Source organism: Marinobacter maritimus (genome assembly GCF_007671675.1).
Lineage (GTDB): Bacteria > Pseudomonadota > Gammaproteobacteria > Pseudomonadales > Oleiphilaceae > Marinobacter > Marinobacter maritimus.
Genome location: NZ_VCGW01000004.1, coordinates 228,306 through 285,976 on the forward strand (window position 1 = coordinate 228,306; position 57,671 = coordinate 285,976).

Genomic DNA, 57,671 nt, shown 5'->3' on the forward strand with positions numbered 1-57,671 from the left:
CTGGATCTGGTTTGCTCGTGATTTTAAATACCGTAAGTTAGTTTACTATAATCAACTTATTGATAAGAAAAATAAAAATGGTCGATATCTGACATCGCAGGAAGCGTATCGGAAAGCATTGTAATTTTTGAAACCTTCTCATAGCTGCCGGAAGGAAAAACCGCCCACGCCATCCTTCAATATATTTCATTTCGCTATTATTAATATGATGTAATTTTATCTGTTAGGTTAATCTTACGAATTTGCGTCTGTGTGATTAAATTTATTTAAAATTAAACGATGCCGGCTTGAGTGCTATTTTCAATAGTATTAGCCTTATCTATATGTAGATAGCTCGATATTTTTTTGGGCTTTTAGCCGTTATTTGGATTTTAATTTATATCAACTTGTGTGAGGTATAGGCATGGTGCAAAAATCTGATCCGTTTCCCTCCCGCCTGAAGCAGCCGAAAGATCCATTCCTTCGGTCTGACCCTGTAGTTCACTCGCGAAACCAGCATCGTTGGGACGGGCCTCTTGATGAGGTTTCGCTTTCTCGCTATGAACGGGATGGTTTTCTCTGGTTTGAAGGCTTTTTCAATCAGGAGCGAATGCTGCCTTTTTTTGATGAGCTCGTAGAAATGGCGAAGGATGAAAAGCTTAATAAGTCCGAGAAAGTTATTCATGATCCGAATAGCGGGGAGTTACGGTCAGTTTTCGGAATGCACGAGCTATCCGACAGTTTCAGTCGTTTAACCCGGGATCCGCGGATACTTGGAATGGTGCGCCAATTGCTGGGTAGCGAGGTCTATATCCATCAGTCTAGGATTAACGACAAATTCGGGTTTGAAGGCAGTGGTTTCGACTGGCACTCGGATTTTGAAACTTGGCATGCTGAAGATGGTATGCCCCGGATGCGGGCAGTCAGCGCCTCGCTCATGCTCACGGATAATAACGAATTCAACGGACCACTGATGTTGATTCCGGGCTCGCATCATTACTTTGTGCCCTGTCTTGGCGAAACCCCTGAACTCAACTGGCGGGACTCGCTCAAGGCGCAGCGGGTTGGTGTTCCTGATCGTGATAGTTTAGCCAGATTGGCGGAACGTGGTGGTATCGAAGCGCCAAAAGGGCCTGCCGGATCCTTACTTCTGTTCGAATGTAATACCTTGCACGCCTCCAACAAGAACATGTCGCCTTGGCCACGCTCGAATCTCTTTTTCGTTTATAACAGTGTCGAGAACAAAATAGGAAAGCCTTTTGCTGCGAAGCGTGAAAGGCCAGAGCATCTCGCGGCTCGGGAAAATTGCACGCCCTTGACCATGCACGATGATTTCCCCGAACTTGCTCACCAAGGAGTACCACCTCTCAAGACGTAGAGGGTAGCGAGTTCAAAATCCAATGGAGGGCTGGAATCGTGTATGAGTGGATAGCTGAACATCAACAAGTGCTTTCTGTCGTTGCCAGTCTTGGCTCAGTGATTATATGGCTAGTTTATGCGCAACTTCTTTACCTTGGATTTCGGAGGCAACGTAGTCCCAGGCTAATTATTAACCGCGGACGTAATAAAGACATCAATGCGCTTTGTCTTATCAGCAATATGAGCGCAGAGTCGGTGTTTATTGAGTACATTATTGCAGAGCTCGAAACCTCGGAAGGCGCAATCACCATGGACATCACTGACTTCGAGCAGGAATACAATGAGGGCGACGAGGACGACCAGCAGCGTACCCGGTCATCAGAGAAACCGTTATCACTGAACGTAACAGAGAATACGAGGCAGGGGCCGATTGAACCCGGTGGGTTCATACATATCGGCACTTTCTGCGAACTGGTACAGCGTCTTGCCCGAGATGAGGGCATCCAGATGACTGGAGGTGTGCCGCAGGGTAAGCTTGAGTTCCACCGCCTCACTCTGCGACTTATCGGTATTTATGGGCCAGAGAATATGCCTGTTGGGGCCGAACGCAGCTTTGATTTGAAGGTTGGTGAGAGTTATTTCGGCCTCAGACCAGCGTCGTGGGATACAAAACAGTTGGCGTCAATGTGGCAGCGCCGAAAACTGCGTAAAACCGTCGAAAAACTGAACGCTACGAACTTCTCCTCCGCTTCGTCTTTCCGTCATGTTGATCGGGAAGAAGATGTTGATAATAGATCGGCCGCCGAAAAGGCCAGCAAGACTGGGGGTTAGGCTAGTCGGCCGCAGCTCAGAAATGATCCTGCCGGCTAGCAGATCCGGTCGCAACCTCGCGAGCATTTGCGTCTCGTCTATATCAAGGCAAACTCCACCGCCTGAGCTGCATGGATTTCTGTTGTATCGTATAGCGCAACCCGCGTATCGGACGACTGGATCAGCAAGCCGATCTCGGTGCATCCCAGAATAACGGCTTGAGCGCCACGTGTGGCCAGTGAATCTACAATCTCAAGATAGGCGGCTTTCGAGTCAGGGTTGATGATGCCCTGGCACAGTTCTTCGTAGATTATTCTGTGTACCGCGTTTCTTTCGCTGTCATCCGGAATAATCACGTTAATTCCCTGTTCCTCCAGGCGCTCACGATAGAAAGTTTGCTCCATGGTGAACCGGGTTCCAAGTAACCCTACGGATGTTATCCCGTCTTTTATGAGTGCATTGGCAGAGGCATCGGCGATGTGAAGCAGGGGGGTAGCGCATGCCTGCTCAATCTGTGGGGCGACTATATGCATGGTGTTAGTGCAAATCAGGAGAAAGTCGGCGCCACCGGCCTTCACGGATTGCGCCGCCGATATCAGTATTTTCGCAGTTTCGTCCCAGTCCCCCTTATGCTGGAGAGTCTCGATCTCGGCGAAATCTACACTGCAGAGAATGATCCTGGCCGAGTGCAGCCCGCCGAGTTGCTCCCGCACTTTCTGGTTGATCAGGCGGTAATAGGTCTGGGTCGATTCCCAGCTCATTCCGCCGATTAGTCCGATGGTTTTCATACAGTCCCAAATGCACAGAAGGCGTTTCAGTTTTCGGCGGCACCACAGTATGAGTGGCACCGGGATTACTGAACTTTATTAGCCTACAAACATCTTTTTCGCAAGCGGGAGGCCCTTGAAGCCACTGACGGCAACGGTTGTCAGCAGGCCGCCGAGCATGGCGCCCACTACGCCACAGGTCATGATGTCCTGGCCAGTAAGGTACAAGCCGGGGATTCGGGTTTTCGGTTTAAGCCAGTCCAGTTCGAAGCGGTCAGGGGTGTGATTCAGACCGTAGATTTCCCCCTTGCTGTAGCGGCAGAAGTAGTCAGTGGAGAGGGGCGTGGATAGCTCGTAGTAATCCACTTTGCCTTCCAGATGCGGGAATTTCTCATACAGTTTCGTAAGCAGGCGCTGGGCGTACTCTTCTTTCCTGGCTTCGTATTCGTCACCACGCTTGCCCCAGGTTTTGTCGGACCACTCTTCGTACCATTCAAACGGGCCGGGTGCCACGATCTCGATGGTTGCACGACCAGGGTAGCGTTCGGAAAAGCTGGGGTCTTTGGCAGAAGGGAAGGAAATATAGGTCATCGGTATGTCATTGGCCTCCGGATCGGCCAGGAAGTCCTGCATTTGTTTTTCGTAATTCGGGCCGGGGTAAATCCAGTAGTTGGTTTTCGGCAGGCCAAGATTTTCGGCGGTATCCTGCAAGCCGATGTACAGGCAGTTGCTCGCCATGGAGCGCTGAACGGTGGTTAGCTTGTCCTGGTAGTAGTCCCAGTTGGGGGCGTCTTTTGGCAACAGTTTGTTGAAGGTGTTAAACACGCCGGCGTTGCTGATGACCAGTGGCGAACGTATCTCGGCGCCGTCGGACATGCGAACGCCCACGGCTTTGCCTTTCTCGATCAGAATGCCGGTTACGTCAGCGTAGGTGAAAACTTCACCACCGCTTTGCTGAACCACCGGGATGATGGTCTTCGCCATCTCAGAAGCACCGCCGACAGGGTAGTAGCCACCGTGCAGGTAATGGCGTGCAATCAGCGAGTGGATGATGAAGCTGGATTCTGCCGGTGGCAGGCCGTTGTCGCCCCATTGGCCGGTTAGTACGGCGATCAGTTCCTGGTTGCTGGTAAGGCCTTCCAGCACCTCGCGAGTAGGCTTGTTGAGAAACTCCGGAGCCCGGCGTTTGGTTAGCATGCTCAGCGGCCCGGCCGCCATATCTGGCAGGACTTTACCCAGAACAAGGGCCGGCATGGCCTTGGATACCTTGCGCAGATAACCCAGGTAGGTGTCGATGGCCTTTTCCTCTTCCGGGAACTTACTGACCAGTTCAGCACGGAATTCATCGGGGCCTGCAACCAGGTCCACGTGTTCATCACCGAGGAAAATGCGGTCGTAATGCGCATCCAGTGGCGCCCATTTCAACTGACCGTCAGTGATGTGGTCGAACAGCCGTTTGCCGAGGGTGTGGTCTGCGCCCATGTCGCCGATATAGTGCACGCCCACATCCCACTCGTAGCCGTTACGGTCGTAGCTGTGGGTGAAACCACCGGCGGTATAGTGCTGCTCAAGCACGAGAACCTTTTTGCCCAGTTTGCTCATGCAGGCCGCGGCAGTCAGGCCGCCAATGCCGGAGCCGATGATAATGGCATCGTAGGGGCCGTTCAGGCGGTTTTCACGGTAGCGTTTGCCTACACGGATAGTACTGGGTTTGGGGCTGCTCATGGGGTCAAGTCCTGTTGTGATTGTTGTTGCGCGTCAGACTGGGAGCCTTCCAGCAGCAAGCTGAGTACGCTCTCGGTCAACATGGGTTCGGCGTTTCCACCCGGCAAATGGCCATCGATTGTGAGCTGTGACAGCCCGTGCACGAGTGACCAGGCAGCGGCTGTTATCAACGAAACGGGAGAGGGTTTCAGGTAGCCAAGCTCGCGGGCATTGGCCACGGTGTTTTCCAGTACCTTAAACGCTCCTTTGCGGGCTGCATCAAGTCGCGGATGTACGCTCATGGGTAGAACGCGGCCGCCGAACATCAGGCGGTAAAGATTGGGTTCTTCCTGTGCGAAATCTACGTACACCAGCCCTATCTCGATCAGGGCTTTGCGCGGCATCTGTTGGTCTACGGCGCGCAGGCGGTCAGTCAGAGCCTCAAACCCACCGATGGCCAGCTCAGCCAGCAAGGTGTCGCGATCTGAAAAATGCCGGTATAGCGCCGGCGCACTGACGCCGAGCTGCTTGGCGAGGGCGCGCAGGCTTATGGCGGCATCTCCGTGTTCGCGCAGAGTCTCCAGAGCCAGATGGTGTGTTTGCTTTGGCAAGTCGCCATGGTGGTACGCGAATTTTAACGAAGGTGTGTTACTTGGCATAAGTTAACATCGATAACATTGTTGCTGGTGATAACATCACGACAGTGATCGGTTTGTCAAATGGATTTTTGGAAGCTGACCCCAAACTAATGCAAGCCGCATTGATTCAGCATCACTGTCGTGAGGTTGGTTCGGGCTTTTGTATGGAGCGGGGAGGATCGACGTGGCGCCAGGAAGAGAGCGTAACGGAGTTTCTTTGCGCCTATGGCGCACCCATCATGCGCTACCTGAAGCGCAAGGAGGGTAGCACCCGGACCGGCGACAGCATCATAGGAATTGTATTGCCGCCACCGGTGGGGGCTTATTGATTAAGGTAAACGGGATTTGTTAGTGTAATCATCGCTGTAGCACGGAGTCACCCCGCACACATCAATGACTGCGCCGTCGCTCCGCATGAAGGCAGATTTTTGTTCCCGAGCCGCCACAGTGTTGCGCGGTGACTCGTGCGGGTCATTGCCGTAGTCGGTGTCGGGGCCGGTGTTGTTAGTCGGCGGCAAGGGGTTACCCTTGAATTTGCCTGGGCTGATTTCGAGCACATCACCTGAATCCCATATCATCAGAGCGTGGCCCGTGTGAGGGTACTGCTCGATCCGTTGGATGTTGAAGAGTGGGTTGCTGTCCGGGCTTTCCCCCAAGCGGGCGGTAGGTTCATGCACTGCAGCACCAACGGTACGCGCCAAGATTTCCGCACTCCACTGGGTCACTTGATAGTCGCCTAACGCCACGTGCAGCAGAATCTTTTTCTCAGTCGGAGTGTTGGGTAGGTGATTTCCCGCCAGATGGCTGAGATAGCCATTGTTCTCAGCCCTGTCCCACAGCATTTGCATGAGAGCGAAGTTCAGGGACTGGTCCAGGCCGCCCTGGTAGGCTTCATAGAGCACCGAACCAAAACGCTGATCAAATGGGCCGTAACGCCTCAGTAGCAGGCTGTAGTTACTCCCCGGGACGCCAAGCACACCGCGGTGGATATTGGGTGCAGTGGCAACCAGTGCGCCGCCAAGAATCCCGCCTTGGCTGTTGCCGTCATAGAACACCTCGGTTGGATCATAGACCAGAGTATCGCCTGGCCCGTGGCGGAAGTTGGAATTGCTGGCGAAGCCGTCAGGGTGGCGCATCAGTTCGGCCAGATACATGAAGTTCAATAGACCCTGCTGACTGCGATCCAGTTGTTTGGGCAGGTCACTCAGGTCAGCCAGAATTCGATGGATGTTGCCAGCGACTATGTCTTCCTGAGCCATGCCGATCCAGTCTGTGGCACAGAAGGCAATATTGTGCTCGCTTTGAAGGGCACGTACGTGCCCGCTGCCAAACTCGCCACCTTTGAGCTCATAGGCGCTCTGGCCGAACAGTCCATGCCCATAGAGCGCTGCCCGCGCCGGCTCAACCGGGCTGTTCGGGTCTGAAAAATCAGCCACCGCCATAGAGGGTATCTGGCAACGGAACCTGGCCTGCATTACGTCGTTGCCATTGAGTACTTCGGGTAGGGCGTCCGGGCCATCGTTGGAATAATTGAAGGTCGCACCCACCCCGCCACCTGGCTGGTTAAGGTAATTGGGCACTTCGAAGGTGCCGACAATGTTCCGGCTCAGACCACTGGCCGGATCTTCCAGAACATCGGTAACGGTGAACACCGGAGCCTGACCACCTAACCGACTGAATGCATCATCACGAATACTCAACAACCGCTCGGTAAGCGACTGTTGGCTGGCTATGGTGAAGTCCCAGGCCAGGGTCACCTCCTCACGGGAGATTCCGGCATCCTCAATAGTCTCGAATAGGTCATCCATTGTGTCACGGCGAGTCTCAAACGCCTCCTCACCAGTAGCAATGCCATCGCGATAGGCACGGAACAGCTCGTTAGGTTTCAGCAATTCGCCATCGGTATTCCTGGCGTTGCGGATAACCGCAATATAGCGTTCACCTTCGATAAAGTTTTTCGCAGGGCGAATAATCAGTGCCTGTTGTGCGAGGTCCGTGTTGTTTGCGTCCAGCTCTGCCCAGATCAACTGACGCTCCAGGGTCTGCGCATTGAACACCAGAATGGGTGCGTCTTCTTCGAGTGACTGCTCCAGATCAGTCAGCGGAGCCGCTCCGGTGGCTGCCAGATCAATGCCGGGCAGGTGCGCCAGTAACATCGAACCGGGCGAAAAGCCGTCGTTGCGATTCCACTGCTCAGGGTTTATCGGTGTGGGCTCCGTGGTTTTTACTGGAACGTACCGATTATCCGCTGGCGACGCGGGAAGATCGATCGGCGCAGCCACGGGCATTCCAGCAAGCTGAAAGTTGACTCGCAACCCGGTCGACGTCAATTCATCGTTCTGCGTGAAGAAATTGTTGGGAAAGGGATACATGCAGTGCCCTTGCACCGTATGGTCGCAATAGCTGGCGGAGGCTATATCAAAACCGGTTAAATCCGGGCTCGGGTCTTGTTGTCCGGGATTGCTGGACTGCGAATCGGAATCGGAATCGGAATCGGAGTCCAGGCAACCCTGCAAAATAAAGACGCTGCAGGCGAGCGCTAGAAAACTGCGTTGATAGTGCATGACGACTACCTCTTGTTTTTGTTGATAGTTTTTGGAACCCTCCAAAGCCTAATCAACGCCGGCCCTGAAAAACAGGCACAGTTCCGGCTAATCGCAGTCAAACAGTCTCGAAGATGCAGATGTGGCTTGGCTCAACCCGACGCCCCATAATGTGTCGGGTTGAGCTGCGTGCTTTATTGTTCCCCTGTGCCTAATTTGCTTTCAGTCCCATCTCTTCAATGGAAATTTCCCGCATCTTGAACTTCTGGATCTTGCCGGTAACCGTCATCGGGAACTCATCCACGAATTTGTAGTTCCGGGGAATCTTGAAGTGGGCAATCTTGCCTTTGCAGAAGGCCATCAGGCCGTCAGCGTCCACCGGGTCTGCGTCGGGGCGCAGTTTGACCCAGGCGATCAGTTCCTCACCGTACTTGTCATCGGGAACACCGGTAACCTGCACTTCTTCAATCGAAGGGTGGGTATAAAGGAATTCCTCGACTTCTTTCGGGTAGATGTTTTCGCCGCCACGAATCACCATATCCTTGATGCGGCCGACAATCTGGATGTAGCCTTCTTCGTCCATCGTCGCCAGGTCTTCGGTGTGCATCCAGCCGGCGTCGTCGATCGCTTCGCGGGTTTTTTCTTCGTTGTTCCAGTACTTCAGCATCACGCTGTAACCGCGGGTGCACAACTCACCAATCTCGCCACGGGGCAGCACGTTGCCGGTCGCAGGGTCGACGATTTTGGTTTCCAGGTGCGGCTGGGTGCGGCCTACAGTGGTGACCTGCTTCTCGAACGGATCGAGAGAGCTGGTCTGGGTAGAAACCGGGCTGGTTTCGGTCATGCCGTAGGCGATCTGAACCTCTTTCATGTTCATCTTGCCATTGACCTTTTTCATCACCTCCGCCGGGCAGATTGAGCCTGCCATGATGCCGGTGCGCAGGGTTGAGAGGTCGTAGGATTCGAACTCCGGCTCGGCCAGTTCCGCGATGAACATGGTGGGCACGCCGTAAAGTGCCGTAGCCTTTTCCTGGTGGACCGCCTGCAGCACGGCTTTGGGCTCAAAGCCTTCACCCGGATAGATCATGGTAGAGCCGTGGGTGATGCAACCAAGGTTGCCCATTACCATGCCGAAGCAGTGGTAAAGAGGTACCGGAATAACCAGCCGGTCTTTCTCGGTCAGAACCTGGCTTTCACCCACAAAGAATCCGTTGTTCAGAAGGTTGTGGTGGGTGAGGGTGGCGCCTTTGGGGCTGCCAGTGGTGCCCGAGGTAAACTGAATGTTGATAGGGTCGTCAAACTGAAGCTGGCTCTGAATTTTGTTTACTTCGTCCTGGCTTACGTTGCCTCCAAAGCCGGTAAACTCATTCCAGCTCCACATGCCTGGGTGTTTTTCGGCATCCAGGTTGATCACTGCGCGCAGGTCAGAAACCTTCTGGGCCTTGAGTTTGCCCGGAGTGCTGGCTTTCAACTCGGGTGCCAGCTCATAGAGCGTTTTACGGTAATCAGAGGCTTTAAAACTGTCGGCGGTAACCAGTACGCTAATGCCTGCCAGGTTCAGGGCGTATTCCAGTTCGTGCATGCCATAGGCCGGATTTATATTGACCAGAATGGCACCTACCTTGGCGGTGGCAAACTGGGTCACTGTCCACTCATAGCGATTGGGTGCCCAGATGCCCACTCGGTCACCGCGCTTGACGCCAATGGCCAGGAAGGCCCGTGCCGCCTCGTTGACCTTGGCAAGGAATTCTTTATAGGTCCAGCGTATGTCCTGGTGCAGGCACACCAGAGCCTCGGTATCGGGATACTTGTCGGCGGTGCGGTCGAGCATTTCGCCGATGGTCATGCCCAGCAGTGGTGTTTCGGAGGTACCGCTGGTGTAACTTGGATAGGAGCTTGGAAGAGTCTGGTTCATTGTCTGCCTCCATTTGTTTTTGTGGTCGAGGTCTGAGAATTGTTGAGCTTGTTAGCGGCTCTGGCTGTGGTATTCAGGATTTGGCCGCATGTCGCTGGCAATCGCCACGCGGTTCGACATGTTGTAAAAGCCGATTATGTTGCTCAGATCCCAGATTCCACTGTCGCTGAACCCTGCATCCCGAAGCGCCTGCACCTCGTCTTCGGCAACCGTTGCCGGGGAACGGGTTAGGAGGGATGCGAAATCCAGCATGGCGCGCTGGCGCTTATCCAGTTTGGCAGACCGATAATTCATCACCAGGTGCTCGCCGAGTGTCGGATCGCCGCTCAAAACGCGGACTGCCGCGCCGTGCGCCACCAGGCAATAGAAACACTTGTTTTCTGAGGAGACCACCACCGCAACCATTTCCCGTTCCAGCTTGCTGAGCTCGCTTTCACCCATCATGAGTTCGTTATAGAAACGGGTGAAGCCGTCCAGCTGCTTGAGGTTCTGGCTGAACGCGGTAAGCACGTTGGGAACCATCCCCAGCTTTTCAAGACAGATTTCAAAGTACTTCCGGACATCCTCGGGGAGGTCTTTCATGTCAGGAATGGGAAGATCCAGAGCGACAACATCTTTGTTATTGGTCATGTCAGATCCTTAGGATTTAAGAGCCTGGCCCACTTTCGAGCCGTTGTGTCGTTTGAGCTGGTTGCTGATCCATTCGCCGGTAGCCACCAGTTTGTTCAAATCCACACCGGTGCTGATACCCAGGCCGTTGAGCAGATAAAGCACGTCTTCTGTGGCGACGTTACCGGAGGCGCCTTTGGCATAGGGGCAGCCGCCAAGGCCGGCCGCTGAGGCGTCGATAACCGCTACGCCTTCTTCAAGTACCGCGTAGAGATTGGCCAGAGCCTGGCCATAGGTGTCGTGGAAGTGAGCAGCCAGGCGCTCTACGGGTACGTGTTTTGTTACGGCTTCCAGCATACGCTTGGCTTTCAGTGGTGTACCTACGCCAATGGTATCGCCCAGAGAGATTTCATAGCAGCCCATGTCGGCCAGGTCTTTGGCGACCTTTGCTACTTGTTCAGGTGCAATATCGCCCTCGTAGGGACAACCCAGTACGGTGGACACATAACCCCGCACCGGAATCTTGTGCTTTTTCGCTGCTTCCATCACGGGCAGGAAACGCTCCAGGCTTTCTGCGATGGAGCAGTTAATGTTCTTCTGGCTGAACGATTCTGAAGCCGCACCAAATACGGCCACTTCATCTGCACCCGCTGCCAGGGCATTCTCGAAGCCCCTGAGGTTGGGGGTCAGAACCGAATAACGTACGCCGGCTTTGCGGTTGATACCGGCCATCACTTCAGCGGCATCACCCATTTGCGGCACCCACTTGGGTGAAACAAAGCTTGCGGACTCAATGTGTGTCAGGCCGCAATCCGCAAGCCGGTCAATCAGCCCGGTTTTGATGTCTGTGGCGATCACCGGGCCCGACTCGTTTTGCAGTCCGTCCCGGGGGCTCATTTCAACCAGCCGTGCCTGTTCGGGAAAGGCCATTAACCTACCTCCTCAGTGTTTTCTTTCACGACTTCGATGGCAATGAGTTCCGCTCCTTCCGCCACCTGTTCGCCTTCGGTGAAGAAAATTTCGGTGACAACACCGTCTGCAGGTGCCTTGATGGCGTGCTCCATCTTCATGGCTTCCATGATGACCAGTGTCTGGCCAGCGGCAACCGTGTCGCCCACCTTGGTCTGAACGGCCACAATAGCGCCGTTCATGGGTGCGGTCAGGCCGCCTTCTGCAGCCATGTCGTCAGAAACGTAGTTTTCCCGGTACAGGATGCACTGGAAGGTATCACCTTCGTAGAAGAGCACGAGCTGGTCATTGTGCAGGTTGCCGTGGATGCTGATCCTGTGGCCATTGATCACCGCCTGAAGATAGTCGTCATCAAGCTTCGCAGTCATGCTGTATACGCTGCCATCCACGAATACCTCGTATCGATCATCCTTCTCGAGAATTTTCAGCTCGTGTATCTCGTCACCTACCTGCAACTGCAGGGGCTGGGCGTATTCCGAGTTCAGACGCCAGCTATTGCGGCGACCGAATGGCGACCAGGGGTCCGTGCTGATGGATTCAGCGGATTTACGCTCCTCCAGCACAAAGCCTGCTGCCAGCACCAGTGCTTTGTGTGTGTCCAGCTTTGATTTCGGGAACAGCAATTCCCGATGGCTGTCGATAAAGCCGGTTGTCAGGTCGGCTTCCCTGAACGGATGTGAATCGGCAAGCGCGTGAAGGAAACGGATGTTGGTTTTTACACCCGCGATCCGGTAATGCTCAAGTGCCTGAACCATGCGGTTGATGGCTTGATCACGGGTTTCATCCCATACGATCAGTTTGGCAATCATCGGGTCGTAGTGAATGCTGATTTCATCGCCTTCGATCACGCCGGTATCTACGCGAACATGGGCACTTTCATCGGGCGTGCTCAGGTACCGCAGATTGCCGGTGGCGGGCAGGAAGTCCTGATCCGGGTCTTCGGCGTAAATGCGGGCTTCCAGGGCATGGCCACGGATTTTTACCTGGGATTGCTCCAGCGGCAGGGGGTCACCCCAGGCCACTTTCAACTGCCATTCCACCAGATCCTGGCCGGTCACCATTTCGGTAACCGGATGCTCGACCTGCAGGCGGGTGTTCATTTCCATAAAGAAGAACGAACCGTCGACATCGTAGAGAAACTCCACGGTGCCAGCGCCTACATAGTTGATGGCTTGGGCCGCTTTAACAGCAGCATCACCCATGGCCTGACGGGTTTCTTCGCTCAGGCCAGGAGCCGGGGCTTCTTCCAGAACTTTCTGGTGACGACGCTGAACCGAGCAATCACGCTCGGCCAGATAGACACCTTTGCCGCTCTGATCACAGAATACCTGGATTTCAACGTGGCGTGGCTGGGTCAGGTAGCGCTCTATCAGCATGTCCGGATTGCCGAAGGCGTTCTTTGCTTCGCGCTTGGCCGCGGCGAGTGCATCATCAAACTCGCCGATGTTCCCAACCACGCGCATGCCTTTGCCGCCGCCTCCAGCAACCGCTTTAAGCAACAGTGGGAAGCCACATTTTTCAGCTTCGGCACGCAGGGTTTCCGGGGCCTGATCATCGCCGTGATACCCGGGCACCAGCGGTACGCCGGCTTTTTCCATAATGGCTTTGGCGGCCGATTTGGATCCCATGGCAGCAATGGCAGAAGAGGGTGGCCCGATAAACACCAGGTTGTTTGCTTCGCAGGCTTCAGCAAACCCGGTGTTCTCGGAAAGAAAGCCGTAGCCGGGGTGGATGGCCTGTGCGCCGCTCTGCTTGGCAATCTCAATGATTTTTTCGCCACGCAGATAGCTCTCCGAGCTGGGAGCCGGGCCTATGTGGAAGGCTTCGTCTGCCATGGCGACGTGGTGGGCGTTGGCGTCTGCATCGGAATAAACGGCGACACAACGAATACCCATACGGTGTGCGGTCTGGATAATCCGGCAGGCGATTTCGCCCCGGTTGGCAATGAGTATTTTGCTGAACATGTTAGTTGCTCTCCGGAATCCAGTTGGCGCGACGTTTGTTCAGGAAGGCACTTAGCCCCTCCTGACCTTCTTTGCCTACGCGGATATCAGCGATGCGGTGCGCGGTGTCGTCAATCACAATGCCGTCGATGGGCTTGTGGCTGACGGCAAACACCAGACTCTTGGCAGCTTTCATGGCTTCCGGGCCATTCTGGGCAAGCTGCTGCAGCATCTCGTCACAACGGGTGTTCATAGCGTCGATATCGTCGCAGACGATATGCACAAGGCCGAATGCTTCGGCGTCCCTGGCGTTAAAGACCTCGGCTGAAACAAAGAAACGGCGAGCCTGGCGTTCACCAATGGCGCGCACCACATAAGGGCTTATCACTGCGGGAATAAGGCCCAGCTTGACCTCACTCAGGCAGAAGCTGGATGTTTCTGTCGCAATGACGATGTCGCAACAGGCTGCCAGACCGACGGCGCCGCCGTAGGCTGCGCCCTGAACAAGGCCGATGACTGGCTTGCTGAGATGATTCAGGCAGTCCATCAGGCGTGCAAGCTGGCGGGAATCCTCAAGATTTTCCTGCTGGCTGTTGTCTGCCATGCGGCGCATCCAGGCGAGGTCTGCCCCGGCGGAGAAATGTTTGCCTTCGGAGCGCAGGATCACCACCCTGGTTTCACTGTCGGCGTCTACTTCTGTTATTGCGCTGATCAGTTGCTGGATGATTACGTCATCAAAGGCGTTGCGTTTGTCGGGCCGGTTCAACACGATTTCCGTCACACCCTGGGCGCGGCGGTTGAGCAGAACGGCCGATTCCTGTTCTGACTGAACATTGGTATCTGTCATGGTCGTTCTCCCCGGTTACATCCGGAACACGCCGAAGCGCGTGGGCTTCGCCGGCCGGTTGAGGGTGGCAGAGAGGCTGAGGGCAACCACTTCCCGGGTCTGTGCCGGGTCGATGACACCGTCATCCCACAGTCGGGCACTGGCGTAGTAAGGGTGGCCCTGATGCTCGTATGTATCGGTAATAGGCTTTTTGAAAGCTGCTTCTTCTTCTGCACTCCATTCCTGGCCTTTGCGCTCCATGCCTTCACGACGGACCTGAGCCAGTACACCGGCAGCCTGTTCGCCGCCCATAACGGAGATGCGGGCATTCGGCCACATCCACAGGAAGTCGGGGCTGTAGGCGCGGCCACACATGCCGTAGTTGCCAGCGCCGTAGCTGCCGCCGATCAGGACGGTGATTTTGGGTACGTTCGCGCAGGCCACTGCCATCACCATTTTAGCACCGTGTTTGGCAATGCCTTCGGCTTCGTATTTCTGGCCTACCATGAAACCTGTGATGTTCTGCAGGAACAGCAGTGGGATATTGCGCTGGCAGCACAGTTCGATGAAGTGCGCGCCTTTCTGGGCAGATTCGCTGAACAGGATGCCGTTGTTGGCAATGATGCCCACGGGGTAACCGTGTATGTGGGCAAAGCCGGTTACCAGAGTCTGGCCATAGTAGCGTTTGAATTCGTCAAACTCGGAACCGTCTACCGTGCGGGCGATGACGTCGCGCACGTCAAACTGTTTGCGCAGATCGGTGCCGACGATGCCGTAGACTTCATTGGGATCGTAGAGGGGCGGTTTGGGTTTGCGAATCTCTACGTCAACCGGTTTGCGGCGGTTGAGGTTGGAAACGCAGCGCCGTGCAATTTCCAGTGCATGGGCGTCATTTTCAGCGTAATGATCGGCAACACCGGAGATTTTGCAGTGTACGTCGGCGCCACCCAGGTCTTCTGCGGTAACGACTTCGCCAGTGGCAGCTTTTACCAGCGGCGGGCCGGCCAGAAAGATGGTGCCCTGGTTGCGCACAATAATGGATTCGTCGGCCATGGCGGGCACGTAGGCGCCACCGGCGGTGCACAGGCCCATTACGACGGCGATCTGGGGGATATCGTCGGCAGACATGCGAGCCTGGTTGTAGAAGATGCGACCGAAGTGGTCACGATCCGGGAAGACTTCGTCCTGCAAGGGCAGGTTAGCGCCGCCGGAATCTACGAGGTAGATGCAGGGCAGGCGGTTTTCCAAGGCGATTTCCTGGGCCCGCAGGTGTTTTTTGACGGTCAGTGGGTAGTAGCTGCCGCCTTTTACGGTGGCGTCGTTGGCGATGATCATGCATTCGGTGCCGGAAACGCGACCTACGCCGGCGATAATGCCCGCTGCCGGTACGGCTTCATCGTAGACGTTATAGGCGGCGAACTGGCCGATTTCGAGAAAGGGTGAGCCGTCGTCCAGCAGGCGGTTGATGCGCTCTCTGGGCAGGAGTTTGCCACGGGCGATGTGGCGTTCCTGGTAGGAGGGGCCGCCACCTTGCTGGATGGTGGATACTTTGTCCTGCAGATCTGCAACGACTTCTGCCATGGAGGCCTGTTTGGCCTGAAACTCTTCAGACCGGGGGTTTATTTTGCTTTGGAGTATCGTCATGGGGCTTCTGGTCCGTGCATCGGGCGCGACGATCTGGCTTTCCGGGAACCGCTACGAGCACATCCCTGTGCGCTTGTCTCCGGCCGTCCATGGCCTACGACATTCCCGGAAAGCCAGACCGTCACCCCCTCGTTGTACTTGGTACGTTTACCCGACTTATTAGTGCCGAGTACCCATTACTTGTTCAGGAACAGTTCCCGACCGATCAGCATGCGTCGGATTTCGGATGTACCTGCGCCGATTTCATAAAGCTTGGCATCGCGCAGTAAGCGGCCAGTGGGGTATTCGTTGATGTAACCGTTGCCGCCCAGAAGTTGGATGGCGTCCAGGGCCAGTTTTGTGGCCATTTCGGCGGAGTAGAGGATCGCGCCAGCAGAATCCTTGCGGGTGGTTTCGCCGCGGTCGGCGGATTGCGCCACCATGTAAACGTAAGACTTGGCGGTGTTCATGAAGGTGTACATGTCCGCTACTTTGCCCTGAACCAGTTCAAATTCGCCGATGGCCTGGCCGAACTGTTTGCGTTCGCGGATGTAAGGAACCACAACGTCCATAGCTGCTTGCATGATGCCCAGAGGGCCTCCGGAGAGAACGAGGCGCTCGTAGTCAAGGCCGCTCATGAGTACGCGGGCGCCGCCACCGAGTTCGCCAAGGACGTTTTCCTTGGGTACTTTGCAGTCCTGGAATACGAGCTCGCAGGTGTTCGAACCGCGCATGCCGAGTTTGTCGAGCTTTTGGTGCCTGCTGAAGCCCTCGGCATCGCGTTCTACGATGAAAGCGGTGATGCCTTTAGAGCCGGCTTTTACGTCGGTTTTGGCGTAGATAACGTAAACGTGGGCGTCAGGGCCGTTGGTGATCCACATTTTGTTGCCGTTCAGCACGTAGTGGTCACCGGCGTCTTTGGCACTGAGTTTCATGGAGATCACGTCGGAGCCGGCATTGGGCTCAGACATGGCCAGCGCGCCAATGTGCTCTCCGCTGACGAGTTTGGGCAGGTATTTCTGCTTTTGCTCATCGGTGCCGTTCCGATGAATCTGGTTTACGCACAGGTTGGAGTGAGCGCCGTAAGACAAACCAACAGAGGCGGATGCGCGACTGATTTCTTCCATTGCAATCACGTGTGCCAGGTAACCCATGCCCGAGCCACCGTAGGCTTCATCCACGGTAATGCCCAGCAGGCCCATGTCGCCGAACTTTTTCCACAGATCCATGGGGAACTCGTTGCTGCGGTCGATTTCTTCAGCGCGGGGGGCTATCTCGGTAGCTGCAAAGCCGTTGATCTGCTCGCGCAACATATCGAGAGTTTCACCAAGGCCGAAGTTGAGTTCTGAGTACTGTGATTTCATGTTTGGTTGCCTTTTGTTCTGCCAGATACGTGTTTGAAAACGGCTTGCCGGGTTTGGCGTCAGTTGCTGTCAGTTTTGCTCGGCAGCATTTCTATGTTCGTCATTGGCCGGGGCCAGTTGTTTTTTCTTTTTCTGCAGCTCAGCGAGCGCTTCCCGACAGCGTAATTCTGCTGTCTCGATTTCCATTTCTGCCATGGCTATGTCGCTTTTCTGCTGCTCCATGTGAGCTCGCTTGTTGCTCAGTATGGTCAGCATTTTCAACAGCTGTTTTTCATTGCCGGTCGCGGTTTCATCCCACAGATCGAAAAGCTCTTTTGTTTCAGCGAGAGAAAATCCCATGCGCTTGCCCCGGAGGATCAGCTTCAGGCGCACTTTGTCTTTGGTGCTGAAGATTCGCGTTTGCCCGCGACGCGCCGGCCTCAGCAGGCCCTGATCTTCGTAGAAGCGGATGCTACGGGTTGTCACGTCAAACTCATTTGAGAGCTCGCTGATACTGAACGTTTTCTTTACGATCATGGCGATATCCTTTTTTAGGTAAGGTTAGATAAAGTTTACGTAAACGTAAAGTATTTTTGGAGGTAATGTCTGCGACATTGGGCTTATGAGAAAACGGGCCTGTCTGCATATCAGGTTGCGCGGGATTGTAACAGGAGGCACTAAGATGCCGGGTGTGTCGCTGTTCTGCAAAGTGAATGTGCATTGGCAATTTGAAGCTCGCCAATCTGAAGCGGGCGTGCGGGCTTTGACGCAGAGGAGCAGACCCTGCGGGAATGATCGGGCAGGGCGAAAAAATTGACCCAATCACACAGCGTGAAGTGTTAACCGGCTGTTGATCCACGCCACTGAGACGGAGATTTTCCGGTCCAGCGCTTGAAGGCCCTGCAAAACGAGGCGGTTTCTGAAAAGCCAACACGCTCGTTAACGTCGGCGACGCTCAGGTTTTCGGTGCTCATGAGTTTTATTGCGTACTCCCGTCGCAAAGACGTCTTGATCTTGCGTAAGGAGGTACCTTCTTCCTGAAGCTTACGCCCGATGCTTCTGGGTGTCATGTGTAGCTGTTGCGCAATTTCATCAAGGCTTGGTTGGTCTTTGAGGCTTTGTTGCGCGATCAGAGCGCGAACCCGGTTGCGCAGGCTGTCGTCGTGGTCCGGGCGATGCAGGATATAGGCGGGTGACTCCCGTAGGAAAACGGCAAGCTCAGCTTCGCTTCGGGTAATGGGCAGTTGCAGATATTTTTCGTGCAGATGAAAACCGCAAATAGCTGAGTCAAATTGCAGCTCAGCGGGGAACATGGCCTGATATTCTGCAACGTGAGGTGGCGATGAATAATTGAACTGCGTGGTCGCAAACGGAATCTGCTGGTCCACCAGCCAGCATGCGAACCTTTGCCACATAAGCAGCAGGAACTCTTGCAACATGTGATCAGTATCCCGACTGGCGTCTTCAAGGCTCAGGCGGAAGAACACCAGCTTGTGGCGGTCACTTTTACTCAGTCCGATGTTGATGTTGTCGCAGGCAATGCTGAAAAAGCGCGCGCTTTTTCTCAGGACGGCGCCGAGGGTTGCAGAGCCGAGACAATAATCTGTCATCAGTGCGAAGGTGCCGTTTTTGCAGCGGCGGGTGGATAGTCCCAGGAATTCGTCGCGCGTAGCCCGCCATACCGTTTTGATCAGCTGTGTAAACTGTTCTTCGGTGATTAGCCGTTCGGGCTTGCCAAGCCAGGTCGCCGGCACGCCAGCGCTGGCCAACAGTGCTTCGCTCTGAAATCCCTGCCGTTCGGCACCGCTAATAGACGCCTGAAGATAGTGGTTTGCAATATGGGGTCTGGACTGGAAGTCGTGCATGGCTATGACGATTCTGGTGCGTAATGTGTCAATTATTTCGGCTTATACGGCCATTCTCGGGGAACAGAATAACCCTTTAAATGGTCGGCTGCCTGATTAATCAGAGATACCAAGCGATTATTGAAAGAGTAGTAAGAGGCTATCACGGGGTTATGTATGTCCGCACATCAAGAAGATACTGAACTGTTTCACGCTATGATCAACCGGGTGCTTGATAAGGAAGTCGCGCCTTTTTATGAGCAATGGGAGGAGGAAGCCGCCATCCCGCGCAACGTGTGGCGTAATCTGGGTCAGGCCGGAATGCTCGGTATTGATATGCCGGAGGAGTACGGCGGGGCAGCAGCGAGCTTTGAAATTTCGCAGTTGGCTATTGAAGAAATGGCCCGCATGGGCTTTGGTGGACTGGCCTCCGGCTATAATATCCACGCCAATATCGTGATGCCCTATATTTTGCACCTTGGCTCTGAAGCCCAGAAACAGCGTTACCTGCCTGAGATGATCAGCGGCGACGTGCTCAGTGCCATCGCCATGACCGAGCCGGGTGCTGGCAGTGATCTGGCGGCCATGCGCACTACGGCACAGCGCACAGAAAAGGGCTATGTGATCAACGGCGCCAAGGTATTTATCACCAACGGTTTGCAGGCGGAGCTGGTGATCGTGTGTGCTAAAACCGATCCAGGAGCCGGTGCCAAAGGCGTATCCTTGTTTCTGGTGGATACCAGCCTGCCCGGGTTTTCCCGGGGCAAAGGCATCCGCAAAATCGGTCAGCACGCCAGCGACACCGCAGAACTCTTCTTTTCGGATCTCGTGGTTCCCCACGATGCTCTGCTGGGTGAAGAAGGCCGCGGGTTTACCTACCTGATGCAGGAGTTGCCCCGTGAGCGTTTGGGCGTTGGCGCCCAAGCGGTAGGGGCGACCGAAGGCGTACTGGCGATTACTCTGGATTACGTGCAACAACGTAAAGCCTTTGGCCAGAGAGTGGCCGATTTCCAGAATACCCGGTTCAAGCTAGCAGAAGCCCGCGCGCGGCTGGAGATGGCGAAAGCCTATCTAAAACAATGCATCGCTAAATATCTACAAGGCGAGATGGGGCCAGCCGATGCAGCCATTCTGAAGCTGATGCTCACGGAAATGCAGTGTGATATTGCCAACGATTGTCTGCAGTTGTTCGGTGGTTACGGTTACACCGTTGAGTACCCCGTATCCCGCTTTTTTGTGGACGCCCGGGTACAGACTATCTACGCCGGGACATCTGAAATCATGAAAGAAGTGATTGCCCGCTCCATGCTGGGCAAATAGATTATTCGTTCTCCAGACTTTTATTGACCTGAAACTTGAGGAAACAAACGATGAAACTGACCGACGTAGTAATTCTCGACGGCGCTCGCACGGCCATCGGCGGCTTTGGTGGCAGCCTGAGCTCGCTGAGCCCTGCCGAGCTGGGAACCTGCGCGGCGAACGAGGCTATCAAACGCTCGGGAGTGCCCGCAGAAGACATCGACCATTCCATTTTCGGACATATTATTCCGACTGGCCCGGCAGATGCCTACGTTGCGCGTCACATTGGTCTCAATGCCGGTCTGCAAAAAGGTTCTGCGGCGCTCAATGTGAATCGTCTCTGTGGTTCCGGCGTTCAGTCGGTTATCAGTGCCGCGCAAATGATCATGATGGGCGACAGCCGGATTGCACTGGCCGGTGGTGCCGAAAGCATGAGCCAGGGCGCCTATGTTCTGCCTAATGTCCGCAAGGGCCTGCGGATGGGTGACGGCAAAGCGGTTGATATGACACTGGGGACTCTCTCCGATCCGTTTGGCAGTGGCCACATGGGCATGACGGCAGAGAGGATCGCAGAAAAGTACGGCCTCAGCCGTGAAGATCTGGATACCTTCTCGGCAGAAAGTCACCGCCGTGCCAGCCACGCCATTGAGAGTGGCTACTTTAAAGAGCAGATTGTGCCGGTGACTGTGAAGCAGGGCCGCAAGGAAGTCACCTTTGAACAGGACGAGCATGTGCGTGCTGGCACCACCGCAGAGAGCCTTGCGGGCCTGAAGCCGGCTTTTACCAAAGAAGGCATAGTAACGCCGGGCAACGCGTCGGGTATTAACGACGGTGCGGCCGCCATGGTGCTGACCAGCGCAGCAGAAGCCGAAAAGCGCGGGCTTAAAGCTCGTGCTCGCATCGTGGGCTATGCCTTTGCGGGGGTAGACCCCAGCGTAATGGGCCTGGGCCCAATTCCGGCTGTGCGTAGCGTGCTTGAGAAGACCGGTCTCAGTGTTGCAGATCTGGATGTTATTGAGTCCAACGAGGCGTTTGCGGCTCAGGCGCTTGCGGTCAGCAAGGAGCTGGGTCTGCCAGCAGACAAGGTGAACCCGAATGGCGGCGCTGTTGCTCTGGGGCATCCGGTGGGGGCTACGGGTTCCATTCTCATCATCAAAACCCTTGCAGAGCTTGAGCGCACCGGCGGTCGCTATGGCCTGATTACCATGTGTATTGGTGGCGGTCAGGGTATTGCGCTGATTGTTGAGAGCATCGCCTGAGTCCGCGGTTTTATTTCTTTTTGAGGCTGAATTGGATAAAGTTTACGTTAACGTAAAGATTGGCTTGTTTCCAATTCAGCCGAAAACACCTGATGCGAAGGGAGAAAGTGATGGAGTTCAAAAACATACCGGCCATTGTGACAGGTGGTGCCTCCGGGCTCGGCGAGGGCGCAGCCCGGGCACTGGCTGCTGCAGGCTGTAAAGTTGCCATCCTGGATCTACAAAAAGAGCAGGGTGAGAAGGTTGCTGCGGATATTGGCGGGATTTTCGTACACTGCGATGTGAGCTCGGCTGACAGTGCAGAAGCTGCGCTGGCGACGGCCCGTGAAGCCCATGGGCTGTGTGGCATTGCGGTTAACTGCGCGGGTATTGGCCCGGCAGCGAAAATTCTGGGCCGCGAAGGCGTAATGCCGCTGGAGAGCTTCAGCAAGGTTATACAGATCAACCTGATCGGTACCTTCAATATTCTGAGGCTTGCGGCCGCCGATATGGCGCAGCGCGACCCCAACGCAGAAGGTGAACGCGGCGTGATTATCAATACCGCTTCCGTAGCCGCTTACGAAGGGCAGATCGGACAGGCGGCGTACAGCGCCTCCAAGGGTGGTGTTGTTGCTCTGACTATTCAGTCGGCCCGGGAGCTTGCTCGCGAAGGTATCCGCGTGAATACCATCGCACCGGGTCTGTTTATGACTCCGATGATGTCTGGCATGCCGCAAGAGGTGCAGGACAGCCTGGCGGCCACGCTGCCATTCCCCAAGCGCCTGGGTAAGCCCGAGGAGTTTGGCATGATGGTAGACCAGATGGTGCGCAACCCGATCCTGAACGGAGAAACGATCCGGCTGGACTGTGCCTTGCGTATGGCGCCTAAATGAATTCAAGCATCTGAGGGAGAGTGTCATGGAGAGCACAATGACTAGCACTGTGGATCAAGAAGAACTCGCACTGTTCCGGTCGTCCGTCATCAAGGCTCTGGAAACAGAAGTAGCTCCGCATTACGAGGCGTGGGAGAAATCCGGCGTTGTACCCCGTGAACTCTGGAACACTCTCGGCGATGCCGGCATGTTGTGCGTCGACATTCCTGAAGACTGTGGCGGGTGTGGCGCGCCGTTCCAATACTCTGTGGTTGTCGGCGAAGAGCTGGCCCGCATGGGGTTTGGTGCGCTTTCGACCAACGTCATGGTGCATTCGGACATTGTGGCTCCCTACATTAGCCACTTGGGTAACGAGGCCCAGAAGCAGCAGTGGTTGCCGAAAATGGTGTCTGGTGACGTGGTTGGCGCTATCGCCATGACCGAGCCGGGTGCCGGCAGTGATCTGCAGGCGATGCGCACCAGCGCTGTGCGGGACGGCGATGACTATATCCTGAACGGATCCAAAACTTTCATCACCAATGGCCAGCATGCCGATATGGTGATCGTGGCCGCGAAAACTGATCCTTCTGCAGGTGCGAAGGGCATCAGCCTGTTTCTGGTGGATACCAGCCTGGAGGGTTACAGCCGCGGGCGAAATCTTGAAAAAATAGGCCAGCACAGCGGTGATACTTCCGAGATGTTCTTTTCTGACATGCGCGTACCGGCATCGGCGCTTGTGGGTGAGGAAGGCAAGGGTTTTGTTTACCTGATGCAGGAATTGCCGAGAGAGCGGCTGGTTATCGGCGCGCTGGGCGTCGCTGCGGCCAGAGGCGCACTGGATTTGACGATAGCCTACACCCACGAGCGGGTACTGTTCGGGCAGAAGCTGGCGCAGCTCCAGAATACCCGTTTTGAAATCGCTCGCATGGAAACCGATTACCAGGTTAATAAAGCGTTCGTGGCCCAGTGCATAAGCCAGTACGAAGTTGGCGAACTGGATGCGCCGACCGCGTCCATGGCCAAGTACAGCGCAACCGAAATGCAGTGCCGCGTGGCAGACGGCTGCCTGCAGTTGTTTGGCGGTTATGGCTACACCACCGAATATCCGATTTCCCGTGCGTTTATGGATGCCCGTGTTCAGCGCATTTATGGTGGCACCTCGGAAGTCATGAAAGAAATCATCGCCCGCTCCGTGTTGGGACGAGTCTGAAATCAGTGAGGTTTGAGTATGAGCGATAACAGCGTTGTGATTGCGGGTTCTGCTCGCACGCCCATGGGCGGCATGATGGGATCTTTGAGTTCCGTGCGCTCTCCCGACTTGGGCGCCGTAGCTATCAAGGCAGCCATTGAGCGCAGTGGCTTGAAACCTGCAGACATTCAGGAAGTGGTTATGGGTTGCGTGCTGCCTGCCGGGCTGGGTCAGGCGCCGGCTCGCCAGGCATCCCGTGCCTCAGGCATTCCTGACAGCTCTGGCTGCACCACCGTAAACAAGATGTGCGGTTCCGGGATGCAGGCGGTGATCATGGCTCATGACCAGATCAAGGCAGGTACCAACAACATCATGATTGCCGGTGGCATGGAGAACATGAGCCAGGCGCCTTACCTGTTACCCAAAGCCCGCAGCGGCATGCGCATGGGCCACGGGCAGGTGATGGACAGCATGTTTCTTGATGGTCTGGAAGATGCTTACGAAGGTGGCCTGATGGGCGGCTTTGCGCAGCGCTCGGCCGATGACTACAACATCACCCGTGAAGCCATGGACGAGTTTGCCATCGGCTCGCTGAACAAAGCGCTGGCGGCGATCGAGAACGGCTGGTGCAAACCTGAAATCGCGGCCGTTAGCGTTCCCGGACGTGGTGGCGAAACCCTCGTGGATACCGACGAGCAGCCCGGTAATGCTCGCCCCGACAAAATCCCCAAACTGAAACCGGCCTTTAAAAAAGATGGTACGGTTACCGCCGCTAACTCCAGTTCTATCAGTGACGGCGCGTCGGCTCTGGTGCTTGCTTCTGCGGCTGAAGCCAAAGCTCGCGGACTAACTCCGCAGGCTCGTATTGTGGCTCATGCGACGCACGCCCAGTTGCCGGCCGAATTCACTCTGGCGCCCATCGGTGCGATCGAGAAGGTCTTGAAAAAAGCAGGTTGGAGCAAGGACGATGTGGATCTCTTCGAGATCAACGAAGCCTTTGCGGTTGTTTCCTTGCTGGCGATCAACGAGCTGGGATTGGATGCGGAGAAGGTGAACGTTTACGGTGGCGCCTGTGCGCTCGGGCACCCGATTGGCTCGTCCGGTTCCCGGATTATGGTCACGCTCCTGAACGCGCTGAAACAGAAAGGATTGAAGCGCGGTGTCGCGTCCCTGTGTATCGGTGGCGGTGAGGCAACCGCGGTTGCTGTTGAGCTGATCTGACACGGTCAGTATTGCTGCCGGCTCTGGCATTCCTGATTATTGAGCCGGCGCATTGACCAGAGCCCCAGGGCAGGGCCAGGCAGAAGCCAGAGTGTTACCCAGGCGCCCTGGGATTCCCAAAGATTACTGGTGATCCAGATTGCTGGTATGGTCAGAGCGAAACCTATGGCGTTCATTACCGCCAGTGACGCACCAACGTATTCTCTGGGTGCGGCAGAAGCCGCCAGTGCGGAAAACTGGGGTGAGTCGGCAATAACGGTGACACCCCACAGCATCAGCAGAATCAGCAAAGCTTCGGGTGGTGCCCAGGTAAGAAAAGGGTAAGCCAGGCAGATTATTCCCGATATGGCTAAGGTCCGGTTTGCGACCCATTGGCTCCCAAGCCTTTGGCTGAGCCGGCCGCCTCCCACGCAACCGAAAAACCCCACTGCGATTACGGTGAACGAAAGCAGAGGGATCAATTCCGGTGCTGCCTGCATTCGAAGAACTTCTCTGGTGATCAGTAGCGGTGTCAGCGTCCAGAAAGCATAAAGTTCCCAGCAATGGCCGAAGTAGCCACCGGCCACAGCCCGAAACCTTGGCGATCCAAGCCCGGCCAGGCCGCTTCGCAACCGGGTTTTTGCTGCCGTCATGGGCAGGTGAGGGCCATCCCCTAAAATCAGAATCAGCGCCCCTCCGACAAGAGCCAGTGCAGAAGAGCCAAGCAACGGCCATTGCCAGGGCAGCCCCGGTGTTATGCCTCGCAACAAATGGGGCATAGCGGTACCAAGGGTGAGCATGCCAACCAGCCAGGCCAGTGCAGTGCCGGTGTGTTTGGGCGTCCAGCCAATAACCAGCTTCATTCCCAACGGATATATTCCGGCGAGGCAAAGGCCCGTCAGAAAGCGCATTAAAAGGTCAAATGGCGGGGAGGACGCTGTGAATACAAAGCCAGCGTTCATCAGGGCGCCAAGCAGACTGGAGCATGCAAAAATGTAGCTGGCCCGGTAACGGTCGGCCAACCCTGAAACGGCAATGCCCAGAGTGCCAACGATAAAGCCTGCCTGAACGGTGAGCGTCAGATAGCCAAGATCTGATTCAGTCAGTCCCAGCTCCCGGGAGAGGGACAACCAGACACCGTTGATGCTGAACCAGAGCGAGGTTCCACAAAGCTGCGCCAGGACTATGACAAATAATGGATGGAGCTGCGCAGTTTTGCGGAGTATCACGGGGTTTCCCTGTTATCGTCCTGAGCTGTCAGGCTGTCAGGCTTGCTGCAGGTGCCAGGACTGGTGTGGTTAGTATAACCTCCGCCACAGTGTGCAGCTTTTCCAACTGCGATTGAAGCATAGTTAAAGATCGGGTGCCTTGAACGGTCAGAGCGATATCCAGAACACCGTCTGCAGTTTCCACCGCCATCTTTTCAATCCGGAAGCCACGGATACGAACCACCTGACACAGGCGCTCAAGCGCGGCAGCTTCGTGGTTCATCCGGCAGGTAATTGTATAACTGGGCGATTTACTGCTGCTGTCAGTGTTCATGCAACTCTCTCCTTTTTATCCGCAGCGGAGCGGCGGGTTTCGTCAATCATCTCTTTGTTACTTCCACCCGGCTTTACAATCGGCCAGACGTTTCCTTCCCGGGCTATGGCAACGTGCAATAGCATCGGGCCGTTATAGGCGAGAATGGTTTCAATTCCCCGACGAACCTGGTCGGTGCGTTCAATTTTCAAGGCAGGGATGTCGAACGCCCGGGCCATGGCGACAAAGTCTGGATTGTCGTCCAGATTAATCTGGCTTTCCCGGTTGTTGTAGAACAGCTCCTGTTGCTGGCGCACCATGCCCAGGCACTGGTTATCCATGATGATCAGCTTTACTGGCAGGCTATATCGGCGAATAGTGGCCAACTCCTGCGCGTTCATCATGAACGAGCCATCACCGGTCACGTTCAAAACAGTGCTTTGCCGGTCGGCAAACTGGGCGCCGATTGCCGCTGGCAAACCAAAACCCATGGTGCCAAGGCCCCCGCTGGTCAGATGGTGGCGCGGGTGATCAAACTGGTAATGCTGGGCAACCCACATCTGATGCTGGCCAACGTCGCACGCAATAATCGTGTCGTCCGGGGCAACCCTGGAAAGCTGGCGGATGAACGCAGGGCCGGTAATTGGCGCCAGCGGCTCTTCGTTGTCTGCTGCCTGAAATCCGCCCGTCGTGCGCCAGGTCTGGCATTGTTTCCGCCAGTCGTTGATGGCCAGAGGAGTTTCTCTGAGCGCCCTTGTCAATTCGTCGAGAATGGCGTTCAGATCACCGCGAATCGCAAGTTCTGAGTTCCGGAGTTTGTTGAATTCGGCGGCATCGGCATCAATGTGTATTGTCCGGGCATTGGGCGCGAAGCCATCGAGCTTGCCAGTGGCCCGGTCGTCCAGGCGAGCACCGATAACCAGCAGAAGGTCACACTCGTCCACCGCCCGGTTGGCTGCGCGGGATCCATGCATGCCCAGCATGCCAAGGTTGTGGGTGCTGTATTTACCGGGGTTCCCGATACCCTTGAGAGTTACCACCGCGGGTAGTTCTGAGCATTCCGAAAATTCACGAAAGCGGTCTTCCGAGTGTGCCAGGCTGATGCCTCCGCCGCTGTATAGCAGAGGCTTGCGGGCAGCGCGCAGCAAGGCGATCGCACCAGTCAGGTCCGGGCAGGCGGTCGGCGGTGGCGCAGGCGTGGTGATGGGCGCAATGGTGGTTTCTGTCAGCAATACATCCTTGGGGATATCAATCCAAACAGGACCGGGTCGCCCGCTTTGGGCAAGCTTCATGGCCCCATCCAGAATACCGGGCAGTTCGTCTGCACTCTCAACCAGATAGCTGTGCTTCACTATGCCAAGGGTCATTCCCAGAACATCGGTTTCCTGAAAGGCATCCGTGCCGATCAGTGCAGAGGGAACCTGGCCGGTAATAACCAGCATGGGAATGGAATCCCGGTGCGCGTTGGCAACACCGGTAATAAGGTTGGTGGCACCGGGGCCGGATGTTGCAATACACACTCCCAGTCTGCCGCTGGCCCGGGCGTAGCCGTCGGCGGCCAAGGCGCAGCCTTGTTCGTGGCGGCATAGCACATGTTCCACGCGTACATCATCCACCAGAGCGTCGTAGAGCGGCATAATACAGCCGCCCGGGTAACCAAAAACCGTCTGGATGTTGTGGCGATGGAACGCTTCAAGAATGTGCTGTGCGCCGTTCATTATCGTATTTCCTGTTTTTTCTTCCGCAAAAAGAAACCCCCGGGACCTTGCGGTGCCGGGGGTTTCTGGTGTTTTGTCAGGTTTGTCTCTATCTCACCCGCTTATCCACGCAAAATCCCCCGGAAGGTATCACTACCACGAGGACTAGCACTGCAAGGATGATCAATGAGTTGAGATTCATAAAATGGACAATCTGCTCTGAATTCGTACAAAGATTCTGTGTAGAATCTACCCCACGTTTTTAACCGGTTGCAACCGGTTAATGCTGTTTTTTCAAATAACGTCTTTTTTCTGTTGTCGCCATTCACCAATTTCGGGCTGCGTAGGTATTTCATGAGCAAAGTAAAATGGAGTTCGCTGGGGCTGTCCGTGGTGGTGGTGGCCGCCCTGGTGATCTGGATGGCAACGGGTGATATCAAGGTCGCGAGTACCAAAGCGCCCGCAGAACAGGAAGTTGGGCAACCGGAACGCACACGGGTTGAGGTAACAACCCTCAATGCACGATTATATGAGCCGGGTCTTTTGCTTCAGGGCCAACTCGAGCCCTGGAGTGCTGTAAATGTGAGCGCCAGGGTTGCTGGCACAGTCGAGAGCATTGAAGCCGACCTCGGTGATTCGGTAAAAGCCGGGCAGGTGCTTTTAACCTTGTCTGAAGATGGCCGTGGTGCAGGGGTTGATCGCTGGCTGGCAAGGGCCAGGAAACTGGAAGCGGATCTGGTCGCAGTTCGGAAACTGGGTTCCAGAAATCTGGCGTCGCAATCAGAAATTCTCGATGTGGAAAGCGAACTGGCAGCCGCCAGGGCGGAATTGAAGAGCGCTCAGCTTGCGGTTTCTCACCTCAGGCCGATGGCGCCGTTTGATGGACTGATTAACAGCAAAAATGTTGAGGGCGGCAGTTTGGTCGAGGTTGGCTCTCCGTTGTATGAGCTGGTTCGTATAGACCGGCTCAAGGCCAAAGGACAGGTGCCTCAGCAGTCCGTTGCACAAGTATCACCTGGCCAGAAGGTGCGAGTGCGCCCTCTGAACGGGGATGCACTCGACGGCGTAGTCACCTTTGTAGCCAGTGCTGCAAACCCCGAGACCCGGAGTTTTGCCGTAGAGATCGCCGTTGAAAACCCGGATCAGAAACGCATTGCAGGTGGCAGTGCCAACCTTCGTGTTGCACTGGCGGACGTCCAGGCCACGTTTATTTCCCCGGCTTATCTCTCCCTTGGGGACAATGGACGCCCGGGTGTGAAGTATGTTGATGAACAGAATCAGGTCGTTTTTCGCACGGTAAAGTTGCTCAGTGTTTCGACTGAAGGTGCCTGGGTAACGGGCTTGCCAGATGAGGTTCGCCTGATCACCCGTGGCGCAGGCTTTGTAAGCGAAGGTGAGCATGTTGAGCCTGTCGATGCCGCCGATGAGCGGGGCTGAGTAACATGCGCTCTCTTATTTTCGCGGCTATAGACCGCAGTCGCACCACGCTTCTCACGTTGTTGTTCCTCACGCTCGGGGGCATTGCGGCATTTCAGGCGATCCCCCGGGAGGCAAACCCAGACGTCACCATCCCCATGATCTACATCTCCATGACCCTGGAAGGTATAAGCCCGGAAGATGCGGAGCGGCTACTCGTTCGGCCCATGGAGCAGGAGTTGCGCTCGCTTGAGGGCGTCAAGGAGATGCGTGGAACAGCCTCCGAAGGGCATGCCTCCGTGATGCTGGAATTTGATGCAGGCTTCGACCCGGATACCGCCCTGCAGGATGTCCGGGAAAAAGTCGATACGGCCCGCAGCAAACTCCCCCGGGAGGCCGACGAGCCGCGGGTGAATGAAATCAACGTTTCCCTGTTCCCGGTATTGTCCATTGGCCTTTCGGGACCGCTCTCTGAGCGTGAACTTATAACGATTGCCCGTGGACTTCAGGATGCCATCGAAGCCATTCCCGAAGTGCTGGAGGTTGAGATTGGTGGCGACAGGGAGGATTTGCTGGAGATTGTTGTAGATCCTCAGGTGCTAGAAGGCTACGGCATAGACTTCGACCAGCTCAGCAATCTGGTCACCCGCAATAACCAGCTGGTGGCAGCTGGGTCGCTGGATACCGGCAATGGCCGTATGACACTGAAAGTGCCCGGTGTTATCGAGAATATTGAAGACGTTATGTCCATGCCTATCAAAGTGGACGGGGATACGGTGGTCACTTTCGGTGACGTTGCCATGCTGCAGCGCACCTTTAAAGACCCGACGGGATTCGCCCGCATCAACGGCGAGCCGGCACTTGTGCTGGAGGTGTCCAAACGCACCGGGGCCAACATTATTGAAACGGTAGGCCAGGTGCGTGAGTTGATTACCCGGGCAAAACCGCAGTTGCCAGATACCCTGGACATTCGCTACATCATGGACCAGTCCGATGAAGTCCGTGACATGCTGAGCGATCTGCTCAATAACGTGCTGACCGCTATCGTGCTGGTTATCATCGTGATTATTGCTGCGATGGGGCCGCGTTCTGCGATGCTCGTGGGGTTTACTATTCCAGGCGCGTTCCTCACCGGAATTCTGGTGATCTGGAGTATGGGGCTTACTCTCAATATCGTTGTGCTGTTCAGCCTCATTCTGGTCGCCGGAATGTTGGTAGATGGCGCCATTGTGGTGTCAGAGCTGGCAGATCGAAACCTGTCGGAAGGTCATACGGTGAAAGGCGCATGGGCGGAGGCAGCAAGTCGCATGGCGTGGCCGATTATAGCGTCTACCGCGACTACCCTTGCGGTGTTCTTGCCGCTTCTGTTCTGGCCCGGAGTGGTAGGCGAGTTCATGAAATTCCTGCCTATTACTGTCATCATTTGTCTGATTGCTTCTCTCGCGATGGCTCTTGTGTTTCTACCGGTTCTGGGTGGTGTGAGCGGTGGCCGTCGTGCCCGTACTGTCAGTGAAAACGGAAGGATGATGCAGGGCTATCGCCGGCTGCTTTCCACACTTCTATCTTCGCCTGGCTTCACGCTGGCAGGTGTGCTCGGAGTGGTCTTGGTGGTCTACGTCGCCTATGGCAAGTTCAACTATGGCGTTGAATTCTTCCCGAGTGTGGAGCCCGATTCGGCCCAGGTACAGGTTCGTGCCCGGGGGGATCTCTCGGTTCTGGAGCGGGATGCCATTGTGCGACAGGTTGAAGACCGTTTGCAGGGCATGCCGGAAGTGAAAGCAGTTTATGCACGTTCAATGTTGAGTGTCAGCACACAAATGGCACCGGATGTTATCGGGGTGCTTCAGTTCCAGTTTACTGACTGGTTCACCCGCCGCCCGGCCAGTGCCATTCTTGACGATTTCCTCTCCCGCACTGAGGACATTCCGGGAATTGAACTGGAATTCCGGAAGCAGGAAGACGGCCCGGCTGGTGGCAAGCCGATTGAGCTGCAAATCAGCAGTCGCGAGAGTAGCAAGCTAAACGGGTATGTGGATCAGATCGAAAACCGGATGCGCGCGCAAGGCGGCTTTCTGGATATTGAAGATGATCGCAGCCTGCCGGGCATCGAATGGCGCCTGGAAGTTGATCGTGAAGCCGCTGCGCGTTTCGGAACCGATGTGCTCAGCATTGGCAGTGCGGTTCGCCTGGTGACCAATGGTCTTGTCCTGGCAACCTACCGGCCCGAAGACGTACGTGACGAGGTGGATATTGCGGTGCGGGTCCCGAACAACTGGCGTGAACTGGATCATCTGCAACGCCAGACCATTAACACGTCGCGCGGGCAGGTGCCGCTTTCGCAGTTTCTTGATCTGCAGCCTGGACACAAGACCGGCAGCATTTCCAGGGTAGATGGCCAGAGAACGGTAACCATCAAGTCCGACGTTCGGCCTGGCGAGCAAGTAGACAGCTTACTGAAAGGGCTACAGGCTGAGTTGCCCGAAGCACCGGAAGGTGTCACGGTTAAATTTGCCGGCGAAAACGAAGATCAGCAGCAGGCTTCCAATTTCCTGGTAGGTGCGTTTCTGGTTGCGATTGCCATGATGCTGCTCATTCTGGTGACCCAGTTCAACTCGCTGTATCAGAGCTTTCTGATTCTTTCCGCGATTGTGCTTTCCACAGCCGGGGTTCTACTGGGACTGCTGCTGAACGGCCAATCTTTCGGGATAGTGATGGTAGGTATGGGGATCATTGCGCTGGCGGGCATTGTTGTGAATAACAACATCATACTGATCGACACCTACAACCAGATGAAGAAAGAAGGAATGGCTGCGTATGAGGCGGCGCTTGAGACCAGTTGCCTGCGTTTGCGGCCCGTGCTGCTCACCGCCGTGACCACCGTGCTGGGCTTGATGCCGATGGTGCTGAGTATCAACGTCGATCTGTTGACGCCATCCCTGGGGTTAGGTGCGCCGTCTACACAGTGGTGGGCGCAGCTTTCCAGCGCCATTGCAGGCGGCTTGGCCTTTGCCACCATATTGACGTTGCTGTTGACACCTGCACTGCTGGTTCTGGGGGAGAAAACCGGCCAGCGAATCCGTAAGATCACTGGCCGGGGGTAGAGCTGTTACTGTCGGATGCGGGCTGCCAGATCACGGGCTTTGCGAGCCGTGGACTCAAGCTCTGGAACAGTACGCAGGTTTTCGCCGGCAGCTCGGTGCATGGCTTCCGAATTTTCTGCGACTTCAGTAACGTTCCGGTTGATTTCCTCACTGACGCTGGTCTGTTCTTCTGCAGCAGTAGCCACTTGGGTGGTTGCATCGTTCACGCTGGTCATACGACGATTGATTTTGTTCAGGGTATTGCGAACCGCCTCTACCGATTCACTGCTTTCCTGGGCAACCACGCCTGAGGCCTGCATGAATTCGGTCGCGTCGCGGGAAGCACCGCTGATGGCCGCAATGATCTGGTCAATCTCGACAGTGGCTTCCTGGGTCTTGGCAGCAAGGTTGCGGACTTCATCAGCGACCACCGCAAATCCACGACCGGCGTCACCCGCCCGGGCCGCTTCAATAGCTGCGTTCAGTGCCAGCAGGTTGGTCTGGTCGGCAATTTCCCGGATCACCTGCATGACATCACCGACCTTCTTGCCATCGCTGGCCAGTTGGTTGACGGTTTCTGCTGAACTGCGGATCTGGGCAGTCAGCCTGAGCATGCTGTCCACAGCCTTGTTGATCTGTGCATCTGCCCGGGTCGTTTCCTCGGATGTCTCATGCACTTCCGTCGCTACGGATGCCGCATGCTGCGCTACATCCTGAGCCGTAGCAGACATCTCATTCATTGCGGTGGCGATCTGGTCAATGCGCTGATTTGCCTGGTCTGACTGGCCGAGAACATTGTTGGCGTTCCGACTGATCAGCTCTCCGATAGAATGGAGTTGGTTGGCGTTTTCGCCTAGAAGAGTGCCCGTGTCACTCAAAAATCCGTGTAGGCTGCGAGCTGCATTCGCCAGTTCGCCGAGTTCATCGTTGCGCTTCAGAGTGACCGGATCAGACAGGTCTCCTTTGCCCAGGCGTGTGATCTGCGAGGTCAGTTTCTGGGTGGGACGCACAACGCCGGTTATCAGTGTCAGCACCAGCATGATAGTGCCGACCACGATTGCAGCAATCAAAAGCCCCGCAAACATCGAGCTCCGAGTCTCGACGGTTTCGTTCAGAGCTTTTGATTTAGCCAAGCTATGGGACCGGACGGCTACCGCTGCATCATCAATCAGACGGGCCGGCATTCTATCGATACCAGAGACCGCCTGGTCGCCTGCGGCGATATCAAATCCGGAGCCTCGGAAGGTGTCCAGCCCTCTTCGGTAGTCCTGGCCCATATCCCGGTGGGCGTCCTGGAAATCTGTCAGCAGCGATTTTGCCTTCGGCTCCTCAATGCGAGGAATCAGATCACCCAACTGTTCCTGAATAGAGACCTCTCTTTCCTCGAAACGCTGCCAGTATTTATCGAGTTGTTCCGTATTAGCACCTCGTATCAGAACATTTTTCCACTCCTGAACCTGGGTTTTGAACGCCACGAGAATGTCTTGGGTCTCAAGCGCTCTCACCATCTCTTCGCTGACCAGCCCGCTGAAATCGTCTTTCACCCGCAGTGAAAAATTAAGATAGACAACCGTGAGGGCAACGATAATCAAGTTGGCGGCCAGAACCACTGACAAAATACGATTGAGAATACTCTTGGAGTACCAGTTCATTGACTCATCCTGAATGAGGGAGGGGCAGAGTTATACGTAAGCCTTGGTGCAGTTTGGACCAGACAGAAACGGTTATCGGCGCCACTGAACAGACCTTGAGGACCTTTCCTGAATCGTCGGGGTTTCTCGGTCAGGATCGCACAGCTAGTGGCCAGGGATTGTCGGCTTCAAGTCCAAACGCGATCTCCAGGAGCGTGCGCTCATCACCGTGGCGAGCCATAAATTGCACTGAAACTGGCAGGTTCTCCGGTGTCAGCGCCATGGGAAGTGAAATGGCGGGCGCGCCGGTGACGTTGGCCAGCGGCGTGAAGTTGGCATACCGGCTAAGCCGGTCAAACAAAGTATCGAAAGGTACGTTCGGGCTGAGGTGGCCAAGTTCGGGCGTGGTATGACCCAACACTGGCGTGAGCACCGCATCAAAGCCGACCATGGCTTTGGCGTAGTCAAACCTGGCGCGACGCAGGCGCCACAAAACCGCTGGCATGCGCCAGAAACCACGCCGGAACATCCTGTCCAGACCTTGGGTGAGCTCGTCTACACGGCGTTTGTCGAAATCCGGATGAGTCAGCTTGCGACCATTCAGCTTCATCCCGAACGCCAATAAGGCCCAGTAGAGAGCAAAATCATCCGGGAAGGTTGAGTTTGCAGGTATGGGGACAAGCTCAATGCGATGCCCTTGGGCTTCCAGTTGTCGGGCGGTCGCTTCGACGGTTTGGCGAGTCATGTCATCGGTTTTGTGGCCGTTGAGAGAGTCCAGAACCAGGCCAATTCTCAGACGCTTTTCAGGTGGACCATCCACCTTGCCAACGTTTGGCAACTTCGTGTTTCGGAAATATTGCTCCGCCTGAAAGATAAAGTTGGCGGTATCCCGCACCGAGCGGGTAACCACGCCGTCGCTAATAATATTGATGGGCAGAGAGCTGGCAGCGTCGTTGTCGATTACCCGGCCACGGCTCGGTTTAAGTCCCACCAGCCCGCAACAGGCGGCCGGAATTCGTATGGAACCGCCACCGTCATTGGCGTGGGCGATCGGAACCGTCCCGCTTGCGACCAATGCAGCTGCGCCGCCGGAAGAGGCACCAGTGGAGTACGCAAGGTTCCAGGGGTTGCGGCTGGGCGCATCATGAACAGGTTCGGTTGAGGCGTTAAACCCGAACTCCGGCATGGTACTTTTACCCAGGCAAAGAAAACCCTGCGCCAGCATCTGTTGTGCGAAGGGGCTGGTTTCTTCTGCTGGATGCCCGGCAGGTATGGCGTCTGAACCCATGCGTGTGGGCATTCCCGCTACATCTGTGTTGTCTTTTATAAAGGTTGGTACGCCGGTGAAAAATGGCGCGTCTGCCAGGCTTTTTTCTTTATCCAGCTTTGCAGCAGTCTCCAGCATCTGCTGATAGCGTTCAGCAACTACACCGTGAACCAGCGGTTCCGCTTTCTGCAGCCGCTCAATACTTGCCTGAGTCACTTCGGTAATCGATACGTCACGGCTGCGGATCCGCTCCGCCAGGGCAGTTGCATCGTCGTCACCCAAGGCATCGTTGGTGAACGTATGTGTGGCAGGCAGGGGATAAGAGGCAGGCATTCGAGGCATCTCCGTCAATGTTTGTAGCGGCTCTCTGCGGAGCTGCTTTCCTGGAGGAATACTCTACTCGAACGCAAAACACGACGACATGTCATTTCAGGTATGAGTTCACAAGCCCGTTATCTTAAGCGGGCTTGTGGGGTGTTTGGGGAGGAGTGCTGTGTCAGGCGCTGTTTTTGCGGGATTCCTTGATGACATCGTAGGCGTGTGTGATTTCCTGCGTACGCTCTTGTGCCATTTCACGCATGCTTTCCGGAAGGCCGCGCCCTGCCAGTTTGTCGGGGTGGTTTTCGCTCATCAGCTTGCGATAAACCTTCTTGAGCTCTGCATCGCTGATAGAGGGGGATACCCCCAGAATTTTGTATGCATCCTCATTCTGTTGAGCGCTGGACCGTTGGCTGCCAGCCTGCCCTGCATGAGCACCCCGCAACATGGCTTCCAGTTGATCCACCTGGCTCTCAGGCAGGCCAAGGCCGCGGGCTATGCGAACCAGCATTGCGTGCTCAGCCGGGTGCACAACGCCATCTGCGGCAACGGCAGACACCTGCACCTGAAGGAACATCTGCAGGAAAGCCGGTTGGCGCCCGCTGATGCTTAAAAAGTGATTCAGCTCTGCATCCAGATCAAAGTCTTCGGCCTTGCCACGGCTGAACGCGGCTTTGGCTGTTTCTCTCTGGGCTTCGTTCAGACGAAAGCGCACGAACATGGCTTCGGCCATCTGTATTTCGTCTTTTGAGACGACCCCGTCGGCTTTGCAAAGGGCGCCCATAACTGCAAATACCGACTCAATAAAGCCCGACTGAATGTTCTGGAGTTTGCCAATCAGACGGCTTTTAGCGCGGTTCAGCAGAAATGCACCCAGAGCGGCCCCCACCAGAAAACCGGGGATTTTGCCAAAGGCGTAACCAATCAGACCACCAATGATCATTGCAAACAGCATTAAAGCGTCCTTAAGGGATAATGGATCAGACTACAGAATATACGTGTTTTTCAGTGGATCTTCATGAACAGGCTTTCATTCTGACCCCCTGTTTTTCTGAACGCCTGTGAGTTGGCTCGTTTTTCGTGTTAAAAATAGCATCCATGACCTTCGACCTGTTTTCAGACCAGCCGATTAACGCGACTACCGAGATTCTTTCGGAGGGTGCCATCGTGCTCCGGCAGTTTGCCACTGCACAAGGGCCGGATCTGCTTAAAGAGATCAAGCAGGTAACGGCCGCCGCCCCCCTGCGACACATGAAAACACCTGGTGGGCACAGCATGTCTGTTGCCATGAGCTGTTGCGGCAGCTGGGGCTGGGTGACCGACGCGCGAGGGTACCGCTATCAGGCGGACGACCCTTGTTTCGGCGCGCCCTGGCCATCCATGCCATCCGTTTTTGACGATTTGGCCAAGTCGGCCGCCTTTGCGGCGGGGTACCCTTATTTCACTCCGGACGCCTGCCTCATTAACTGTTATGAGCCCGGCGCAAAAATGGGGCTGCACCAGGATAAGAATGAGCGAGACTTCTCGCAACCTATTGTGTCGGTCTCTCTCGGGTTGCCCCAAGTGTTTCAGTTCGGCGGGTTAGCGCGAAGCGAGCGGGCAAAGAACATTCCATTGAGTCATGGTGATGTGGTGGTCTGGGGTGGACCTTCGCGGCTTCGCTACCACGGGGTCCTTACGCTAAAGGCCGGAGCGCATCCTTTGACCGGCGCCTGCCGTTACAATCTGACCTTTCGCTGCGCCCGTTAACGGTTGCGTGGCTACTGCAACCATGCCATCAGAAGGCCTGCACCCAGTGATAGAAGCATGGGCCCGGCCACATAGAGCCCTGTTTGCCGATTACCGATCACCCAGGCCATGCCGGATTTGACCAGGTTGTTGGTGGCCGCCGCAATAACGATACCAACGACGGCAGCGTCCATTGCCAAGCCGTTGTTGGACATGCGGGTGAGGGACAGGGTAATTGCATCCACGTCTGCGATGCCCGAGGTGGCCGCCAACATATAGATACCGGTATCGCCCAGCCAGTCTTTCAGGAAGTCACCAAGCAGCAAAATAGCCGTCAGCAGTAGGCCAAAAACCAGGGCCGATTTCAGATCCAGAGGGTTTTGGTTCAGCGCAGGCTGGCTGACCTGGATCGTTCCGGAATTCCTGCGCCATATGATGATCGCCGGTATGTAAAGCAACACCGTCATAACCGCCACCGGCCAGACCAGGCTCGGTAGCAATTCGCGATTGATGACGAAGCAGTACACCAGTATGCGTGGGAACATGGTGCCACAGGCAATCAGAATGCCAGCGGCAAACTGTGCGTTCAGTGCCGGGTTCTGGCCGGCCTGGCGGGCAAAATGCAGAGTGAGTGCAGTGGATGAACTCAGGCCTGCAAACAGACTGGTAAACAGAATGCCCTTGCTGGTGCCTGCCACCCGCATGGCGAAATAACCCACGAAGGAGATAGATGCGATCATCACCACCATCCACCAGATTTCCCGGGGGTTGAGCACGCCGCCCGGGCCCATTGGCTCATTAGGTAGTAACGGCAGCATCACCACGGAAATAACCAGCAGCTTGAGTGCGGCATCCAGCTCGTGGGCCTGGAGTTTGTGCACCCAACCGTGAATTTCTTCCTTGTTATCCAGGATGATGGCGGTGATGACAGCGGCGGTGGTTGCCATCACCGGGTCTACGGCCACCGCTATGGCTCCGAAACAGAATGTCAGTACCATGCTGACCATACCGGTAATGCTGAAATTGCGGATGTGATCTAGCCGCTCGCTGTAGGCCACGATTGCCATGGCGACCACGCTCAGCAGAAGAACGGGAAACGCCCATACCGTAATGTGCTGGGCTAAAACCGCTGAAATGCCACCCAGAAGTCCAATAAGGGAAAAGGTGCGAATGCCAGCTATGCGATCGCCGGCCTTCTGTGCGCGCGCGCCCCAGCCTCGCTCCAGGCCTATGATGGCACCTAAAAGAAGCGACACAGCAAGGTTCAGCGTTGTCTGATTTGCGGACAGAAACTGCGATGCAACATCGTCCATGAACGAATGTAACTCCTTTTGATGGTAGGCGTTGCTGAAATAATAACAGCCGGCAAGGCGCGGAGGACAGGCGCCCTTACGCCGGAACCCGTATTTTGGTAGAATTCGCGCCCTTTATTTTGCCGTAATCCGCAATTTATGTGACGGCAATCCGACGTTCATTGAACAGCGCAGCCACCCGGGTACCCAAAGCTATGGTAAATACACTGAAAGCCAACTGGTTTTCCAACACAAAAGGCGATCTGCTCGCTGGAATCGTGGTTGCCCTTGCGTTGATTCCGGAAGCGATTGCCTTCTCGATCATCGCCGGAGTGGACCCCAAAGTCGGGCTCTACGCCTCGTTTTGCATCGCCGTCATCATCGCGTTTGTGGGTGGTCGCCCTGGCATGATCTCTGCGGCAACCGGCGCCATGGCGCTGCTAATGGTGACGCTGGTCAAAGAACATGGCCTGGAATACCTGCTGGCAGCCACGCTGTTAACCGGTGTAATCCAGATTGTGGCGGGTTGGCTGAAGTTGGGTAGCCTGATGAGATTTGTGTCGCGTTCGGTGGTGACCGGCTTCGTGAATGCGCTGGCCATCCTGATTTTTATGGCTCAGCTGCCCGAGCTCACCAATGTAACCTGGCACGTATACGCCATGACTGCGGCCGGGCTGGGTATCATTTACCTGTTCCCGTATGTGCCGGTGCTGGGCAAGTTGCTACCGTCGCCACTGATTTGCATTGTGGCGCTGACTATCGTCGCAGTGTTGTTCAATATTGACGTGCGCACCGTGGGCGATATGGGCGAACTGCCTGACACGCTGCCGATCTTTCTCTGGCCAGATGTGCCGCTGAACCTCGAAACCCTGATGATCATTTTGCCGTATTCCATTCCACTGGCGGTAGTGGGTCTGCTGGAATCCATGATGACCGCCACCATTGTGGATGATCTGACGGATACTGAAAGTGATCGTAACCGTGAGTGCCGCGGGCAGGGAATCGCCAATATCGGTTCTGGCCTGCTTGGTGGTATGGCCGGCTGTGCAATGATTGGTCAATCGGTTATCAATATAAAGTCCGGTGGCCGCACCCGGCTTTCCACGCTCACAGCAGGCGTATTCCTGATGGTGATGATACTGGTGCTGGACGATGTACTGGTGCGGATCCCCATGGCTGCTCTGGTAGCCGTGATGATCATGGTGTCTATCGGTACGTTTTCCTGGGAATCCATTCGTAACCTGAAAACCCACCCGCTATCTACCAATATTGTGATGCTGGTAACCGTGTGCGTTGTGGTTGTGACCCACAACCTGGCGCTGGGCGTGTTTGCCGGCGTGTTGCTCGCAGCGCTGTTCTTCGCCAACAAGATCGGGCACTTTATGGAAGTGCAGACAACACTGGAGGAATCATCGGGCACACGCAATTACACCGTGATGGGGCAGGTGTTTTTCAGTTCATCGGAAAAATTCGTTGCTGCGTTTGATTTCCGCGAAGTGGTCGATAAAGTGGTCATAGACGTGAGCCGTGCCCATTTCTGGGACATTACTGCCGTGGGCGCGCTCGACAAAGTCGTTATCAAGTTCCGCCGTGAGGGTGCGGAGGTGGAAGTGATTGGTATGAACAAGGCCAGCGCGACCATCGTTGACCGCTTTGGCGTGCACGACAAGCCGGAAGGCATTGATCAGCTGATGGGCCATTAATATGCAAGACACAACAGGAAACTCCCGACCCAATCCTCAAGATACACTGCAGGTTGTGGCCTGTATTGACGGCTCCCGCGCTGCGCCGGCGGTATGTGATTATGCCGCCTGGGCCAGCAAGCATATGGACTCACCGCTGACCCTTCTGCACGTGCTCGATGAAGAGCGCTATCCATCAGAGCCGGACCTGGCGGGCAACATTGGTCTGGGCAGCCGCGAGCATTTGCTTGATGAACTGGCGCAACTCGATCGCAAACGGGCCAAACTGGCGTTGGAACACGGCAATCATATGCTGGATGAGGCCTCGCTGCGATTGCAGGAAGCCGGTATCAGCGACATCAAAAAGCGCCAGCGCCACGGCGATCTTACGGAGTCGCTGCTGGCTATGCAGGCTGAGATCCGTGTGCTGGTGATGGGGTTGCACGGCGAAAGCAGTTCAGACCGTGAACAACATATTGGCAGCCAACTGGAAACCGTCATCCGTAGCATGAGTCGACCTATCCTGCTGGTACCGAATGAGTTTTCAGCGCCCAAAAGCGCCATGCTTGCGTTTGACGGCAGCGCTACGGCGTTTCGCGGAGTTGAGCACCTGGCCGCCAGTTCGGTACTCAAGGGTATGCCCCTGCATCTGGTGATGGTGGGTAATGAAACCTCAGAAGCCATGGCCCAATTGCGCAAGGCCGAGGCTATGCTGGCTCCTCTGGAGTCGGAAGTTACCCTGGCTATTCGAAGTGGCGAGGTAGAGCCAGTATTGCACGGTTATCAGGATGAGTTCGATATCGACATTCTGGTGATGGGCGCTTACGGCCACTCGAAAATTCGCCGCTTTTTATTGGGCAGCACGACGACCAGCATGCTGACATCGGCTAAAAAGCCGTTGGTGATTCTGCGCTAGGTTTGTGTTCACCCAAGCTGCTGGATAGCAAGGCACTAAAAAGGCGAAGCCGCTTAAGGGCTTCGCCTTTTTTTATAACTGCGCCAAGCGCTTACAGCCCCAGCTTTTCAGCCACGTAGTCGGCGTCTTTATCCCCTCGGCCTGAAAGGTTGATCAAAATAGACTGCTCCTTCGACAGTTTGGGTGCCTCGCGGATTGCCCAGGCCACTGCGTGGGCGCTTTCCAGCGCAGGAATGATGCCTTCTACACGCGACAACATCATGAATGCGTCCAGGCACTCAGTGTCATTGGCGCTGGCGTATTCCACCCGGCCCAGGTCCTTCAGGTAACTGTGTTGTGGGCCGCTGCCAGGGTAGTCCAGTCCGGACGCGATGGAGTGAACCGGCATCGGGTTACCTTCGCTGTCTTCGAGCACGTAGCAGGCCATACCGTGTAACTGCCCGGGTTTACCCAGTGTCATGGTAGCCGCGTGGCGATCCGTGTCGAGACCCTCACCTGCCGGCTCCACCCCTACCAATTTGACGCTCTCATCGTTCAGGAACGCTGTGAAAATGCCCATGGCGTTGGAACCGCCACCCACGCAGGCCGCGATGTAATCCGGGAGCTTCTGGTAGCGCTCCATAAACTGCGCACGGGCTTCGCGGCCAACCACAGACTGAAAATCACGAACCATACCCGGGAAGGGGTGTGGGCCCACAACGGAGCCAATGGCGTAAATAAAATTCTGCGGGTCTTTCAGGTACTCATCGAATGCACTGTCAACAGCGTCTTTAAGGGTGGCGGTGCCGCGAGTCACCGGAACCAGCGTGGCGCCCAGGATTTTCATCTTGGTTACGTTCGGGTGTTCTTTGGCGATATCCACCGAGCCCATATGAATCTCGCAGGGAATGCCCACAAGAGCGCAAGCGGTTGCCAGAGCGACACCGTGCTGGCCTGCGCCAGTCTCTGCAATCACTTTGGTTTTGCCCATAAACTTCGCCAGCAAGGCTTCACCCAGGCAGTGATTGATCTTGTGAGCACCGGTGTGGTTAAGATCTTCCCGCTTCAGGTAGATGCGCGCACCACCGAGTTTTTCAGACAGCCGGCGGGCGTAGAAAATCGGGCTGGGTCGGCCTACATAATCCGCCAACAGGTAGGCCAGCTCGTCCTGAAAATCCTTGCGCTGGCGGATTTCGTGATAGGCGGCGCTGATTTCATCCATTACCTGTTTCAGTTCCGGCGGCACAAACTGCCCGCCAAATTTACCGAAAAAGCCTTGTGCGTCGGGCAGGTTGTCGTAGGGGGAAGGGGTGCTCATAAGACGGTATCTCGCTCAAAATTATGGAACAATCATAACGTTCCGCTCGGGGTCGCTCAATGCTGGCAGAGCCTTGAGGAATGCACAGATTAAGTTGCCGCCCCCGCAGCCACCCCCGAAGCCCAGGCCCACTGAAAATTATGCCCGCCCAGGTGTCCTGTTACGTCCACAACCTCGCCAATAAAGTACAGGTTCGGGTGCTCCAGAGCCGCCATGGTTTTTGAGGAAAGCTGACGGGTATCCACTCCGCCCAGTGTCACTTCGGCTGTTCTGTACCCTTCTGTCCCTGCCGGTTTGACTGTCCATTGCCCCAGCGTGTCCGCAATCTGCTCGATGTCGCTGTTTCTGTAGCCCTGAAGCGGGCCGCTCCAGCCGTAAAGCTCGTTGAACGCCTGAGCGAAACGCTTGGGCAGATGCTGGGCGAGGTATTGAGCAATTGTTGACTGTGGCTTTTGTTTGCGCAGGCCTGCCAGATCTTCACGGATGTTGCGATCTGGCAGCAGGTTGATTGTCAGCGGGTCGCCGGGCTGCCAGAAGCTGGAGATCTGTAGCATCGACGGCCCGCTCAGGCCCCGGTGCGTGACCAGCATGGGCTCCCGGAAATGATGGTTGTTGCAGGCAGCATCCACCGGGCAACTAACGCCTGAAAGCGGTGCCAGCTGCTGTTTCAGCTCCAGGTGCAGCGTGAAAGGCACCAGCCCGGCTCGGGTGGGCAGAACTGTAAGCCCGAACTGCCGGGCAATCTCGTAACCGAATCCTGTGGCGCCCATGGTGGGGATGGATAGGCCGCCGCAGGCGATAACCAGGGATTCGCAGGTAAGGGTGCCTGAACTGGTGTTAACCCGGTAGTGCCCGGCGCTTTGAGCGATGCCTTTTACGCTGGTTTTCATGCGGATTTCAGCACCGGACCAGTCGCATTCCGTCAGCAGCATGGTGAGTATGTCTTTCGCGCTGTCTTTGCAAAACAGCTGGCCGGCGGCTTTCTCTTCATGCTCAATGCCGTGGCGTTCAACAAGATCCAGAAAATGCTGCGGAGTGTAACGCTTGAGGGCGGAAATGCAGAAGCGTGGATTATCTGATAGAAAATTGGCAGGCGTGCTATTGAGGTTGGTGAAGTTACAGCGCCCGCCGCCAGACATAAGGATTTTTTTGCCAGGCTTGTTGGCGTGATCCAGTACCAGAACTTTGCGCCCGCGATAACCTGCGGTAGCAGCGCACATCAGGCCGGCGGCGCCGGCACCGATAATGATTACGTCGTACTGGTTACTGGAACTTGCCGTCATTACTGCCCGCCGATTGGTTAATGAGGCGCGCAGTATACCAGCCTCAGAGCGGCTTTATGGCTCATTCCAGATGAACCGTTCCTTCCATGTAGAAAGCCGCTTGCCCGGCAATAGCAACACGGTCGCCTTTCAGCTCACAGCGTAATACACCGCCCCGTGCCGACAGTTGCCGGGCTTCAAGTTTGGTTTTGCCGAGCTTTTCGGCCCAGTAGGGCACCAGAACACTGTGAATCGAGCCGGTAACCGGGTCTTCATCAATGCCTGAGCCGGGTGCGAAGTATCGGCTGACAAAATCGACCTGGTCGCCCGGCGCAGTGATTATCAGGCCCATATTGCCCAGTTGCTTCAGTATTCGCATATCCGGTTGAACTGCTCTCACCGCTGCTTCGCTTTCCAGAACGATCATGTCATTGGTGTCGCTCGGTACGTGAAAAGCCTTAGCGGGTGCATTTCCAAGCGCTTCGAGAATGATTGCGGGTGTTTGCTGTTCTTCTATCCGAAGGTTGGGAAAGTCCAGCTCGAGCCAGTCGTCCGGGCTCTTATGTACGCCCAGAGGGCCACTTTTGGAGTGGAAGCGTACCGCATTTTCAGACCAGCCCAGTTTGTTAAAGATGACCCAGGCGCTGGCCAGTGTGGCATGCCCACACAGCGGCACTTCGAAACATGGGGTGAACCAGCGAATGTGAAAATCCGAGTTATCAGCATCGGTTTCAGGCACGAAAAACGCCGTCTCCGAGAGATTGTTCTCAGCTGCCAGAGCCTGCAAGGTTTTGTCTGGAAGCCATGCATCCAGCGGTATGACAGCGGCCGGATTACCCTTGAATATCTCGTTGGTAAACGCGTCTACCTGATAAATGGGGTATCTCATGTTCTGTTCTCCGGGGGCAAATGCTTAGCGTAAAGGTGGGCCTTGTAGCTGGCAAACTGTGCCAGTTCACGCTCACTGTAAAAGTGCAGCTCGGGTAAAGGGTTGTGATGTGTTACCACCCAATGTTCCTGTGCTGGTTGACTGACAGAAAACCCGAGTTTCGCCAGGAACTTGCTGCTGATGTCCAGCCCTTCCCCGTACAGGGATGGAACGTTTGACTGAAGCCCGAAAAGATTGTTTCGGGTTGCTGCGAGGCCGTGCGTGTTGGCGATGCCCATGATGAAACTCCTTCTTCTGTTTGCGATGTTGTTATTGTCCTCCCGTGCTGACAGTCATAACAGATTCAGATAACCTGTTTTTGAACCGGTACAGCGTGTTGATTTGGATAACTGTATTGGTATTTTTATCCGGTATCTGTACTGCTCCCATCAGATGCCGATCTGTTGCAATAGGCACGACGGCTAACCAGAAGGGCAATGTCTTTTGATTCGGCGAGGCAGATGGAATGGGTGTTTTATATAACCAGGTAGCAGACAGACTTCAGACCCTGATACAGGACAGCGTATACCGGGATGGAGATCGCCTGCCGGGTGTGAGAGTGTTGAGCAAACAGTTTGGGGTCAGTATTTCAACCGTGTTGCAGGCGCACCAGACGCTTGAAGCCCGCGGTTATCTCCAGGCCCGGGAGCGCAGTGGTTATTTCGTGCGCTTGCCCGCAGTCGATGCTCCGGAGCCGGTTATGCACAGGCATCGAAGCCGTCCGGTTCCGGCCAGTGCGCGAGAGATGACTCTTGACCTGTGTGCTGACGAGCAAAAGCGCATGGTGCCGCTGGCCACTGCCATTCCCCATGCGGATTACCTGCCGTTGCGGCAGATTCAGCAGTGCACTCTTTGGGCAGCACGGCGTGGTCTTGAAACGCTCGACTACGCGTTTCCCGGCAAGGAGACATTTCGCCGGCAGATTGCGCAGCGTATGGCCTCCGTGGGTGTTCCGGTTACGCCGGATGATGTGCTCGCAACCAATGGTGCCCAGGAAGCCATTATTCTCGGTTTGCGCGCCGTTACCCAGCCGGGAGACATAGTGGCTGTTGAGTCGCCATCGTTTCCGGGCATTCTTCAGGCCCTGGAAGTTGTCGGGTTGCGGGCAATGGAAATTCCGACCCACCCATCCGATGGTCTCAGCCTTGAAGGCCTGCAGCTGGCCCTGGAACAGTGGCCTCTGAAAGCTTGTGTGGTGGTCACCAATCACAGCAATCCCATGGGCGCCAGAATGCCGGATGAGCGCAAGAAACAGCTGGTTTCGATGCTTGCTGCTGCCGGAGTGCCGTTGATTGAAGATGATATTTACGGAGATCTCTACCACACGGGCGAAAGGCCGAAGCCTGCCAAAGCCTTTGATCGCACGGATAACGTGATCTACTGCAATTCGTTTTCAAAAACCATTTCTCCCGGGCTCAGATTGGGTTGGATGCTTCCGGGGCGGTACATGGCCAGCGCCAGGCAGCAAAAGTACTTTTCCAACCTGGCTACGGCGTCCATTCCGCAGCTGGCGGTGGCGCATTTTCTTGAGCAGGGTGGCTATGATCGGTATTTGCGCTCTGCACGGCAGAATTATCGGGAGGCGACAGAGCGAATGCGAGCGGCTGTGGCGCGGTCGTTTCCTGTCGGTACGGCGGTGAGCAGGCCTCAGGGCGGCTTCGTACTCTGGGTTCAGTTGCCTGTCGGGGTTTCCGGAACAAGGGTTTATCATCGTGCCCGGGCCGAAAACATCAACGTGGCACCGGGCTTGATGTTCTCGATTTCAGACAAATTCGAGTCCTGCCTGCGGCTAAACGGGGGCAACCCCTGGAGCGAGCGTATCGATCAGGCCATCGCGAGACTCGGTGCGCTTGTTCATGAAGAGCAGGCGCTAGGCGGTTGAGAGAACTGTCTGCGGGGTTAGGTGCGAAGCTTCAATGGATCAATCATCCCGGCTGTGATGGCTATGCCTGTAATATCAGGCAGTCGCTCCGCACCAAGCCGCTTCATTACGCGGGCTCTGTAAAGATCAATGGTCTTGACGCTGACGCCCAGCTGATCGGCAATTTCCCGGCTGGTGTAGCCTTGGGCCATGGGCAGAAACACATCCCGCTCCCGGCGCGTGAGCGTTGCAATAAGCGCGTCCGTCCGTTCGTCACCCAACTGCAGATGGCTGGAGTGTTGATGAACCTCCAGTGCCTGTTGCACGCTGTCCAGAAGTAGCTGCTCGTTGAACGGTTTCTCGATAAAGTCAAAGGCGCCAGATTTGAACGCGCGCACCACAATAGGCACATCTGCATGGCCAGATACGAAAATAATGGGTAACTCAATGCCTCGTTTTTGAAGCTCTTCCTGAACGTTAAGTCCGCCGAGGCCTGGCATCCTTACATCCAGCACCACACAGCCGCCCCGGGTGTCTCCCAGAGCGTCAAGAAACTTGCGGCCGTCGCTGTAAGCCCGCACGTTCAACCCGACCGACTCCAGCAACCACTGGGTTGATTCCAGCATGCCGGCGTCGTCGTCAACAATATAAACCGTGGTGGTATCAGGGGCAGGTTGGTCACTCATCGGGTGCAGTCTCCGAGCTTGATATGCGTTTGTTTGCTGATGCTACCGGGAAGCGACAGGTTAGCGTAAGGCCGCCGGTTGCGGCAGGTTGCGCATCCAGAAATCCGCCAAAACCTTCGATGATGGAACGGCTCATGGAAAGCCCGAGCCCAAGCCCCTGAGGTTTGCTGGTATAAAACGGCTGAAACATCTGTCTGATTCCCTGTTCATCAAGCCCGGGGCCTTCATCCGTGACATCAATCAATGTTTCGCCTTCATTATTTATTGACGTTGAGATCATCAGGCGGGAACGGAGATCGTCTGGTTGAGAGTTCTGCGCCTCCACGTTTGCTTCGATGCCATTACGGATCAGGTTGATCAGCACCTGCTCCAGCAAAACCGGATCTGCGATGATGCCCGGCTCGCAGGTGGCCGGTAAGCAGAGAATGTCCACGTTGTTTTTGTCAGCTTCCCACTGACAAAGCCGGGCGACGTTACTGAGCGTCTGGTTTAGCGAAACCGCTGCGGTGCGCTTCTGGCCTTTGCGCAGAAAGGCGCGCAGGCGCTTTATGACTTCGGAAGCGCGATTGGCATGATGAATGATCTTCTCAAGACCATCGTCTACGCGCTCAAGGTGTTCAGGGTGGGTTCCGGCGGTTTTCAGGTAGCGCTGGCTGGCACCGGCAAAGTTGACGATTGTTGCCAATGGCTGGTTCATTTCGTGGGCAATGCTTGAGGCCAGCTCGCCAAGAGTTGCCAATCGTGCCGTGTGGGCAAGCTCATCTGCCAGCTTACGGCTGTTTTCTTCCGACTCCACCCGTGCCGTGATATCCCTCGATACGCTGACCACCTCGACAACCGCACCCGTGTAGGTTTCCCGTATGGCGCGGCTTGCAATCTCGAGCCAGCGTTTGCTGCCGTCACGATGAGTTATGTCCAGGGTCATGGTAGCGTATCCGTCTTCCGTCAAAAGTCTGTGACTTTCCATCAGTTGCCGGGCTGTACTGTCAATATGAAAGATTTCCTCCAACGCTTTGCCCCGGAGCTCTTCTGGCCAGTAACCGAGCAGGCGCCATGAAGCCGGGGTCGCATCGATAAAACGTCCATCCGGAGCATGCCGCGAGATGAGGTCGGTGGTGTTTTCGGTGATCAGCCGATAAAGGCGATTTGACCGAATGGCTTGTTCCTGGGTCCGGACATCGTCTGTGGCATCTCTGCCTCGGGCAAGCACCTCACCAGTTTGCTGGCAGGGGATAAACGTCCACATGAGAATGGTCTCGTTGAACCGGGCTTCCGCATTCTCGATTGATCGTGCTTGATGCAGGGCGGCTTTTACCAGTGCCTGCACATTCGACGGCAGCAGATCGGCTAGGTTGTTCAGGCCGTTCCCCGCCCGCAATGTTTCGGCGGCCTGATTGCTGCGCAAAAGGGTAGCGCTTGCACCAAGTATCAGGCCGGGTTGCGGATCTGCATCTGACAAACTAAAACCCATAGTAGTAACAGAGTCGCTCGCAAGGGATGGAGTATAGTATTTGCACTATAATACGTTGGTGTAATTTCTATACGTTGGGTTATTAAGCATTATATCGCGCAATGAAAGTATAGCGACCCCAGCGGTTTTGCTGAATACACCACAAGAACAATAGGCTCATACAGAGGACCACACAATGACCTCGATTTTTGATCAGGACCTTGCGCCTATCGGTGCCAATTACGCTGTTCAATCTCCCGTTGATTTTATTGAACGTACTGCCAGTGTGTATCCGGATTTTCCGTCCGTTATTCACGGAGCTATCCGCTATAACTGGTCGCAAACCTATGATCGCTCCCGGCGCCTGGCGTCGGCGCTGAAAGGTCGAGGCATTGGCAAGGGCGATACGGTCGCCGTGATGTTGCCCAATATCCCGGCGATGGTTGAGTGCCATTTCGGTGTGCCGATGATAGGTGCGGTGCTGAACACGCTGAATGTGCGCCTGGATGCGGAAGCCATCTCTTTTATGCTCGATCACGGCGAAGCAAAAGTTGTGATCGCAGATCGCGAGTTTGGCGAAGTGGTACGCGAGGCTGTCAGCCGTTTGGAAGACAAGCCTCTGGTCATTGATGTGGACGATCCGGAATACGGAGAGGGCGTTCAGGTAAGCGATCTGGACTACGAAGCGTTTCTGAAGGAAGGTGATCCGCAGTTCCAGTGGAGCTTCCCGGACAACGAATGGGATGCAATATCGCTGAATTACACCTCCGGAACCACAGGCAATCCAAAGGGTGTTGTGTATCACCACCGCGGCGCTTATATCAACGCCCTGGGTAACCAGGCCGTGTGGTCAATGGGCATGCATCCGGTGTATCTGTGGACGCTGCCCATGTTCCACTGCAACGGCTGGTGTTTCCCCTGGACGATTACGGCCATGGCCGGCACGCACGTTTGCCTGCGCCGGGTTGATCCGGAAAAAATTCTGCAACTGATCCGGGATCATCAGGTCACGCACATGTGCGGCGCACCCATTGTGCTGAACGCCCTGTTGAACGTGCCGCCCGAATCCAAGGCTGGCATTGATCACGAAGTCCGCTCTATGACCGCAGGCGCGGCGCCTCCGGCTCAGGTTATTGGTGCTGTCGAGGAAATGGGCATCAAAGTGACTCACGTCTATGGCCTGACGGAAGTCTACGGCCCGGTAACGGTCTGTGCGTGGAAGTCGAAGTGGGATGATCTGCCGCTGCATGATCGGGCGAAGATAAAAGCCCGTCAGGGTGTGCGTTATCACACCCTTGCCGGCACCATGGTGGGTGACATCGAAACGATGGAACCGGTTCCCAAAGACGGCAAGACCATCGGTGAAATCTTCCTGCGCGGTAATACCGTGATGAAAGGTTATCTGAAAAACCCGAAAGCCACTGAGGAAGCGTTTCGTGGCGGTTGGTTCCATACCGGCGACCTGGCCGTGTGGCACGAAGACGGCTATATGGAAATCAAGGATCGTCTGAAGGATATTATTATTTCCGGCGGCGAGAACATTTCCACCATTGAAGTAGAGGATACGCTTTACCGGCATCCGGCTGTTCTCGAGGCCGCTGTAGTGTCTCGTCCGGATGAAAAATGGGGCGAAACTCCCTGCGCCTTTGTGACCCTCAAACCGGAAGCAGGCGATGTAAGCGAAGAGGATATTATCAACTTCTGCCGCGAACACCTGGCTCGCTTCAAGGTGCCCAAAACCGTTGTTTTCTCTGAACTGCCCAAAACCTCCACGGGCAAGATCCAGAAGTTCGTACTGAGGGATCAAGCCAAAGAACTGGACTGATCTCCTGGCCGGCAGCACCAGCCCTGGTGCTGCCGAATATAACCTAAAAAAATATGATCAGGCACACGCTGCGCGCGCGTGCCAGGAGACTTTGTTATGCAAATTTTTCACCGTAAGAATGGGGAAGAGCAGCCGTTTTGGCCTGCAGGCCCTTTCAAAATCCGCCTTCCTTTCGTTCATTACCGCTGGGAATTTGCGGAAATGGTTCAGGCTTTGATCATGTTTGTGGTTAGTCTGGCCATGATTCCGCTATTGCAAAAATACCTTGGTGTGCCCTATGACGTAGCCTTGGCCTATGCCGTGATCTGCGGTATCGGTTTTATGCTGCCTGCCTTGCTGGGTGTCCCACTGGTGCCCGGCTGGATAACGCCGGGCATTCCGGTGGTGCTGCTTTTTCTGAGTGATTTTGAGCCTGGCCCGGAGGCAATCCAGGCGATGTTCGCACTGCAGTTTCTGGTGTTTATCATTTTCCTTTTTCTCGGCGTCACTCGTCTAGGGAGCAAGCTGGTTGATCTGATTCCTCGTTCCATGAAGGGCGGGATTATTATCGGTGCCGGTATTGCCGCGCTAATGGGGGAAATCGAAGTGGGCGGTCGCGTGGCCAATACGCCCATATCACTGATTGTTGGCGGTCTTGTTTGCCTGTATCTGATGTTTTCTGTGTCTTTCAAGGGCTTTGTTGAGAGCAACTCCTTTGCTCGCAAAATCGCCAACTACGGCATGGTTCCGGGCATGATTGTGGCCATTCTCGTGGGGTTTGCCACCGGCGAATACGATGTACCGAATGTTGAATGGGGCATTACCAAACCGGCTTTTGATGAGTTGTGGAACTACCTGCCGTTTACGGTTGGATTCCCCAATCCCGAAGTATTCCTCTACGCCATCCCAACGGCGGTCATCGCCTACATCATCGCCTTCGGGGATATCGTCGTGGGGCAGTCCCTGATGAACCGTGTGGATCATCTTCGTAAAGATGAGGACATCGACAACAGTATCGACCGTGTGCACCTGGTAACGGCCATCCGGAACGGTGGACATGCATTCTTTGCTCCTTACCCCGGGCTTGCTGGCCCAATCTGGACCGCCGTAACCGCGACTATGGCAGAGCGCTACAAGTATGGCCGCAACGCCATGGATTCTATCTACAGCGGCGGTGGCACCTTCTGGATTACCGGCTTTATTGCGCTGTTTATTCTGCCGTTGGTGAGTTTTTTCCAGCCGGTACTGCCCATTGCGTTGTCCCTGACTCTTCTGTTGACCGGCTATATCTGTTTGATGGTTGGCTTGGAGCAGTTGGAGAACAACACTGAGCGCGGCATAGCCGGCACCATGGGTGTGGTGTTGGCGGTTTACGGCGCGGGCTGGGGACTTGCGACGGGTGTGGTTCTTTACTTGCTGATTGAGCGAACCAAGTTGCTTGGTTTTACCTCGGACCCTGAAGCGCCGGGTATTGATGGGGCCGACAAACACTGAATTGGCGGCCTCCGGTTCAGGTCGGAGGCAGTTCAGACCCTGTGTGTCTTTGGGAGGCGGAATGCCTCCCCTTTTTTTGCCCGCTGTTATTGTTTCTACTGGTTGCCACCAATGACGGTGTGTCATTTTGTGACAATCTGTCCGTTTTGCCCGTTGCACCCTTCCTTCCTTCTTGTTTTCAGGACTAAACTGGATCCATTGGTGATTTTTTGTCCGCCGTTCGTAAATTATAAAAAAAGCAGGAGGCAGTCATGACCGTCAGCTCCACTCCCGAGGGTGTGTCCGTTCAGCCACGGCATCTGCACTTTGATGTTAGTGAAGATCTGAAAGTGTTCTGGCACGGCGATGATGCGTTCCGTACAGCATTTTTCAATGCGTTATCACTTCAGTTTCCGGATGGAGAGCAACAATTTATCAATGCGGTGCGGCTATATCGGGACAGGATTGACGATCCGAAGTTGAAAGCCGAGATCCGTGGGTTTATCGGCCAGGAAGCGCTGCATAGCCGTGAGCACAAAGCCTACAACGAGGCTCTAAAAGCTCGGGGTTATGACATTGACGGGCTGGAACGCCGTTTTCATAAGCACATGGAGTGGGTTGGAAAGCTGGCGCCCAGCCGGCAACTGGCGGGTACTTGCGGTGCCGAGCATTATACGGCGGTACTGGCGAATGCCATATTGAGCGATCCGGAATGGCTGAGTGGTGCAACGCCTGCCATGGCCCAGCTCTGGCGCTGGCATGCCATAGAAGAAACCGAACACAAGTCGGTGGCGTTTGATGTATACCGAGAGTGCGTTGGCAACGAGCGCATGCGGCGGATTATCTTCCTGTTTGTAACCTGGAATTTCTTTAAATATACCTTCCTGAATACCTGCAGCCTTCTGAAAACCGACGGCAAGCTCTGGAGTCTTCGCACCTGGATGGGTGGCCTCAACTTTCTGTGGGGAAAACCCGGTATTTTGCGTCAGTGCCTGCCAGGCTTTCTGGCGTATTTTCGCAAAGACTTCCATCCCTGGCAGCAGGACAACAGGGTGCTGCTGGAGAAAAATCTCCAGGACCTGGATGCGGCAGTCTGACCTGAATCGAAAAATCTTGCACGGGCGAGGCGGGTGACACTGGCCAGCCCGCAGCTGATTGATTGCAGTTATGGCGAATTCGCCTGGCTTGTCTTCGTGTTAGTCTCACGGCCCCAATAAAAAAACAATCTGATTTTTAACCTCAATAGGGCCATCACTACATGACCAAGAGCAAAACCGATCCAGCCAGTCAGCTGCTCGAGCTACACATCAAGCATGAGGTTGCAGCACTTAAGGGCGCAAAACTCCGTAAGTTTCTCAAGCAGGAAGTCAATGAGCTTCTTGATCTTGCGGGTGGTATTACGCTGAATCGAATTGCCTCAGAAAACCAGGTGATGGAGACGATTCAGCGTGTTGTCGTGAACATGGAGCTGGACGCAGGCATTCCGGAGCTGGCGGGTGAAATGGCCACCGAGGTGCTGAATGCGCCGGTTCAGGCAAAGACAGCGCTGGGGGACATTATCACCCGGGAGCAAGCTACTGGCTTTGTGGAAGAAATGCTTGCGCTCAGGCAGCAACGTGAGCGGGTGATCAGCGAAATCATGGCTCATCCGGTTTATCAGGAACTGGTTTCGAATGTGGTGTATCAAGGGGTGGTCAATTACCTCTACGAAGACAACCTGATCACCAAGTCGGTCCCCGGCGTTGGTTCCATGATGAAATTTGGCAAGCGTATGGCCAATAAAGCGGTACCCGGGTTAGATGAAACCTTTGAACGACGGCTCAAAGCCTGGCTCTCCGACAGCCTGCCAGGGCTGATCAATCGCAGTGAGCAGTTTCTTCAGAAGGCGCTCTCCGATGATGAGGTGAGGGATACGGTTATGGCGGCCTGGGTCGCCATGGAGGACCGAACGCTTGCGGAGTTGCAGGAAGGCTTGGGTGATGTGGAATTGCAGACCTTTGTGGTGCTGGGCTATGAGTTCTGGCTGCAGTTCCGGAAGACCGACTACTTTGAAGGTTGCGCCCGTGCAGTGGTTGCGCACCTGTTTTTGAAATATGGTGACCGACCGCTTACCGATCTGCTCGACGACGTTGGCGTTACCGAGGATTTGATCATGGCAGAAGTGGACGCCTGGGCCATTCCGATTATAGACGTGCTCCGGGAAGAGGGTTATGTTGAGACTCTTGTGCGTCGGCGGCTGGCAGCGTTTTATAACTCTGCAGCCGCGCGCAAAATTCTTGAGCAGGAGGCCTGACAGCTTCAGTCTTCCGCAACAAAAGATGTGGAGGTCTGTCTGGTTTCCGAGTTGTTCTGGGCTTATCTTATTGCCATAGGTCTGCTAACCGTAACGCCTGGTGTGGATACGCTCCTGGTTATGCGCAATGCCGGTCGCGGTGGCTTCCGGGATGGCTGTGTAACCAGTGTGGGTATTTGCTGTGGCTTGTTTATTCACGCCACTCTCTCGGCATTGGGTATTTCCCTTCTTTTGCTGGAAACGGCCTGGGCATTCTCTGCGCTCAAGTGGGCTGGGGCCTTTTATCTGATCTGGCTCGGCCTGGGTTCGCTAAAACAAGCCGTAAAGGGCGGGCCTGCTACTGACGCGAAATCGCCCGCCGTGGCCCGCCGTAACGTTCCAGTGCAGGTGTCGTTCCGTGAAGGCCTGCTCTCTAATGTGCTCAACCCGAAAACCGCTCTGTTCTATATGGCTCTGTTGCCGCAATTTGTGGATCCTTCGGGAAGTGCCTTTCAGCAATCACTGGTGCTGGCGGGCGTGCACTTTCTGCTGGCGATGTTCTGGCAGTGTGGTTTGGCCTGGATGGTGGTGCGCTTTCGGGGCGTGGGTGTTGGCGCCGGGGTAAAGCGAATGCTTAATGGGCTGACCGGGGGCTTTTTTATTGTGATGGGTGCAAAACTGGCAGGGAATTGACCGGGTATACAAAAAAGGGAAGCCGTAGCCGGCTTCCCTTTTTTTCAGGCGGTTGTACTAACCCGCACTGGAATTACTTCTCCAGATATTGAAGCTTGTTGGGCTTGCCATCCCATTCTTCAGCCTCTGGAAGAGGGTCTTTCTTCTCGGTGATGTTCGGCCACTTACCCGCCAGATCGGCGTTGAGTTCCACAAACTGAACCTGATCTGCCGGCAGTTCGTCTTCCGAGAAAATCGCCTCGGCCGGGCACTCAGGCTCACACAGCGCGCAGTCGATACACTCGTCAGGGTCGATTACCAGAAAGTTCGGTCCTTCGTAGAAACAGTCTACCGGGCACACTTCCACGCAGTCTGTGTATTTGCACTTGATGCAGTTATCGGTAACGATAAACGCCATAATCAGATCCCTGGTCCAGTGGTCAATCTCATCCGGAGCGTGATGTCAGGCTCCATGCTTATATTTTAATGGGCGATATTGTAGGGAGCCACCCTCACAGCCGCAAGCGTTTGGCCGCTATAACCTTATTACCCAGATCAACTTTGTATCAGTTTTTCAGTAATCCCTTCAATTCATAGAGCCTGTTCATGGCTTCCCTGGGTGATAGTCCGTCCAAATCGAGACCCTGCAGGGCCTCCTCTACGGCACTGGGCGCCGCACTGGCAAACATGTCACCCTGATAAACAACCTGGCTGGATGCCTCACGATTCTTCGTGCTCGCCTCGGCTACTGCTGCGGGCTGCGTCGCTGCGGGCCCTGCACTGTTTTCCAGCAGTTTCAGCTGCGTTTTGGCGTTGTGTATAACGTTCTGGGGTACGCCAGCAAGTTTCGCAACCTGCAGGCCGTAGCTCTGGCTGGCCGGGCCTTCGTGCACGTTATGCAGGAACACAATGCTGTCGTCGTGCTCGGTGGCCGTCAGGTGCACGTTGACTGCGAGCTCAAGATCGTCCGCCAGTTGTGTGAGCTCAAAATAGTGTGTGGCAAACAGGGTGTAGCAGCGAATTTCTTTTGCCAGGTGCTCGGCTGTGGCCCACGCCAGGGACAAACCATCAAATGTGCTGGTGCCGCGGCCTACTTCGTCCATCAGCACCAGGCTGAACTCGGTAGCGTTGTGCAGGATGTTGGCGGTCTCGGTCATTTCCACCATAAAGGTGGAGCGTCCGCCGGCGATGTCATCTGATGATCCCATGCGAGTGAATATGCGATCTACCGGCCCCAATACCGCGCGATTGGCGGGCACGAAGCTTCCGGTGTAGGCCAGCAGGGCGATGAGCGCAGTCTGGCGCATGTACGTGGACTTGCCGCCCATGTTGGGGCCCGTAATCACCAGCATCCGGCGTTTTACGTCCATCAGCAGGTTGTTGGGCACGAACGGCTCATCAAGAAGCTGCTCCACCACCGGATGGCGGCCATCCTCAATATCAAATCCGGGAGTTTCACGGAATTCCGGTGCGACAAAACGCAGGGTGGTGGCTCGCTCGGCAAAATTGCTGATGACATCCAGCTCTGCCAGCGCCTGCGCGGCATCCTGCAGTGGTGCGAGTTGTTCCGCGACGGTTTCCAGCACCTCATCGTAAAGTGCTTTCTCTCTTGCCAGCGCCCGGCTTTTGGCACTCAGGGCTTTGTCTTCGAATTCTTTAAGCTCGGGCGTAATAAAGCGTTCTGCGTTTTTCAGTGTCTGGCGGCGAATATAATCAACCGGTGCCTGAGCAGACTGGGCCCGGCTGATTTCGATGTAGTAGCCGTGCACCCGGTTGTAGCCGACCTTCAAGGTGCTTATGCCGGTGCGCTCTTTCTCCCGGGTTTCTACATCAAGCAGATACTGGCCGGCGTTTTCACTGATGTTGCGCAGTTCGTCCAGCTCTTCGTCAAAGCCCTCACGGATCACGCCACCTTCCCGGATGACAACCGGGGGATTATCGATAACGGCGCGCTCCAGAATATCGGCCAGCTCGGGGTACTCTCCAATCACAGTGGCGAGCTTTACGATATGGTGTGATTTAACCGGCTTAAGTGTTTCCTGCAGTTCCGGCAGCGCCAGAAAGGCATCCCGCAGGCGGGCAAGATCCCTGGGCCTGGCCGAGCGCAACGCCACGCGGGCAAGCACGCGCTCAATATCGCCCACGGCCTTCAACAGGGTATGTACCGGTTCGTAGTGGAAGCCCTCAAGCAAGGCAGATACCGCGTGCTGACGCTGTTGCACCACGTCCACATCCCGCAGCGGGCGATTCAACCAGCGCCTGAGCTCGCGTCCACCCATGGAAGTTGCGGTCCGGTCCATCACCCAGGCCAGTGTGTGCTGGTGCCCGCCCATGAGGTTTACGTCGATTTCCAGGTTACGGCGGCTGGTAGCGTCGAGAATAACCGCCTCATCGCGCCGCTCCCGGGTCAGCTTGCGGATATGGGGCAGGGCGGTGCGCTGGGTTTCTTTTGCGTACTGCAGTAAACAGCCGGCTGCACAAATAGCCAGGCCCAGGTCTTCGCAGCCAAAACCGGTGAGGTCGCGAACCTGCAATTGCTGGGTGATTACCCGGCGGGCCGTATCGGATTCAAACAGCCAGGGCCCCTGGCGGCGAACGCCTGTAAGGCCTGCAAGCACCTCCTGAAACGGAAAATCTTCACTGATCAGGATCTCCGCCGGGCGCAAACGCTGCAGCTCTCCCTGCAAGGCTTCCAGGCTTTCCAGCTCGGAAACCACAAATCGACCGCTGGAAATATCCAGTGACGCA

At 55.5% G+C, this 57,671-nt stretch carries 47 protein-coding genes (1 of these 47 only partly in view); 19 read left to right on the plus strand and 28 right to left on the minus strand.

Annotated features, from left to right (window positions below):
- Nucleotides 1-403 precede the first annotated feature (403 nt).
- The gene (thpD, locus tag FFI90_RS16215; protein WP_144779440.1) at nucleotides 404-1,357 is read left to right on the plus strand and encodes an ectoine hydroxylase; all 954 of its coding nucleotides are present in this window, start codon (nucleotides 404-406) and stop codon (nucleotides 1,355-1,357) included.
- A 38-nt stretch (nucleotides 1,358-1,395) separates the two neighbouring features.
- Nucleotides 1,396-2,169 carry a hypothetical protein gene (locus FFI90_RS16220; RefSeq protein ID WP_144779442.1) on the plus strand — a complete coding sequence of 258 codons (774 nt, stop codon included), beginning with the start codon at nucleotides 1,396-1,398 and terminating at the stop codon, nucleotides 2,167-2,169.
- A gap of 77 nt (nucleotides 2,170-2,246) precedes the next feature.
- Here FFI90_RS16220 and FFI90_RS16225 read toward each other — a convergent pair whose 3' ends face one another.
- The 3 genes from FFI90_RS16225 to FFI90_RS16235 form a co-directional block, all read right to left on the minus strand.
- Nucleotides 2,247-2,936, minus strand: coding sequence for an aspartate/glutamate racemase family protein (locus tag FFI90_RS16225; protein WP_144779444.1), 690 nt, complete (start codon nucleotides 2,934-2,936; stop codon nucleotides 2,247-2,249).
- A gap of 78 nt (nucleotides 2,937-3,014) precedes the next feature.
- On the minus strand, nucleotides 3,015-4,640 hold the full coding sequence (locus tag FFI90_RS16230; protein ID WP_144779447.1) for a phytoene desaturase family protein: 1,626 nt from the start codon (nucleotides 4,638-4,640) through the stop codon (nucleotides 3,015-3,017).
- Nucleotides 4,637-5,278, minus strand: coding sequence for a TetR/AcrR family transcriptional regulator (locus FFI90_RS16235; RefSeq protein WP_144779448.1), 642 nt, complete (start codon nucleotides 5,276-5,278; stop codon nucleotides 4,637-4,639). The genes FFI90_RS16230 and FFI90_RS16235 overlap by 4 nt, the downstream gene beginning before the upstream one ends.
- An 89-nt stretch (nucleotides 5,279-5,367) precedes the next feature.
- Between FFI90_RS16235 and FFI90_RS16240 the strand changes: the two genes are divergently transcribed.
- Complete coding sequence (locus FFI90_RS16240) at nucleotides 5,368-5,586, plus strand: hypothetical protein (protein WP_144779450.1); 219 nt, start codon at nucleotides 5,368-5,370, stop codon at nucleotides 5,584-5,586.
- On the opposite strand, the gene FFI90_RS16245 is transcribed toward FFI90_RS16240, so the two are convergent.
- From FFI90_RS16245 to FFI90_RS16290, 10 genes are all read right to left on the minus strand, one after another.
- A complete protein-coding gene (locus FFI90_RS16245) occupies nucleotides 5,587-7,821 on the minus strand; it encodes a hypothetical protein (protein ID WP_144779452.1) in 2,235 nt (744 codons plus the stop codon).
- 190 nt (nucleotides 7,822-8,011) lie between these two features.
- Entirely contained in the window at nucleotides 8,012-9,715 is a 1,704-nt protein-coding gene (locus tag FFI90_RS16250) for an AMP-binding protein (protein ID WP_144779454.1), read from the minus strand.
- A 51-nt stretch (nucleotides 9,716-9,766) separates the two neighbouring features.
- Nucleotides 9,767-10,345 (minus strand): peroxidase-related enzyme, encoded by a 579-nt coding sequence (locus FFI90_RS16255; protein ID WP_144779456.1) that lies wholly within the window; start codon nucleotides 10,343-10,345, stop codon nucleotides 9,767-9,769.
- Between the two features lie 9 nt (nucleotides 10,346-10,354).
- Nucleotides 10,355-11,254 carry a hydroxymethylglutaryl-CoA lyase gene (locus FFI90_RS16260; protein WP_144779458.1) on the minus strand — a complete coding sequence of 300 codons (900 nt, stop codon included), beginning with the start codon at nucleotides 11,252-11,254 and terminating at the stop codon, nucleotides 10,355-10,357.
- On the minus strand, nucleotides 11,254-13,257 hold the full coding sequence (locus FFI90_RS16265) for an acetyl/propionyl/methylcrotonyl-CoA carboxylase subunit alpha (RefSeq protein WP_144779460.1): 2,004 nt from the start codon (nucleotides 13,255-13,257) through the stop codon (nucleotides 11,254-11,256). The genes FFI90_RS16260 and FFI90_RS16265 overlap by 1 nt, the downstream gene beginning before the upstream one ends.
- Before the next feature lies 1 nt (nucleotide 13,258).
- Nucleotides 13,259-14,083, minus strand: coding sequence for an enoyl-CoA hydratase-related protein (locus FFI90_RS16270; protein ID WP_144779462.1), 825 nt, complete (start codon nucleotides 14,081-14,083; stop codon nucleotides 13,259-13,261).
- 15 nt (nucleotides 14,084-14,098) lie between these two features.
- Entirely contained in the window at nucleotides 14,099-15,706 is a 1,608-nt protein-coding gene (locus FFI90_RS16275) for a carboxyl transferase domain-containing protein (protein ID WP_144779464.1), read from the minus strand.
- A gap of 176 nt (nucleotides 15,707-15,882) precedes the next feature.
- The gene (locus FFI90_RS16280) at nucleotides 15,883-17,049 is read right to left on the minus strand and encodes an isovaleryl-CoA dehydrogenase (RefSeq protein WP_144779466.1); all 1,167 of its coding nucleotides are present in this window, start codon (nucleotides 17,047-17,049) and stop codon (nucleotides 15,883-15,885) included.
- Between the two features lie 69 nt (nucleotides 17,050-17,118).
- Complete coding sequence (locus FFI90_RS16285) at nucleotides 17,119-17,565, minus strand: MerR family transcriptional regulator (RefSeq protein WP_144779468.1); 447 nt, start codon at nucleotides 17,563-17,565, stop codon at nucleotides 17,119-17,121.
- A gap of 302 nt (nucleotides 17,566-17,867) precedes the next feature.
- Nucleotides 17,868-18,893 (minus strand): AraC family transcriptional regulator, encoded by a 1,026-nt coding sequence (locus FFI90_RS16290; protein ID WP_144779470.1) that lies wholly within the window; start codon nucleotides 18,891-18,893, stop codon nucleotides 17,868-17,870.
- Nucleotides 18,894-19,049: 156 nt separating this feature from the next.
- Between FFI90_RS16290 and FFI90_RS16295 the strand changes: the two genes are divergently transcribed.
- From FFI90_RS16295 to FFI90_RS16315, 5 genes are all read left to right on the plus strand, one after another.
- The gene (locus tag FFI90_RS16295; RefSeq protein WP_144779472.1) at nucleotides 19,050-20,192 is read left to right on the plus strand and encodes an acyl-CoA dehydrogenase family protein; all 1,143 of its coding nucleotides are present in this window, start codon (nucleotides 19,050-19,052) and stop codon (nucleotides 20,190-20,192) included.
- A 50-nt stretch (nucleotides 20,193-20,242) separates the two neighbouring features.
- Nucleotides 20,243-21,430 carry a beta-ketothiolase BktB gene (bktB, locus tag FFI90_RS16300; protein ID WP_144779474.1) on the plus strand — a complete coding sequence of 396 codons (1,188 nt, stop codon included), beginning with the start codon at nucleotides 20,243-20,245 and terminating at the stop codon, nucleotides 21,428-21,430.
- Nucleotides 21,431-21,540: 110 nt separating this feature from the next.
- On the plus strand, nucleotides 21,541-22,302 hold the full coding sequence (locus FFI90_RS16305) for an SDR family NAD(P)-dependent oxidoreductase (protein WP_144779476.1): 762 nt from the start codon (nucleotides 21,541-21,543) through the stop codon (nucleotides 22,300-22,302).
- Between the two features lie 37 nt (nucleotides 22,303-22,339).
- Nucleotides 22,340-23,491, plus strand: a complete 1,152-nt coding sequence (locus FFI90_RS16310; RefSeq protein ID WP_144779478.1) for an acyl-CoA dehydrogenase family protein — start codon at nucleotides 22,340-22,342, stop codon at nucleotides 23,489-23,491.
- An 18-nt stretch (nucleotides 23,492-23,509) separates the two neighbouring features.
- Nucleotides 23,510-24,691: a thiolase family protein gene (locus FFI90_RS16315; protein ID WP_144779480.1), complete on the plus strand. Its 1,182-nt coding sequence runs from the start codon at nucleotides 23,510-23,512 to the stop codon at nucleotides 24,689-24,691.
- A 5-nt stretch (nucleotides 24,692-24,696) separates the two neighbouring features.
- On the opposite strand, the gene FFI90_RS16320 is transcribed toward FFI90_RS16315, so the two are convergent.
- From FFI90_RS16320 to ilvG, 3 genes are read right to left on the minus strand one after another with little or no spacing between them, the layout of a single operon-like run.
- Entirely contained in the window at nucleotides 24,697-25,899 is a 1,203-nt protein-coding gene (locus tag FFI90_RS16320; protein ID WP_246123626.1) for an MFS transporter, read from the minus strand.
- A gap of 28 nt (nucleotides 25,900-25,927) precedes the next feature.
- Nucleotides 25,928-26,212 carry an ACT domain-containing protein gene (locus tag FFI90_RS16325; RefSeq protein ID WP_222120527.1) on the minus strand — a complete coding sequence of 95 codons (285 nt, stop codon included), beginning with the start codon at nucleotides 26,210-26,212 and terminating at the stop codon, nucleotides 25,928-25,930.
- Nucleotides 26,209-27,909 carry an acetolactate synthase 2 catalytic subunit gene (ilvG, locus tag FFI90_RS16330; protein WP_144779482.1) on the minus strand — a complete coding sequence of 567 codons (1,701 nt, stop codon included), beginning with the start codon at nucleotides 27,907-27,909 and terminating at the stop codon, nucleotides 26,209-26,211. Before ilvG ends, FFI90_RS16325 begins: the two co-directional genes overlap by 4 nt.
- 333 nt (nucleotides 27,910-28,242) lie before the next feature.
- Between ilvG and FFI90_RS16335 the strand changes: the two genes are divergently transcribed.
- Both FFI90_RS16335 and FFI90_RS16340 read left to right on the plus strand, forming a co-directional pair.
- Complete coding sequence (locus FFI90_RS16335) at nucleotides 28,243-29,325, plus strand: efflux RND transporter periplasmic adaptor subunit (RefSeq protein WP_144779484.1); 1,083 nt, start codon at nucleotides 28,243-28,245, stop codon at nucleotides 29,323-29,325.
- Nucleotides 29,326-29,330: 5 nt separating this feature from the next.
- Nucleotides 29,331-32,405: an efflux RND transporter permease subunit gene (locus tag FFI90_RS16340; protein WP_144779486.1), complete on the plus strand. Its 3,075-nt coding sequence runs from the start codon at nucleotides 29,331-29,333 to the stop codon at nucleotides 32,403-32,405.
- 5 nt (nucleotides 32,406-32,410) lie between these two features.
- Here the strand turns inward: FFI90_RS16340 and FFI90_RS16345 are convergent, their stop codons facing one another.
- The 3 genes from FFI90_RS16345 to djlA form a co-directional block, all read right to left on the minus strand.
- Nucleotides 32,411-34,036, minus strand: a complete 1,626-nt coding sequence (locus tag FFI90_RS16345; RefSeq protein WP_144779487.1) for a methyl-accepting chemotaxis protein — start codon at nucleotides 34,034-34,036, stop codon at nucleotides 32,411-32,413.
- 130 nt (nucleotides 34,037-34,166) lie between these two features.
- Complete coding sequence (locus FFI90_RS16350; protein ID WP_144779489.1) at nucleotides 34,167-35,615, minus strand: amidase; 1,449 nt, start codon at nucleotides 35,613-35,615, stop codon at nucleotides 34,167-34,169.
- Nucleotides 35,616-35,778: 163 nt separating this feature from the next.
- Nucleotides 35,779-36,555 carry a co-chaperone DjlA gene (gene djlA, locus FFI90_RS16355; RefSeq protein WP_144779491.1) on the minus strand — a complete coding sequence of 259 codons (777 nt, stop codon included), beginning with the start codon at nucleotides 36,553-36,555 and terminating at the stop codon, nucleotides 35,779-35,781.
- Between the two features lie 143 nt (nucleotides 36,556-36,698).
- Here djlA and alkB point away from each other — a divergent pair, with 143 nt between their 5' ends.
- Entirely contained in the window at nucleotides 36,699-37,349 is a 651-nt protein-coding gene (alkB, locus tag FFI90_RS16360) for a DNA oxidative demethylase AlkB (RefSeq protein ID WP_144779493.1), read from the plus strand.
- An 11-nt stretch (nucleotides 37,350-37,360) separates the two neighbouring features.
- Here alkB and FFI90_RS16365 read toward each other — a convergent pair whose 3' ends face one another.
- Nucleotides 37,361-38,641, minus strand: coding sequence for an MgtC/SapB family protein (locus FFI90_RS16365; protein WP_144779495.1), 1,281 nt, complete (start codon nucleotides 38,639-38,641; stop codon nucleotides 37,361-37,363).
- 194 nt (nucleotides 38,642-38,835) lie between these two features.
- On the opposite strand from FFI90_RS16365, the gene FFI90_RS16370 reads away from it, so the two are divergent.
- Nucleotides 38,836-40,323 carry a SulP family inorganic anion transporter gene (locus tag FFI90_RS16370; RefSeq protein WP_144779497.1) on the plus strand — a complete coding sequence of 496 codons (1,488 nt, stop codon included), beginning with the start codon at nucleotides 38,836-38,838 and terminating at the stop codon, nucleotides 40,321-40,323.
- A gap of 1 nt (nucleotide 40,324) precedes the next feature.
- A complete protein-coding gene (locus FFI90_RS16375; protein WP_144779499.1) occupies nucleotides 40,325-41,218 on the plus strand; it encodes a universal stress protein in 894 nt (297 codons plus the stop codon).
- A gap of 91 nt (nucleotides 41,219-41,309) precedes the next feature.
- On the opposite strand, the gene trpB is transcribed toward FFI90_RS16375, so the two are convergent.
- From trpB to FFI90_RS16395, 4 genes are all read right to left on the minus strand, one after another.
- Complete coding sequence (gene trpB / locus FFI90_RS16380; protein WP_144779501.1) at nucleotides 41,310-42,515, minus strand: tryptophan synthase subunit beta; 1,206 nt, start codon at nucleotides 42,513-42,515, stop codon at nucleotides 41,310-41,312.
- 89 nt (nucleotides 42,516-42,604) lie between these two features.
- A complete protein-coding gene (locus FFI90_RS16385) occupies nucleotides 42,605-43,798 on the minus strand; it encodes a BaiN/RdsA family NAD(P)/FAD-dependent oxidoreductase (protein ID WP_144779503.1) in 1,194 nt (397 codons plus the stop codon).
- A 61-nt stretch (nucleotides 43,799-43,859) separates the two neighbouring features.
- Nucleotides 43,860-44,666 carry a PhzF family phenazine biosynthesis protein gene (locus FFI90_RS16390; protein WP_144779505.1) on the minus strand — a complete coding sequence of 269 codons (807 nt, stop codon included), beginning with the start codon at nucleotides 44,664-44,666 and terminating at the stop codon, nucleotides 43,860-43,862.
- Nucleotides 44,663-44,944, minus strand: coding sequence for a hypothetical protein (locus tag FFI90_RS16395; protein ID WP_144779507.1), 282 nt, complete (start codon nucleotides 44,942-44,944; stop codon nucleotides 44,663-44,665). The genes FFI90_RS16390 and FFI90_RS16395 overlap by 4 nt, the downstream gene beginning before the upstream one ends.
- 227 nt (nucleotides 44,945-45,171) lie before the next feature.
- Between FFI90_RS16395 and FFI90_RS16400 the strand changes: the two genes are divergently transcribed.
- Nucleotides 45,172-46,587 (plus strand): aminotransferase-like domain-containing protein, encoded by a 1,416-nt coding sequence (locus FFI90_RS16400; protein WP_144779509.1) that lies wholly within the window; start codon nucleotides 45,172-45,174, stop codon nucleotides 46,585-46,587.
- A 17-nt stretch (nucleotides 46,588-46,604) separates the two neighbouring features.
- On the opposite strand, the gene FFI90_RS16405 is transcribed toward FFI90_RS16400, so the two are convergent.
- Together FFI90_RS16405 and FFI90_RS16410 are read right to left on the minus strand one after the other, a co-directional pair.
- Nucleotides 46,605-47,252, minus strand: coding sequence for a response regulator transcription factor (locus FFI90_RS16405; RefSeq protein ID WP_144779511.1), 648 nt, complete (start codon nucleotides 47,250-47,252; stop codon nucleotides 46,605-46,607).
- Nucleotides 47,245-48,723 carry a sensor histidine kinase gene (locus FFI90_RS16410; RefSeq protein ID WP_144779513.1) on the minus strand — a complete coding sequence of 493 codons (1,479 nt, stop codon included), beginning with the start codon at nucleotides 48,721-48,723 and terminating at the stop codon, nucleotides 47,245-47,247. Before FFI90_RS16410 ends, FFI90_RS16405 begins: the two co-directional genes overlap by 8 nt.
- A 175-nt stretch (nucleotides 48,724-48,898) precedes the next feature.
- On the opposite strand from FFI90_RS16410, the gene FFI90_RS16415 reads away from it, so the two are divergent.
- The 5 genes from FFI90_RS16415 (at nucleotide 48,899) to FFI90_RS16435 (ending at nucleotide 54,944) form a co-directional block, all read left to right on the plus strand.
- Entirely contained in the window at nucleotides 48,899-50,527 is a 1,629-nt protein-coding gene (locus tag FFI90_RS16415) for an acyl-CoA synthetase (RefSeq protein WP_144779515.1), read from the plus strand.
- 96 nt (nucleotides 50,528-50,623) lie between these two features.
- A complete protein-coding gene (locus FFI90_RS16420) occupies nucleotides 50,624-52,000 on the plus strand; it encodes a solute carrier family 23 protein (protein WP_144779517.1) in 1,377 nt (458 codons plus the stop codon).
- Nucleotides 52,001-52,251: 251 nt separating this feature from the next.
- Nucleotides 52,252-53,076 (plus strand): metal-dependent hydrolase, encoded by an 825-nt coding sequence (locus tag FFI90_RS16425; RefSeq protein WP_144779519.1) that lies wholly within the window; start codon nucleotides 52,252-52,254, stop codon nucleotides 53,074-53,076.
- Between the two features lie 161 nt (nucleotides 53,077-53,237).
- The gene (locus FFI90_RS16430) at nucleotides 53,238-54,272 is read left to right on the plus strand and encodes a hypothetical protein (RefSeq protein WP_144779521.1); all 1,035 of its coding nucleotides are present in this window, start codon (nucleotides 53,238-53,240) and stop codon (nucleotides 54,270-54,272) included.
- Nucleotides 54,273-54,299: 27 nt separating this feature from the next.
- A complete protein-coding gene (locus FFI90_RS16435) occupies nucleotides 54,300-54,944 on the plus strand; it encodes a LysE family translocator (RefSeq protein WP_144779523.1) in 645 nt (214 codons plus the stop codon).
- A gap of 73 nt (nucleotides 54,945-55,017) precedes the next feature.
- On the opposite strand, the gene fdxA is transcribed toward FFI90_RS16435, so the two are convergent.
- On the minus strand, nucleotides 55,018-55,341 hold the full coding sequence (gene fdxA / locus FFI90_RS16440) for a ferredoxin FdxA (RefSeq protein ID WP_096783204.1): 324 nt from the start codon (nucleotides 55,339-55,341) through the stop codon (nucleotides 55,018-55,020).
- A gap of 148 nt (nucleotides 55,342-55,489) precedes the next feature.
- Nucleotides 55,490-57,671 carry the 3' portion of a DNA mismatch repair protein MutS gene (mutS, locus tag FFI90_RS16445; RefSeq protein WP_144779572.1) on the minus strand. It continues 398 nt past the right edge of the window, so 2,182 of the gene's 2,580 nt are visible here — the last part of the coding sequence; its start codon lies beyond the right edge, outside the window; the stop codon is at nucleotides 55,490-55,492.

Excerpts from the sequence above, each read along its gene's own strand:
- FFI90_RS16265 (WP_144779460.1), bottom strand. The coding sequence starts at position 13,257 with ATGTTCAGCAAAATACTCATTGCCAACCGGGGCGAAATCGCCTGCCGG.
- FFI90_RS16225 (WP_144779444.1), bottom strand. The coding sequence starts at position 2,936 with ATGAAAACCATCGGACTAATCGGCGGAATGAGCTGGGAATCGACCCAG.
- FFI90_RS16250 (WP_144779454.1), bottom strand. The coding sequence starts at position 9,715 with ATGAACCAGACTCTTCCAAGCTCCTATCCAAGTTACACCAGCGGTACC.
- FFI90_RS16340 (WP_144779486.1), top strand. The coding sequence starts at position 29,331 with ATGCGCTCTCTTATTTTCGCGGCTATAGACCGCAGTCGCACCACGCTT.
- FFI90_RS16260 (WP_144779458.1), bottom strand. The coding sequence starts at position 11,254 with ATGGCCTTTCCCGAACAGGCACGGCTGGTTGAAATGAGCCCCCGGGAC.
- FFI90_RS16390 (WP_144779505.1), bottom strand. The coding sequence starts at position 44,666 with ATGAGATACCCCATTTATCAGGTAGACGCGTTTACCAACGAGATATTC.
- FFI90_RS16275 (WP_144779464.1), bottom strand. The coding sequence starts at position 15,706 with ATGACGATACTCCAAAGCAAAATAAACCCCCGGTCTGAAGAGTTTCAG.
- FFI90_RS16240 (WP_144779450.1), top strand. The coding sequence starts at position 5,368 with ATGCAAGCCGCATTGATTCAGCATCACTGTCGTGAGGTTGGTTCGGGC.
- FFI90_RS16315 (WP_144779480.1), top strand. The coding sequence starts at position 23,510 with ATGAGCGATAACAGCGTTGTGATTGCGGGTTCTGCTCGCACGCCCATG.
- FFI90_RS16395 (WP_144779507.1), bottom strand. The coding sequence starts at position 44,944 with ATGGGCATCGCCAACACGCACGGCCTCGCAGCAACCCGAAACAATCTT.
- djlA (WP_144779491.1), bottom strand. The coding sequence starts at position 36,555 with ATGCTGTTTGCAATGATCATTGGTGGTCTGATTGGTTACGCCTTTGGC.
- FFI90_RS16295 (WP_144779472.1), top strand. The coding sequence starts at position 19,050 with ATGTCCGCACATCAAGAAGATACTGAACTGTTTCACGCTATGATCAAC.
- FFI90_RS16405 (WP_144779511.1), bottom strand. The coding sequence starts at position 47,252 with ATGAGTGACCAACCTGCCCCTGATACCACCACGGTTTATATTGTTGAC.
- thpD (WP_144779440.1), top strand. The coding sequence starts at position 404 with ATGGTGCAAAAATCTGATCCGTTTCCCTCCCGCCTGAAGCAGCCGAAA.
- FFI90_RS16425 (WP_144779519.1), top strand. The coding sequence starts at position 52,252 with ATGACCGTCAGCTCCACTCCCGAGGGTGTGTCCGTTCAGCCACGGCAT.
- FFI90_RS16375 (WP_144779499.1), top strand. The coding sequence starts at position 40,325 with ATGCAAGACACAACAGGAAACTCCCGACCCAATCCTCAAGATACACTG.
- FFI90_RS16365 (WP_144779495.1), bottom strand. The coding sequence starts at position 38,641 with ATGGACGATGTTGCATCGCAGTTTCTGTCCGCAAATCAGACAACGCTG.
- FFI90_RS16280 (WP_144779466.1), bottom strand. The coding sequence starts at position 17,049 with ATGAAATCACAGTACTCAGAACTCAACTTCGGCCTTGGTGAAACTCTC.
- FFI90_RS16430 (WP_144779521.1), top strand. The coding sequence starts at position 53,238 with ATGACCAAGAGCAAAACCGATCCAGCCAGTCAGCTGCTCGAGCTACAC.
- FFI90_RS16335 (WP_144779484.1), top strand. The coding sequence starts at position 28,243 with ATGAGCAAAGTAAAATGGAGTTCGCTGGGGCTGTCCGTGGTGGTGGTG.
- FFI90_RS16400 (WP_144779509.1), top strand. The coding sequence starts at position 45,172 with ATGGGTGTTTTATATAACCAGGTAGCAGACAGACTTCAGACCCTGATA.
- FFI90_RS16410 (WP_144779513.1), bottom strand. The coding sequence starts at position 48,723 with ATGGGTTTTAGTTTGTCAGATGCAGATCCGCAACCCGGCCTGATACTT.
- FFI90_RS16350 (WP_144779489.1), bottom strand. The coding sequence starts at position 35,615 with ATGCCTGCCTCTTATCCCCTGCCTGCCACACATACGTTCACCAACGAT.
- FFI90_RS16415 (WP_144779515.1), top strand. The coding sequence starts at position 48,899 with ATGACCTCGATTTTTGATCAGGACCTTGCGCCTATCGGTGCCAATTAC.
- FFI90_RS16255 (WP_144779456.1), bottom strand. The coding sequence starts at position 10,345 with ATGACCAATAACAAAGATGTTGTCGCTCTGGATCTTCCCATTCCTGAC.
- FFI90_RS16290 (WP_144779470.1), bottom strand. The coding sequence starts at position 18,893 with ATGCACGACTTCCAGTCCAGACCCCATATTGCAAACCACTATCTTCAG.
- FFI90_RS16285 (WP_144779468.1), bottom strand. The coding sequence starts at position 17,565 with ATGATCGTAAAGAAAACGTTCAGTATCAGCGAGCTCTCAAATGAGTTT.
- alkB (WP_144779493.1), top strand. The coding sequence starts at position 36,699 with ATGACCTTCGACCTGTTTTCAGACCAGCCGATTAACGCGACTACCGAG.
- FFI90_RS16345 (WP_144779487.1), bottom strand. The coding sequence starts at position 34,036 with ATGAACTGGTACTCCAAGAGTATTCTCAATCGTATTTTGTCAGTGGTT.
- FFI90_RS16245 (WP_144779452.1), bottom strand. The coding sequence starts at position 7,821 with ATGCACTATCAACGCAGTTTTCTAGCGCTCGCCTGCAGCGTCTTTATT.
- FFI90_RS16370 (WP_144779497.1), top strand. The coding sequence starts at position 38,836 with ATGGTAAATACACTGAAAGCCAACTGGTTTTCCAACACAAAAGGCGAT.
- FFI90_RS16305 (WP_144779476.1), top strand. The coding sequence starts at position 21,541 with ATGGAGTTCAAAAACATACCGGCCATTGTGACAGGTGGTGCCTCCGGG.
- FFI90_RS16235 (WP_144779448.1), bottom strand. The coding sequence starts at position 5,278 with ATGCCAAGTAACACACCTTCGTTAAAATTCGCGTACCACCATGGCGAC.
- fdxA (WP_096783204.1), bottom strand. The coding sequence starts at position 55,341 with ATGGCGTTTATCGTTACCGATAACTGCATCAAGTGCAAATACACAGAC.
- FFI90_RS16420 (WP_144779517.1), top strand. The coding sequence starts at position 50,624 with ATGCAAATTTTTCACCGTAAGAATGGGGAAGAGCAGCCGTTTTGGCCT.
- FFI90_RS16325 (WP_222120527.1), bottom strand. The coding sequence starts at position 26,212 with ATGAACACTGACAGCAGCAGTAAATCGCCCAGTTATACAATTACCTGC.
- FFI90_RS16310 (WP_144779478.1), top strand. The coding sequence starts at position 22,340 with ATGACTAGCACTGTGGATCAAGAAGAACTCGCACTGTTCCGGTCGTCC.
- bktB (WP_144779474.1), top strand. The coding sequence starts at position 20,243 with ATGAAACTGACCGACGTAGTAATTCTCGACGGCGCTCGCACGGCCATC.
- trpB (WP_144779501.1), bottom strand. The coding sequence starts at position 42,515 with ATGAGCACCCCTTCCCCCTACGACAACCTGCCCGACGCACAAGGCTTT.
- FFI90_RS16270 (WP_144779462.1), bottom strand. The coding sequence starts at position 14,083 with ATGACAGATACCAATGTTCAGTCAGAACAGGAATCGGCCGTTCTGCTC.
- FFI90_RS16230 (WP_144779447.1), bottom strand. The coding sequence starts at position 4,640 with ATGAGCAGCCCCAAACCCAGTACTATCCGTGTAGGCAAACGCTACCGT.
- ilvG (WP_144779482.1), bottom strand. The coding sequence starts at position 27,909 with ATGAACGGCGCACAGCACATTCTTGAAGCGTTCCATCGCCACAACATC.
- FFI90_RS16385 (WP_144779503.1), bottom strand. The coding sequence starts at position 43,798 with ATGACGGCAAGTTCCAGTAACCAGTACGACGTAATCATTATCGGTGCC.